Annotated in this window: 49 protein-coding genes and 2 pseudogenes (2 of these 51 running past the window's edge); 8 read left to right on the top strand and 43 right to left on the bottom strand. The window is 55.9% G+C overall.

Features of this window, described 5'->3' with window-relative positions:
* The 21 genes and pseudogenes from ACQKLP_RS01535 to ACQKLP_RS01435 all read right to left on the bottom strand — a co-directional run.
* Window positions 1-529: the 5' portion of a hypothetical protein gene (locus ACQKLP_RS01535; protein WP_427319399.1), read on the bottom strand. Its footprint begins 107 nt before the window's first position; 529 of the gene's 636 nt are visible here — the first part of the coding sequence; its start codon is at window positions 527-529; its stop codon lies beyond the left edge, outside the window.
* A gap of 126 nt (window positions 530-655) precedes the next feature.
* On the bottom strand, window positions 656-1,357 hold the full coding sequence (locus tag ACQKLP_RS01530) for a tyrosine-protein phosphatase (protein ID WP_427319397.1): 702 nt from the start codon (window positions 1,355-1,357) through the stop codon (window positions 656-658).
* Window positions 1,347-2,732 (bottom strand): undecaprenyl-phosphate glucose phosphotransferase, encoded by a 1,386-nt coding sequence (locus ACQKLP_RS01525; protein ID WP_427319395.1) that lies wholly within the window; start codon window positions 2,730-2,732, stop codon window positions 1,347-1,349. Before ACQKLP_RS01525 ends, ACQKLP_RS01530 begins: the two co-directional genes overlap by 11 nt.
* Window positions 2,733-2,734: 2 nt before the next feature.
* Entirely contained in the window at window positions 2,735-3,970 is a 1,236-nt protein-coding gene (locus ACQKLP_RS01520; protein ID WP_427319393.1) for a WcaI family glycosyltransferase, read from the bottom strand.
* A gap of 6 nt (window positions 3,971-3,976) precedes the next feature.
* Entirely contained in the window at window positions 3,977-4,552 is a 576-nt protein-coding gene (locus ACQKLP_RS01515; RefSeq protein WP_341842291.1) for a WcaF family extracellular polysaccharide biosynthesis acetyltransferase, read from the bottom strand.
* A complete protein-coding gene (locus tag ACQKLP_RS01510) occupies window positions 4,530-5,435 on the bottom strand; it encodes a glycosyltransferase family 2 protein (protein WP_427319391.1) in 906 nt (301 codons plus the stop codon). The genes ACQKLP_RS01515 and ACQKLP_RS01510 overlap by 23 nt, the downstream gene beginning before the upstream one ends.
* A complete protein-coding gene (locus tag ACQKLP_RS01505; RefSeq protein ID WP_427319389.1) occupies window positions 5,432-6,595 on the bottom strand; it encodes an XrtY-associated glycosyltransferase XYAG1 in 1,164 nt (387 codons plus the stop codon). The genes ACQKLP_RS01510 and ACQKLP_RS01505 overlap by 4 nt, the downstream gene beginning before the upstream one ends.
* Window positions 6,596-6,602: 7 nt before the next feature.
* Window positions 6,603-7,388 carry a glycosyltransferase family 2 protein gene (locus tag ACQKLP_RS01500; protein ID WP_427319387.1) on the bottom strand — a complete coding sequence of 262 codons (786 nt, stop codon included), beginning with the start codon at window positions 7,386-7,388 and terminating at the stop codon, window positions 6,603-6,605.
* A 23-nt stretch (window positions 7,389-7,411) separates the two neighbouring features.
* Window positions 7,412-7,552: pseudogene (locus ACQKLP_RS01495) on the bottom strand (DapH/DapD/GlmU-related protein); the annotation flags it as partial.
* A gap of 436 nt (window positions 7,553-7,988) precedes the next feature.
* Window positions 7,989-8,915, bottom strand: coding sequence for a hypothetical protein (locus tag ACQKLP_RS01490; RefSeq protein ID WP_427319385.1), 927 nt, complete (start codon window positions 8,913-8,915; stop codon window positions 7,989-7,991).
* A 3-nt stretch (window positions 8,916-8,918) separates the two neighbouring features.
* Window positions 8,919-10,148, bottom strand: a complete 1,230-nt coding sequence (locus ACQKLP_RS01485; RefSeq protein WP_427319383.1) for a hypothetical protein — start codon at window positions 10,146-10,148, stop codon at window positions 8,919-8,921.
* Entirely contained in the window at window positions 10,138-11,277 is a 1,140-nt protein-coding gene (locus ACQKLP_RS01480; RefSeq protein WP_427319381.1) for a glycosyltransferase family 4 protein, read from the bottom strand. Before ACQKLP_RS01480 ends, ACQKLP_RS01485 begins: the two co-directional genes overlap by 11 nt.
* A complete protein-coding gene (locus tag ACQKLP_RS01475; RefSeq protein WP_427319379.1) occupies window positions 11,277-12,833 on the bottom strand; it encodes a lipopolysaccharide biosynthesis protein in 1,557 nt (518 codons plus the stop codon). The genes ACQKLP_RS01480 and ACQKLP_RS01475 overlap by 1 nt, the downstream gene beginning before the upstream one ends.
* Window positions 12,834-12,845: 12 nt before the next feature.
* A complete protein-coding gene (gene gmd / locus ACQKLP_RS01470) occupies window positions 12,846-13,943 on the bottom strand; it encodes a GDP-mannose 4,6-dehydratase (protein ID WP_341842283.1) in 1,098 nt (365 codons plus the stop codon).
* A complete protein-coding gene (locus tag ACQKLP_RS01465; protein ID WP_427319377.1) occupies window positions 13,940-15,274 on the bottom strand; it encodes a UDP-glucose dehydrogenase family protein in 1,335 nt (444 codons plus the stop codon). The genes gmd and ACQKLP_RS01465 overlap by 4 nt, the downstream gene beginning before the upstream one ends.
* A 12-nt stretch (window positions 15,275-15,286) precedes the next feature.
* Complete coding sequence (gene fcl, locus ACQKLP_RS01460) at window positions 15,287-16,240, bottom strand: GDP-L-fucose synthase (RefSeq protein WP_427319375.1); 954 nt, start codon at window positions 16,238-16,240, stop codon at window positions 15,287-15,289.
* Between the two features lie 13 nt (window positions 16,241-16,253).
* Entirely contained in the window at window positions 16,254-17,294 is a 1,041-nt protein-coding gene (locus ACQKLP_RS01455; RefSeq protein WP_427319373.1) for a mannose-1-phosphate guanylyltransferase, read from the bottom strand.
* Window positions 17,287-17,808 (bottom strand): transcription termination/antitermination protein NusG, encoded by a 522-nt coding sequence (gene nusG, locus ACQKLP_RS01450; RefSeq protein ID WP_427319371.1) that lies wholly within the window; start codon window positions 17,806-17,808, stop codon window positions 17,287-17,289. Before nusG ends, ACQKLP_RS01455 begins: the two co-directional genes overlap by 8 nt.
* 153 nt (window positions 17,809-17,961) lie before the next feature.
* Window positions 17,962-20,313 carry a GumC family protein gene (locus ACQKLP_RS01445; RefSeq protein ID WP_427319369.1) on the bottom strand — a complete coding sequence of 784 codons (2,352 nt, stop codon included), beginning with the start codon at window positions 20,311-20,313 and terminating at the stop codon, window positions 17,962-17,964.
* 85 nt (window positions 20,314-20,398) lie between these two features.
* On the bottom strand, window positions 20,399-21,202 hold the full coding sequence (locus ACQKLP_RS01440; RefSeq protein ID WP_427319367.1) for a polysaccharide biosynthesis/export family protein: 804 nt from the start codon (window positions 21,200-21,202) through the stop codon (window positions 20,399-20,401).
* A 156-nt stretch (window positions 21,203-21,358) separates the two neighbouring features.
* Entirely contained in the window at window positions 21,359-21,991 is a 633-nt protein-coding gene (locus ACQKLP_RS01435) for a response regulator transcription factor (protein WP_126245941.1), read from the bottom strand.
* Between the two features lie 374 nt (window positions 21,992-22,365).
* Here ACQKLP_RS01435 and ACQKLP_RS01430 point away from each other — a divergent pair, with 374 nt between their 5' ends.
* Both ACQKLP_RS01430 and ACQKLP_RS01425 read left to right on the top strand, forming a co-directional pair.
* Window positions 22,366-23,442, top strand: coding sequence for a sensor histidine kinase (locus tag ACQKLP_RS01430; RefSeq protein WP_427319364.1), 1,077 nt, complete (start codon window positions 22,366-22,368; stop codon window positions 23,440-23,442).
* A 34-nt stretch (window positions 23,443-23,476) separates the two neighbouring features.
* Entirely contained in the window at window positions 23,477-23,851 is a 375-nt protein-coding gene (locus tag ACQKLP_RS01425; RefSeq protein ID WP_427319362.1) for a response regulator, read from the top strand.
* On the opposite strand, the gene ACQKLP_RS01420 is transcribed toward ACQKLP_RS01425, so the two are convergent.
* The 3 genes and pseudogenes from ACQKLP_RS01420 to ACQKLP_RS01410 all read right to left on the bottom strand — a co-directional run bounded on the left by ACQKLP_RS01420 (window position 23,848) and on the right by ACQKLP_RS01410 (window position 27,030).
* The gene (locus ACQKLP_RS01420) at window positions 23,848-25,293 is read right to left on the bottom strand and encodes a capsule assembly Wzi family protein (RefSeq protein WP_427319360.1); all 1,446 of its coding nucleotides are present in this window, start codon (window positions 25,291-25,293) and stop codon (window positions 23,848-23,850) included. The genes ACQKLP_RS01425 and ACQKLP_RS01420 overlap by 4 nt on opposite strands.
* 131 nt (window positions 25,294-25,424) lie before the next feature.
* Window positions 25,425-25,919: pseudogene (locus ACQKLP_RS01415) on the bottom strand (DUF4265 domain-containing protein).
* Window positions 25,920-26,049: 130 nt separating this feature from the next.
* The gene (locus ACQKLP_RS01410) at window positions 26,050-27,030 is read right to left on the bottom strand and encodes an SDR family NAD(P)-dependent oxidoreductase (RefSeq protein WP_427319359.1); all 981 of its coding nucleotides are present in this window, start codon (window positions 27,028-27,030) and stop codon (window positions 26,050-26,052) included.
* 47 nt (window positions 27,031-27,077) lie between these two features.
* Between ACQKLP_RS01410 and ACQKLP_RS01405 the strand changes: the two genes are divergently transcribed.
* On the top strand, window positions 27,078-29,225 hold the full coding sequence (locus tag ACQKLP_RS01405) for an alpha-L-fucosidase (RefSeq protein WP_427319357.1): 2,148 nt from the start codon (window positions 27,078-27,080) through the stop codon (window positions 29,223-29,225).
* A 316-nt stretch (window positions 29,226-29,541) separates the two neighbouring features.
* Here ACQKLP_RS01405 and ACQKLP_RS01400 read toward each other — a convergent pair whose 3' ends face one another.
* Together ACQKLP_RS01400 and hflX are read right to left on the bottom strand one after the other, a co-directional pair.
* A complete protein-coding gene (locus tag ACQKLP_RS01400) occupies window positions 29,542-29,886 on the bottom strand; it encodes a Rieske (2Fe-2S) protein (protein ID WP_427319355.1) in 345 nt (114 codons plus the stop codon).
* The gene (gene hflX / locus ACQKLP_RS01395) at window positions 29,886-31,076 is read right to left on the bottom strand and encodes a GTPase HflX (RefSeq protein WP_427319353.1); all 1,191 of its coding nucleotides are present in this window, start codon (window positions 31,074-31,076) and stop codon (window positions 29,886-29,888) included. The genes ACQKLP_RS01400 and hflX overlap by 1 nt, the downstream gene beginning before the upstream one ends.
* A gap of 149 nt (window positions 31,077-31,225) precedes the next feature.
* On the opposite strand from hflX, the gene ACQKLP_RS01390 reads away from it, so the two are divergent.
* Window positions 31,226-33,187 carry a S9 family peptidase gene (locus tag ACQKLP_RS01390; RefSeq protein ID WP_427319351.1) on the top strand — a complete coding sequence of 654 codons (1,962 nt, stop codon included), beginning with the start codon at window positions 31,226-31,228 and terminating at the stop codon, window positions 33,185-33,187.
* 66 nt (window positions 33,188-33,253) lie between these two features.
* Window positions 33,254-34,039 carry an enoyl-CoA hydratase-related protein gene (locus ACQKLP_RS01385; protein ID WP_427319349.1) on the top strand — a complete coding sequence of 262 codons (786 nt, stop codon included), beginning with the start codon at window positions 33,254-33,256 and terminating at the stop codon, window positions 34,037-34,039.
* Window positions 34,040-34,404: 365 nt separating this feature from the next.
* On the opposite strand, the gene ACQKLP_RS01380 is transcribed toward ACQKLP_RS01385, so the two are convergent.
* Window positions 34,405-35,097: a porin family protein gene (locus tag ACQKLP_RS01380; RefSeq protein WP_427319347.1), complete on the bottom strand. Its 693-nt coding sequence runs from the start codon at window positions 35,095-35,097 to the stop codon at window positions 34,405-34,407.
* Between the two features lie 248 nt (window positions 35,098-35,345).
* Between ACQKLP_RS01380 and ACQKLP_RS01375 the strand changes: the two genes are divergently transcribed.
* Window positions 35,346-38,300 carry a PAS domain S-box protein gene (locus ACQKLP_RS01375; RefSeq protein ID WP_427319345.1) on the top strand — a complete coding sequence of 985 codons (2,955 nt, stop codon included), beginning with the start codon at window positions 35,346-35,348 and terminating at the stop codon, window positions 38,298-38,300.
* Here the strand turns inward: ACQKLP_RS01375 and ACQKLP_RS01370 are convergent.
* The 12 genes from ACQKLP_RS01370 to ACQKLP_RS01315 all read right to left on the bottom strand — a co-directional run bounded on the left by ACQKLP_RS01370 (window position 38,297) and on the right by ACQKLP_RS01315 (window position 52,899).
* Window positions 38,297-39,988, bottom strand: a complete 1,692-nt coding sequence (locus ACQKLP_RS01370) for an ATP-binding protein (protein ID WP_427319343.1) — start codon at window positions 39,986-39,988, stop codon at window positions 38,297-38,299. The genes ACQKLP_RS01375 and ACQKLP_RS01370 overlap by 4 nt on opposite strands.
* Window positions 39,985-41,088 carry a sensor protein KdpD gene (locus tag ACQKLP_RS01365; protein WP_427319341.1) on the bottom strand — a complete coding sequence of 368 codons (1,104 nt, stop codon included), beginning with the start codon at window positions 41,086-41,088 and terminating at the stop codon, window positions 39,985-39,987. The genes ACQKLP_RS01370 and ACQKLP_RS01365 overlap by 4 nt, the downstream gene beginning before the upstream one ends.
* A 39-nt stretch (window positions 41,089-41,127) precedes the next feature.
* Window positions 41,128-42,300 carry a porin gene (locus ACQKLP_RS01360; protein ID WP_427319339.1) on the bottom strand — a complete coding sequence of 391 codons (1,173 nt, stop codon included), beginning with the start codon at window positions 42,298-42,300 and terminating at the stop codon, window positions 41,128-41,130.
* Between the two features lie 22 nt (window positions 42,301-42,322).
* Window positions 42,323-42,886 (bottom strand): K(+)-transporting ATPase subunit C, encoded by a 564-nt coding sequence (locus ACQKLP_RS01355; RefSeq protein ID WP_427319337.1) that lies wholly within the window; start codon window positions 42,884-42,886, stop codon window positions 42,323-42,325.
* Between the two features lie 12 nt (window positions 42,887-42,898).
* Window positions 42,899-44,947, bottom strand: a complete 2,049-nt coding sequence (gene kdpB / locus ACQKLP_RS01350; RefSeq protein WP_427319335.1) for a potassium-transporting ATPase subunit KdpB — start codon at window positions 44,945-44,947, stop codon at window positions 42,899-42,901.
* A gap of 21 nt (window positions 44,948-44,968) precedes the next feature.
* Window positions 44,969-46,684, bottom strand: coding sequence for a potassium-transporting ATPase subunit KdpA (gene kdpA, locus ACQKLP_RS01345; protein ID WP_427319333.1), 1,716 nt, complete (start codon window positions 46,682-46,684; stop codon window positions 44,969-44,971).
* 13 nt (window positions 46,685-46,697) lie between these two features.
* Complete coding sequence (locus ACQKLP_RS01340) at window positions 46,698-46,775, bottom strand: potassium-transporting ATPase subunit F (protein WP_425165453.1); 78 nt, start codon at window positions 46,773-46,775, stop codon at window positions 46,698-46,700.
* 92 nt (window positions 46,776-46,867) lie between these two features.
* Window positions 46,868-47,203 (bottom strand): DUF7674 family protein, encoded by a 336-nt coding sequence (locus tag ACQKLP_RS01335; RefSeq protein WP_427319331.1) that lies wholly within the window; start codon window positions 47,201-47,203, stop codon window positions 46,868-46,870.
* Between the two features lie 154 nt (window positions 47,204-47,357).
* Window positions 47,358-48,695 carry a sigma-54-dependent transcriptional regulator gene (locus ACQKLP_RS01330; protein ID WP_427319329.1) on the bottom strand — a complete coding sequence of 446 codons (1,338 nt, stop codon included), beginning with the start codon at window positions 48,693-48,695 and terminating at the stop codon, window positions 47,358-47,360.
* 81 nt (window positions 48,696-48,776) lie between these two features.
* Window positions 48,777-49,271 (bottom strand): hypothetical protein, encoded by a 495-nt coding sequence (locus ACQKLP_RS01325; RefSeq protein ID WP_427319327.1) that lies wholly within the window; start codon window positions 49,269-49,271, stop codon window positions 48,777-48,779.
* Window positions 49,272-49,399: 128 nt separating this feature from the next.
* Window positions 49,400-52,129: a DNA ligase D gene (gene ligD / locus ACQKLP_RS01320; RefSeq protein ID WP_427319325.1), complete on the bottom strand. Its 2,730-nt coding sequence runs from the start codon at window positions 52,127-52,129 to the stop codon at window positions 49,400-49,402.
* Window positions 52,126-52,899 carry a Ku protein gene (locus ACQKLP_RS01315; protein WP_427319323.1) on the bottom strand — a complete coding sequence of 258 codons (774 nt, stop codon included), beginning with the start codon at window positions 52,897-52,899 and terminating at the stop codon, window positions 52,126-52,128. The genes ligD and ACQKLP_RS01315 overlap by 4 nt, the downstream gene beginning before the upstream one ends.
* 226 nt (window positions 52,900-53,125) lie before the next feature.
* Between ACQKLP_RS01315 and ACQKLP_RS01310 the strand changes: the two genes are divergently transcribed.
* Entirely contained in the window at window positions 53,126-53,494 is a 369-nt protein-coding gene (locus ACQKLP_RS01310; protein ID WP_427319321.1) for a hypothetical protein, read from the top strand.
* Between the two features lie 38 nt (window positions 53,495-53,532).
* Here ACQKLP_RS01310 and ACQKLP_RS01305 read toward each other — a convergent pair whose 3' ends face one another.
* The 4 genes from ACQKLP_RS01305 to ACQKLP_RS01290 all read right to left on the bottom strand — a co-directional run bounded on the left by ACQKLP_RS01305 (window position 53,533) and on the right by ACQKLP_RS01290 (window position 56,501).
* On the bottom strand, window positions 53,533-54,570 hold the full coding sequence (locus ACQKLP_RS01305; RefSeq protein WP_427319319.1) for a DNA topoisomerase IB: 1,038 nt from the start codon (window positions 54,568-54,570) through the stop codon (window positions 53,533-53,535).
* Window positions 54,545-55,411, bottom strand: a complete 867-nt coding sequence (locus ACQKLP_RS01300) for an SDR family oxidoreductase (RefSeq protein WP_427319317.1) — start codon at window positions 55,409-55,411, stop codon at window positions 54,545-54,547. Before ACQKLP_RS01300 ends, ACQKLP_RS01305 begins: the two co-directional genes overlap by 26 nt.
* 67 nt (window positions 55,412-55,478) lie before the next feature.
* Entirely contained in the window at window positions 55,479-56,099 is a 621-nt protein-coding gene (locus tag ACQKLP_RS01295; protein WP_427319316.1) for a ferritin-like domain-containing protein, read from the bottom strand.
* Between the two features lie 21 nt (window positions 56,100-56,120).
* Window positions 56,121-56,501 carry a hypothetical protein gene (locus ACQKLP_RS01290; protein WP_427319314.1) on the bottom strand — a complete coding sequence of 127 codons (381 nt, stop codon included), beginning with the start codon at window positions 56,499-56,501 and terminating at the stop codon, window positions 56,121-56,123.
* 289 nt (window positions 56,502-56,790) lie between these two features.
* On the opposite strand from ACQKLP_RS01290, the gene ACQKLP_RS01285 reads away from it, so the two are divergent.
* Window positions 56,791-57,437, top strand: partial view of a sensor histidine kinase gene (locus ACQKLP_RS01285; RefSeq protein WP_427319312.1) — the 5' end (the start) only. The gene runs 763 nt beyond the window's last position; the window shows 647 of its 1,410 coding nt (coding positions 1-647); it begins with the start codon at window positions 56,791-56,793; the stop codon falls past the right edge of the window.

Here is a 57,437-nt window from a genome sequence, read left to right as displayed (position 1 = left end):
GCGCCGTGCGGCCGGGCGCGGGCAATGCGCCCGTCAGCTCGAAATATTCCCCGCTCACCGAAAATTTCAGTTCCGGCGTTGCGCCCGGGGCCGCGTTGCGGTTCAGGCACCAGGCCACGTTCAGCACCGTTTGGCGAAGCAGCTGTTCGTCGGCGAACGCGATCTCCCGATCGTCTTTCATATCGAACGCCACGCGCGTCGGGAAAATGTGCGCATACCGCTCATCGTCCACCAACTGCTCCAGCATATGTACAATATTAAAATGACTGCGATGGATGACCTGCGACGCGTTCAGCATGTCCTGTATCACTTTTACGTTCTGCAGCTGGAATTCCAGCTCCATGACCTGCAACTTGATCGAACCCGCCTGCCGGCTGATGCGCCCGCCGGAATCGGGTTTGGCGGCATACATTTCAATCAGCTCCACACTGCTCAAAATGGCCGACAGCATACTCCGCAGCTCATGAAACACATCGTTGATTAACCATTTGTCGGCCGGGAGGTCGCGTACTCCAGTGGAAGATTTCATTGTTAGCCCCTTGGTTTTTGTAGTCAGTTTCAAAATAAAGATACCTGCCGCAGCAGCGGCTTTATGCCCTACTTGATACAAATTACTGTTTTTCCTGAAAGAAAAACGATATCTGCGCCTTAAAGATTATAACAAAGCATTTCTTAAATTGTTGACAGCCAACATTTTCTCTAATACTTTCCGGAAATTGAACTGCGTGAGCGCCTGTAAATGGCGCTGATGATGCAAATCCGTTCCTGCGAAATCGAGCAATCCTTCTTCTGCCAGTTGTAAGGCCGCCGCCTGCACGCGGCTTCCGTAATAACCGGTAAACGACAGCAGGTTGGCCTGCAGCCGCACGCCGGTAGCATGCACCTCACGGTACACGTCGAAATCTTTGTGCAGGTAATGGTACCGCTCCGGATGCGCCAGCACGGGCTCGTATCCCGCCATTTTCATTCTGAAGAAAGTTTCCCGGAACCCCGCAGGCAAGCCCACCCACGAAAACTCCACCAGCACATGGTTCCCGCCGATCGTCATCAGCGGCTCGCGGTCTTCGATGAGGGATTCGAAGTAATCGTCCATCAAATATTCCGCGCCGGCGTCCATTTCCACGGGAATGCCCGCCCTGTGCACCGCTTCCCGCACTTCGTCCAGCTTCGGGAGGATCGTGTCTGCCCCGTTATTGTACACGCCGCACATAATGTGGGGCGTGGTCGTAAGATGGGTATAACCCAGCTCCGATAGCTGCCGGATAAACGCCAGGGCGGTTTCCAGGTCTTGCACGCCATCGTCCAGCCCGGGCAGCAAATGGGAGTGGATATCGTGCTTCAATACGTCAAAATGCATTCTTTTCTCCTTTCAATGTGTTCGCCACGGTTAAAAATATGATGCGGAGGTCCAGGTAAACAGACCAGTTTTCCATGTACCAAATATCATGCTCCACACGCTTGCGCAGGTGCACATCTTCCGTGATCTCGCCCCGGTACCCGTTCACCTGCGCCCATCCGGTGATGCCGGGCTTCAGGAAGTGGCGGATCATATACTGTTTGATGATCGAGGAATATTCTTCGGTATGCTTCAGCATATGCGGGCGCGGGCCCACCACCGACATATCGCCCAGCAGCACGTTGAAGAACTGCGGCATTTCGTCGAGGTTCGTTTTCCGGAGGATGCGGCCGACGCGGGTAAACCGCTTGTCGTTGCGCGTGGCCTGCTTCGAGTTCGCGTCGTTGTTCACGTACATGCTGCGCATCTTGAGGCAGCGGAACGTCTTGTTGTTGCGCCCGGTGCGGTGCTGCACGAAAAATACCGGCCCTTTCGATTCCAGCCTGATCAGCAGCGCCAGCAAGGGAATGAGCCAGCTGAGCAGGAACAGGCAGACCAGCGAACTGAAGATCAGGTCGAAGATGCGTTTGCGGATGCGGTTGGCGATATCGTCCAGCGGTTCGGAACGCAGGCTGATGATGGGAATATTGTTGAAATAATCGACATGGATCTGCCGGTTCACGAACATTTTAAAATCCGGGACGAACCGGAAATGGATGAAATGCTGTTCCGCCTCATACGCCAGCGTGTAGAGATACGGGAACTGTTCGGGGGAAAGCGTGGAATATATTTCGCGGATGTTGTTTTCCCGCGCGTAGGGCACACAATCCTGCAGGTTCCCGATAACGGGGAAGAACGACAGCTCCTGCACTTTGCTGTATTCTTCGAAATACCCTTCGAACCGGAGATTGCTTTTTTCGGCGAGCAGGTTGTTCGCCAGTTTTTTCGACATTTCGTTGTACCCGAGGATCACCATTTTCCGCTCGATCCCTTTCCTGCGGCGGATATGATTCGTTATCCAGTAAAACAGCAGCCGGTTCAGCACCACCGTAGCGATGAAGAGCGAGCAGTACATTAACACGAAAAACCGGCTGTAAAGATGTTGATACAGGAACAGGAACCCCAGCAGGATGAGCAGATACATCAACACGGACTTCGCCGTCTTCCGCGCCATTTTCTCGTACGACAGCGTGCTGCTCATGGAATGTAATCCCGAAGTATACAGGGCAATGACCCAGGCGATGTTCGATACCAGCAGGAAAGCGTCTGCCCCCTGGTGCGTTTGCAGATCGTATTGCCGCAAGCCCATCCCCGCGAGGAAGAAGAGCCCGTTGAGGCAGATGAAATCCAGGACGAAAATCTGGATGAGGAATATTTTCAGATACCGGTTCAGCATGACTAATTTTTTAAAACGTTGGCTTCAAATCGGCCCATTACTTTATCGATGGACAAATACTCCACGGCGTACGACCTGGCGTTGCCGCGCATGCCGGCATGGTCTTCCGACACGGCTTTCCGGATCCCGGCGTTGAGGGCTTCCTGGTTTTCGGCCGGCACAATGATCCCCAGCTGGTAATGCTCCACCACGTGGTGCAAGCTCGATCCGGGATTGGCCGTTACCAGTGAAAGTCCGCCCACGGCCAGGATGGCGGTGAGTTTGGAAGGCATCACGAGATCGGAGGCGCCGGATTTCTGGATCACGAGGTGCAGATCGGCCATGTTGAGGAAACGGTTGAACTGTTCGAACGGCTGGAGCGGTAAAAAGTGAACGCGCTTCAGCCCCATGGCGATGGCTTTCCCGTGCAGCTTTTCGCGGTACGGGCCGGAGCCGCAGATGACGAACTGCACGTCTTCCCGGTCTTCCAGCGAAGCGGCGGCGTGCAGAATGGATTCCAGTCCCTGCTTTTCGCCGATCGCGCCGGAATACAGCACCACTTTATGGTCTGGCTGAAAGCCGAACGCTTCCTTCAGCGCCATCCGCCCGGGCAAGGGATGGAATTTGTCTACATCCGCCCAATTGGGGAACAGCTCGATGCGCCGGTCCAGCTTGCCGCTGATCTGCCGGATCATGCCGTCGGAAATGCTGGACACGTAATCCGATTTCCGGAGGATGTACTTTTCGAGTTTCAGCATGGCGTTGATCATTTTGCCGCTGCGGATCATATTGAGATCGCGGGCGGCGTCTATCTGGAGGTCCTGGATGTGGTACAATACCTCTGCGCCGCGGAGCTTTTTATACAGCAGCGCCAGCAATCCCAGGTGGAACGAGGGCACTACGCTCATGACGTAATCGTATTTTCTCGCGGGCAGGATGCGCAGCAGCTGCGCAAAGGCGGCCATGGCAAAGGTGACGTCCATCATCATGCGCTTTTTGCCGCTGGGGTCTGCCGGCACGTACTGCGGACAGCGGTACACGGTCAGTTTTCCGTTGTGCGAGGTTTCCCTGCGGAACCACCGGGCTTTCCGGGCGTAGGGTTCCTGCACTTTCCATTGCGGATAATATGGATAGGTGGTGATCACGGTGCATTCATACCCGTTGTTCACCAGCCAGCCGATCATCTCGCCATTGAACTTCCCGATGCCGGTGGGCTCGGGCGCATAATTTCCTCCTATGAGCAACAATCTTTTGGGCATGTCTTTCTATTTTTTCATCACTCGATCGCGGACGTACTGCGCCGGGTTCCCCGCATGGATCTCCCAGGGCGCTATGCTGCGGGAGGCCACGGAATTCACGGTAAGGATGGCATGACTGCCAAGCCTCACGCCCGGGCAAACCACCGATCTGGCACCCACCCATGCGCCGTCTTCCAGGTCGATGCGGCCGAGGCGGTACGGGAAATCATGCGCGGTGTAGTCGTGATTGCCCGTCAGCAGCAGGGCGCCTTGCGAAATGCAGACGTTGCTGCCGATGGTCACGTTTTCCAGGTTATCGATCCACACTTCCTCACCGATCCAGACATGATCGCCGATGGCCAGCCGCCAGGGGTTCTTGATCCGCACTTTCGTCTTGATCACCAGCCCTCGCCCCACCTTTGCGCCGAACATCCGCAGCAGCCTTGCCTTGAAGCCGTACGGCCAGGGGAGGGCGCTGTAGAAGATCCAGTAGTTCACGAAATACCAGGTCAGCACTTTCCATTTCGGGCCGGCTACATAATCGCCGGTCCGGAACTTCGACAGGTCTGTCTTTACGGCCTCAGATCGCGATGTTGTAATCATTTTTCAAAATTTCTTTCAGTTTGGCCGCGCTGGTGTCTCCCGCCAGCTTGGCTTCGAATTCCTTCACATTCACATCTACCAGCAAGCGGTACCAGTATCCCTGCATGAAATGGAATATAAACCCGCGATACCCGTCGAGGAACCCGAGCCGCACGAAATAGCGGTAGCAAAAATACATGAGCGCACGGCCGCCCGGCGGGATGGCGGTATAGACCTTTTCCTTCAAAAACCGCTTCCGGCGGGCCTGTCCGTTGGTAGACCCCAGCAGCCGCTGGTCCATCTCCATGAATCCGTATTTGATATTCAGGAGATCGATCATTTCCTTGATGGCGTAATTATTATGCTTGTTCACCCACCAGTGGATGGAATTGAGGTTGTCGTCGACCATGTGCTCCTTCAGCATGAGGGTTTCTCCGCTGTTGACCACGATATGTTCGTCCATCCACCGCTGCTCCACGCTGGCCTGGCCGTTTCGCCAGAGGCGCATGAGGATATGCGGATAAAACCCGCCATACCGGATCCATTTGCCTTTGAAAAGGACTTTCCGGCGGATGTACAGCCCGGTGATGTTTTGCGGCATGGTATCCAGCCGCTCGCGGATTTCCGTGACGAGCGCGGGCTCGAGGTATTCGTCCGCATCCAGGCGCATCACCCAGTCGGCTTTGACGCCGCAATTGTCCATGCCCCACTGCAATTGATCGGCGTGGTTCGTCCATTTCCGCTGTACCACTTTGGCGCCGAAGCGTTCGGCGATGGCAAGGGTATCGTCTGTAGAATAGGAGTCCACGATATGGATCTCCGATGCCAGCGGCCGTATATTTTCAAGACAGCGCGCCAGGTGGAGCGACTCGTTATAGGTCAATATGATAACGGCGAGGTTCATACGGCTGCACGTTTTAAGGGAAGGCTGCCTACGTTGCGGTACATTTCCGCATAGTCGGCCGCCAGTTTTTCTTCATTGAAATCTGTCCGGATGATGGGCATGGCTTCGCGGCGGATGCGCTGGCGCTCGTTCCTGGCGCGGTACGCCTCGGTAAGCCGGGCGCGCACATCGTTGATCGCCAGGGTGGTCACCCAGCCCAGTTGCTTCTCGCGCACATAACGGCTCAGGCCCACATGTTCGCTCACCAGCACCGGCGTTCCTACCGACAGCGATTCGATCACCACCACCGCGAAATTCTCGTTGTGGGACGTCAGCGCGAAAAGGTCCACGTCCGCCAGGAATTCGAACTTCGCGTCCCCTTTCTTCCATCCAACCCATTCCACTTTATCCTCCAGTTGCTCTTCTGCGATCAGCGAGCGCAGCTCCGCTTCATAAGCCGCATCTCCCGATCCCGCGATCTTCAACCGGAACGGGAATTCCACGCCGGCCAGCGCACGGATGAGGATATCGAGGCCCTTTTTCGGGTCCACGCGCGACAGAAACCCGATGGTAAACTCCCGGTTCTCCGGCTGCGGGGTGTCCGCCCCGGGCATAAATGGCAGGTCCACGATGTTGTGGATGAGGCCGCCGCGCCAGTTGGTATTGATTTTCAGGCAGTCGTTCCATTCCACGTCAGACGTTACGTGCAGATACGTGCGCGAAAGCAGGTGTTTGCCGACGGCGTGATGGAGCAGCTTCTTCTTGAACTGGTTTTTACTTTGGAAAACGTAATCGCACAGCATGCCGCGGGGGCTCAGCACGGGCTTGATGCCTTTGATCGCGCAGATGGCGGAAACGCCCATGATGAGGAAGTTCCACCAGGAATGGATGTGCACGGCGTCGTATTCCTTCACCGTGTTCCACACCGCTTTCCAGAGCGCGGGCGAAATATGCGTATGGTCTTTGGTGATGCGGCGGAAGAATTGCACGCGGACACCATCCATCATCACCGGCCGGTCGAGCGGCATATCCAGCTCATCGGGCCCGTTGGCGGTGGTGGTATATACGGTCACCGTATGCCCGATCTGCACGAGGCTTTCGGCCAGGCGCGCTACGGATACGATGGGACCGCCATAGATATAAGCGGGTTTGTAACTCGGAACGATAAACAATATGTTCATGTCGTTTTTAGAATTTCGTGCCTTTGTAGGTCATTTTTTTATAGATGCCGCGGGCGTTCACCACTTTGGTGATCATTTCATAGAAATATTTCCGCAGTTTGTCGTGTTTCAGGGGGAGGGCGCTGGCCATCCGTTTATGTTCCGCGATCATTTTGTCTGTCACCGATACGGAAAAGGAATCCCCATGCATGCGGTATTCGCCGAGCGGCGCGGGAATGTAGCCTTTCCGGGTGGTAGGGTCGAGGCAAAGGGTGAGGAGGAACTTGGAATCGGCGGAATATTTCATGGATTTGTCGAACCCGCCTGCTTTCCGGTACGCGTCTCTCGTCCAGAAGGCGCTTTGCTGCGCGAACGGTACGCGGCGGAGGTAGCTGATGGCTTTCCATCCGAGATTGACGCCTTTGTAGGCGTAGGCGATGTCGCCCGTTTCGGAGATGAAATTATGGTCGCCGAAAACGAGGTCGAAGTTCCCGTGCTCGAATTTGCGGACCACTTTCTCGAGGGCGTACGGCAGCAGGCGGTCGTCGGAATTGATATAACAGAGATATTTTCCCGAAGCCGCGTCCATGCCTTTGCGGAGGGCGTCGTACATGCCTTCGTCTTTTTCGGAGATGAGGACGTCCACCGTTTGCGGATGTTCCGCCACGAGCTGCAACGTCCGGTCGGTCGACGCGCCATCTACCACCACCAGCTCAAACCCGCGCCAGGTTTGGCGGAGCAGGCTATCGAGCGTGTCTGTGATATATTTCTCGCCGTTGTAGACGGGAACGATGACGGATATGAGCTTTTCCATTACTTTCTGAATTTTTTGATGACGGCCGGGTTCCCGGCCACGATGGCGTATTCGGGCACATCTTTGGTGACCACCGAGCCCGCGCCGATGATGCTGTGCGACCCGATCGTGATGCCGGGCAGTATGATGACACGGGTGCCGATCCACACATCGTCGCCGATCACTACCGGCTTGCGGTGCGTGGCGCCCTGCTCGCGCATCGGAATGTCTGTCCGCTCGAAATTGTGGCTCCCCGAAAGAATGACCACTTCCGGCCCGAACATGACATCGTTACCGATGACCGTATCGTTCCCGATCCATCCGCCCGTATTCAATCCCGAAAAATCCCCGATCTGCACATTGACGCCGCTGCCGAAACGGGTGTTCCTGCCCACTTTGATGTTTTTCCCCGCTTTCAGGAAAATCCGCGAAGCGAGCCAGGTACGGAACGACAGGCAAAGCCCGCCGATGGGCCGCGGCGGATCGGGCAGCCACACGGCCACGCTGTAATAGAGGTACAGCAGGATGCTTTTCTTCAGCGAAATGTTGGACCGGCGGAGGAAATACAGCGGGTTATCGCGGTACATCTTCACCTTGCCGGTGGCCGCGTCGGTCTTTTCTTCAAATAATGGTTCTGTCGCCATGGTGAACGGTATTTAGTTCCGCTTTGAGGGCGGCGATTTCTTCAAAAAACCGGTTATTGATATCGTTGATGGCACTGTCGGCCGACAGGCTGAAATTCCGTATGCCCGCCAGTTGCCGCACCAGGTCCTGGCGCACGGCGCTTTTCACGAGGAATTCCGTGTTGAGGACGTTCCCCGAGGCCTTCTTCAGCCAGCCATGGAGGAAAGATTTCCGGTACAGCTTGATGTGGGCCGTATCCGTTCCGGTTTGCCCGATGGAAAACAGCCAGTCCATCCATTTGAATTCCGACACCCCGCTGCCTTCGGTAAACGGCGTGCTGAGCACGAACCGGCTCCAGGGCACGCGGAGGATATCGGCGATGATGGCGCCGTGCATCGCTTCGGCGATCACCACTTCCGACGCGGCGATCTCTTCCAGGGTGTGGACGATGCCGTTTTCCGCGGAAGGGGAAATGAAATGGTACCCCAGCTCCGCGCATATCTTCTCCCAATCGAAGAACGGCAGCGACCGGAAGTAAGGGATCACGCTGACTTTGTATTTTTTAGGGGTAGACGCGATACGCGCGAAATCGGCCGAAAGCCCCAGTGCATACGCCGCATCGGCGACGAACGGGTGCTCGTTGCCGAAGTAATGGGCAGACAGCGGCCCCCGCAAAAACCGCACGTCCCAATCCGCTCCGAAAGCGAAAGACCGGTACCCCGGCCGCACGCCCGTCCCGAACACGATCTTGCGGCGGCCGGAAAGGTGGCGGAAAAGCGGGGAATCGTGGGCCAGGATAGACCCGATGCCCACGAAGGCGTTGGCAGACGAGGGGTCGTTCTGGCCGAAGAACTGCGGCCATAGCCAGGCGTTGAGATCGTCGCCGAAATTGCCCTTTGCGTCTTTGTAATAAATATATTCCATCAACTAACTGGTATAAAGGAGTTCAGAAAAATCCGGTTCTTCCGCGTACACGAAATCGTAATACGCGCTCATGATAATGGCCCCGGTGGCCGGTACGCTGAATCGCAGGTGCTGGAACGGTGAAAATGCGAACGTCCAGATCAGGCCGATCGTCATCAGTACGATCACCGGGTACAGCGCCAGCGATTGCCCGTTCCTGATCAGGTAGAAACCCATCTTCATCAAAAAGAAAAAGACGAGCAATACCGATAAAAAACCGCCGATCCCGCAGTTGATCCACGCGCCCATGAGTATCGAGTGGCTGGGAATAAGCTGTTCTTTCGAATAGGCCTTTTCGACATTGAAATCCTCGTCATGGAACATGAGGAGGATCTGGTAATATTTGAGGGTATGGTCTTTCGCCCAGGAACCATGTCCGAACACCGGCGCATCGGCGATGGCGGTAGCGGCGGCGAAGGTTTCGCCACGGCCGGTCATCAGCAGCTCGAACGGGTTGTACGGATTCTCCAGCCGCTCGATCTGCGCGCGGGCATGGTCGCCGCCGAACTCGCCGGCTTTGACCGCGTCTACGTAGAACATGTAAGTGAACTGGAATATGATCAGCCCGATGATCGCAAAAGCCGTGATCTTGGCTTTCGTGAGCTTCAGCCCCGAATTGAAGAAGTAAATGATGATAGCCGACAGGAAAAAGACCACTGCTGTAGAGCGCGAATCGAACGACACGCAGGTGATCGAATACCCGAACAGCACGCCCATCACCGCTTTTATGTTCCCCCGGCGGTAGAAATACGCGCTGAGCAGGTACACGGCAGACGACAGGATGGGCACCATTTTGAATTTGAAATAACTCATGTCCGACGTCACGATATCGTCTGTATAGAAAATATTCTTCACCATGATCATGAACAGGTAGATCATGATGCCTTCGTAACTGTTGAACAGTTTGAACAGCACGAGGAAAGACAGCATAGACATGATGATGGAAGCCCATCCGCGGAAATAATTCTGCGAAGTGGTGCCTACCACCATATCGGTGAGGACCTGGAAGAAAAGCAGTAGCGCCAGCGAAAGGATGATCTTCCGGAGATACGGGTATTTCGAGAAATCGTCCTTTTTGATGGCGGTGGGCGCCAGGCCGAGGAGCAGGATCTCGCTCAACCGCATGGAACCCACGAGGTTGACGTTGACCGTGCTGAGCAGGGCGTAGAGCGCTATTTTGATTTTATTGTACATGTTGTGCGAAATGAATGGCTTCGGCCAGGCGCTGCCGGTTAACGGCGGCGCTGTATTCCTTCATAAAATCCGCCCGCAGGGCGTCTCCGCGTTGCGGCGACCCTTCGAACCGCAACAAGGCCGTCCGGAAATCGGCGGCGGAATCGGCCACGATGAAATGATGGCTGAGCACGCCTTCCACCCCGCGCGATGTGGCAATGATGGGCGTGTGGAGCGCCATAGCCTCGAGGCATTTCAGCCGTGTGCCGCTGCCGTGCAGGAGCGGGATCACGACCCCTTCTGCGCTGGCGATGTATTGCTTCACATCGTCGACCCGGCCGAGGGCCACGATATTTTCCCAGTCCGTGCTGCCGGTGATCTTCTGCAAAGCCTCCTGCGAACCGCGGCCCACGAGTTGCAGCCGGAACTTCTCCGCCAGGGCGGGGTTCCAGACTTCCTGCACGAACCAGCGGAGCCCTTCGAAATTCTGGTATACGGTAAAATTGGCCGTCATGACGAGGAGGCGCTGTTGCCGGGGGGCTTTCAGGGCATATTCGGCCTCGTCGAGGAAATTGGGGACGAGGAACAGCTTCTTTGGATCGATGAAGCGGCGGTGATAGTCGAGGTCGTGATGGCTCACCACCAATACCGCGTCGGCTTTGGCGAAATAGGAGCGTTCGTGCCACTGTTCCAGCGTCACCAGCTGCATTTTCCTGAATTTCTGGAAGAGGCTGCGGGCGGGCAGCTGGCGGGAGATTTCCGGCTGTGCGTTATGCGTGCCGAGCACCACCCGAATGCCGCGCCGGCGGAAAAACCCGATGTAATGGCCCACGTAACCGTAGTCCAGCACGGCCGTGTCAATGTCATGTTCCCGGCAGATTTTATCGAACAAAGCCATTACGGCGGCCGACTTCGTGAAGTAGTGGCTGCCGGTGAGCCTTTCCGTTACGGCGAGCGGCTTCTTCGGATGGATATGGTAAGCGACGTTGGGAAGCGCGTATTTCGACAGATCGGCCCCTTCCTCGTTACGGATCACGGCATGGACCGTGTGCCCGAGGTCGGAGAGGGCCTTCAGGAGATAATAACTCCGCAGCTTCTCGCCTCCGTTGTACGGAAAAGTTGAAATGTTGGTAAAGAAAATAATGTTCATCACGCAGCTTTTTTAATCACGGCGAGCCGCGGATGGATCCGCGTCAGCGCCTTCGTCATCACATCCCGGATCTTGCCGGTTTCGTAGGCCGACAGGCCCAGCCAGTGCAGGGTACAAGCCAATCCGGCCGTACTTGCCGCACCCGTGGCGATCAGCCTCGCCCATCCTTCGTCCATCATCCGGTACGGCAATAAAGCGATGCAGAACGCCAGCAGCACGCTGCCCACGGCCCGCAGCACCACGCCGCGCAGGAACGTTTTCACGGGCAGGCCGATGAGCTTTTCCGCCGCCTTCACCCGGTATGCGCAGGTCATGATCTCGATCCCCAACGCGGAGGCCAGTACCGACCATGCCGGCAATCCCATCCGCAGCAGCACGTATGCTACCGGGAGGTTGAGCATCAGCAGCAAGCTTACGGCCACCTGGTATTTCCGGATCTTGCCCACGCTCTGCACGCCTACCTGTATGCCGACAGATAATTGATTGACCATCGTGCACAACAGGATCAGCCGGCAAAAAACGACGGTGTAGGCCGGCACTTCCTTCAGCCACAGTCCCAGTACGAACGGCGTTTCCAGCAGCAGCGGGATGGCGAAGAACGCCAGCAGCGCGAAGGAAAACTTGCTCGCGATCATGGCCAGTTTCAACATCCTTTCACGGTTGCCCTGTCCTTCGCTTTTCATGATCTGCGGGTTGAGGGCCTGCATGAGCGTCACGGAAAAGAAGCTCAGCTGGGCGTTCACCTGGTTGGCGATCCCGTAGGCCGCGTTCACGATCGTCCCGAAAAAGACGTTCAGGATCATGGCGATGCCCTGGTTCCGCGTTACCACGCTCACCGCACCGAACATGTTCCACCCGCCGTAGGAAAACATTTCCTTCAGCAGGGCTTTGTCTTTATACCGCCCGATCTTAATCCGGCTTTCCGGGTACTTTACCGAACAGTACACCCGTTTGAACAGCAGCAGCGCGATGGCCGAAGCCGCCGAAAGACCGGAAAAAAGGATGAGCCGGTCGGCAGACGCACGCTGCAATGCGAGCGCCACCGCCAGTTTCAGCAATGCCTCCGCGATGCCCGTAAGCGCCACCAGCAACATGTTTTCCCGCGCGTTGATGGTAGCATCGTACGGCACGGAAATAATGGTGACGAAGGCGCTGGCCACCATGAAATGATAGATGGTCCTGGCGGCCGGCACACGGTCTGGCGGGATGTTGAGCACATGCCCGAACAGGAAATACCCCGCCGCTTCGAACAACAGCACCAATCCGAGCCCCAGCAGCAGGTGCAGGAGAATGCTGGCGTTAAACACCTTCTTCAGTTTTTCCATATCCCCGCCTCCCAAATTGTAGGACATATACCGCTGGGTGGAAAGCGTCATGGCCATATTGAGAAAAGACAACATGGCGATCACCCCCGCGATGAGATTGAAAATCCCGTAATCGAGGGCGCCGAGTGCGCTCAGCACAAGCCGGGTGGAGTACAGGGAGATGAAGATGGTCACCAGCATTTTCCCGTACAGCAAACCCGTGTTCATCACTACCCTGTTCGCTGCCTGCATGCCTGTTTTATTTTATCCGATCAGGTGTTCTAAATGTGCTACGTCTTTCTTCCGGAACAGCTCCACGTCGGCCGCCATCATTTCCTTCACGAGGGCCGGCAGGTCGTATTGCGGCTCCCAGCCCAGTTTAGTCTTGGCTTTCGTGGGGTCGCCGATGAGGAGCTCCACTTCCGTCGGACGGAAATATTTCGGGTCTACCGCCACTACTTCCTTCCCGATGGGGAGAATGAATTCCTTGTTGCGGCAAGCCGTCACCACCGCCGTTTCGTTGACGCCGGTGCCGATGAAGGCCAGTTCGATACCCACTTCGTCGAACGCCATGCGCACGAAATCGCGGACGGTCGTCGTAATGCCGGTGGCGATCACGAAATCTTCCGGGGTATCCTGCTGGAGGATGCGCCACATCGCCTCCACATAATCTTTGGCATGGCCCCAGTCGCGCTTGGCGTCGAGGTTACCGAGGAAGAGCTTGTCTTGCAGCCCCAGCACGATCGCTGCCGCGGCGCGGGTGATCTTGCGGGTAACGAAGGTTTCACCGCGCAGGGGGGATTCGTGGTTGAAAAGAATGCCGTTGCAGGCGAACATCCCGTAGGCTTCGCGGTAATTGACCGTGATCCAGTAGGCGTACATTTTTGCAACGGCATATGGAGAACGTGGGTAAAAAGGCGTGGTCTCGCGTTGCGGCACTTCCTGCACGAGGCCGTACAGTTCGGAAGTGGAGGCCTGGTACACGCGGGTTTTCTGCTCCAGTTTGAGGATGCGCAAAGCTTCCAGGATGCGGAGCGTCCCGATGCCGTCGGCATTGGCGGTATATTCCGGTGTATCGAAGCTCACGCGCACGTGGCTCATGGCCGCGAGGTTATAAATTTCGTCAGGCTGCGTTTCCTGGATGATGCGGATCAGGTTGGTTGAATCCGTCATATCGCCGTAATGCAGTTTGAAGCGGACGTTTTTTTCATGAGGGTCCTGGTACAGGTGATCGATCCTTTCTGTGTTGATCAGCGATGCGCGGCGCTTGATGCCATGCACCATATATCCTTTTTCCAGTAAAAGCTCGGCGAGGTATGCGCCGTCCTGGCCGTTAACGCCGGTAATCAATGCGACTTTCATATGGTTATCATTTTTTGAAGGGTGGGTTGAATGGTTCCGATGCCGTAATAGGTGATGCCGTTTTTATGCAGCTGCACGTCGTCGTAAATATTTCTTCCGTCGAAGAGCACCCGCGCCGAAATCCGTTGCCAGTCGGGCAGGCGGAATTCGTTCCATTCCGTTACCAGCGCCACGGCATCGGCGCCTTCAGCGGCATGGTAGAGGTCGGAGCACCAGATCACGTGGTCGCCGAGGGTTTTTCGGGCTTCCACCATGGCCACGGGGTCGAAGACCCGCACGCTGGCGCCGGCTTCCAGGAGGGAATCCACAAGCACCAGCGACGGGGCCTCGCGCATGTCGTCCGTGTTTGGTTTGAAGGAAAGGCCCCAGAGGGCGATGGTCTTGTTTTTCAGTTGGCCGTCGAAGTGACGGTAAATTTTATCGAACATGACTTTTTTCTGGTCGTCGTTCACCGCTTCCACGGCTTCGAGGATGCGGAGCCGGCGGTCGTATTCGAGGCCCGTCCGGATGAGGGCTTTCACGTCTTTCGGAAAGCACGATCCCCCGTACCCGATGCCCGGATAAATAAACCGGTGACCGATGCGCGGGTCGCTGCCGATACCTTTCCGGACTTTATTCACGTCTGCGCCTACCAGTTCGCACAGCCCGGCGATGTCGTTCATGAACGAAATCTTGGTGGCCAGCATGGCGTTGGCGGCGTATTTGGTCATTTCGGCGGAAGCCACGTCCATGAACAGGATCGGGTGGCCGTTCAGCAGGAATGGCGCGTACAGCGATTCGAGCACTTTGGCGGCGCGCTCGTTGTTGACGCCTACCACGATGCGGTCGGGCTTCATGAAATCGGCCACGGCGGCGCCTTCCTTGAGAAATTCGGGGTTGGACGCCACGTCGTAATCCAGCTGCGCTCCCCGGGCCTGCAGGGCTTCCTTCACGGCGCGGTTCACTTTCACGGCGGTGCCCACCGGCACGGTGCTCTTCGTAACGATCACGAGGGGCGCGGTCATGTGGGTGCCGATCTCTTTCGCTACCTGCAGCACGTAGCGCAGGTCTGCGGAGCCGTCTTCTCCCGGAGGCGTTCCCACGGCGATAAACGCCACGGCTGCGCCGGGAATGCTGAATTCGAGGCTGGTGCTGAATTTCAGCCGGCCGTTCTTATGGTTGCGGACAACGATTTCTTCCAGTCCGGGTTCGTAAATGGGCAGGATCCCCTGTTCGAGCCGGCCGATCTTCGCCGCGTCTACGTCCACACACACCACCTCGGTGCCCACTTCGGCCAGGCAAGCGCCCGTCACCAATCCTACATATCCCGTTCCTACTACAACTACTTTCATGTCTTGCTATTTTTATTGATGCATGGCATTCATATGCTGATACTGTTTCCGGAGAAAATCCCCGTACGCCTGCGCGATGCCGCTCCGGAGGTCCGTACTGTGCCGCCATCCCAGCCCGTGCAGCTTGGACACGTCCATCAACTTGCGGGGCGTACCGTCGGGCTTGGTGGTATCGAACACGATATCGCCTTCGAAGCAGACCACATCGCGGACGGTTTCCGCCAGTTCGCGGATGGTGAGGTCTTCGCCGGCGCCGATGTTCACCAGTTCGCGGCCGTCGTACTTTTCCATGAGGAACACGCAGGCTTCGGCGAGATCGTCGGCATAGAGGAATTCCCGCTTCGGCGTTCCCGTTCCCCAAACCGTTACCGTGGGCCGGCCCGCCTGTTTCGCTTCGTGGAACTTGCGGATGAGCGCCGGCAGCACATGCGAATTCTCGGGATGGTAATTATCGCCGATGCCGTAAAGGTTGGTAGGCATCACGCTGATGAAATTGCAACCGTACTGATCGCGGTAAGCCTCGCAGAGCTTGATCCCCGTGATCTTGGCAATGGCGTAAGGCTCGTTGGTGGCTTCCAGCGGACCGGCCAGCAGACTGTCTTCCGCTATGGGCTGGGGCGCCAGGCGCGGATAGATGCATGAGCTGCCGAGGAACATCAGTTTCGATACGCTGTTTTCATACGCCGAATGGATCACATTGGCGGCGATCATCAGGTTGTCGTACAAAAATTCCGCGCGGTAGGTATTGTTGGCGTGGATACCGCCTACCTTGGCCGCGGCGAGGAACACGTAATCGGGTTTCTCCGTCTCGAAAAATTCCTGGACCTGGTCTTGCCGGCGCAAATCCAGCTCGCCCGAAGTGCGGGTGACGATGTTGCGGAAACCGTCTTTCTCGAGCTTCCTTTTGATGGCGCCGCCCACCATTCCACGGTGGCCGGCTATGTAAATTTTAGAATTGAGTTCCATGGAGGGTTTCGGGTTACAGCAGTTCCGGGCGGTTTTCGGCCACCCAGTTGTGCAATTGTTTAATGACTTGTCCTTTTCCTTTTTGCATGATGAGCAGGGCCCCGGGGGTATCCACTACCACCATGTTGTCTACGCCCACCAAAGCCACCAGCTTGTTTTTCCCGATCACGGTGCTGTTTTGCGGATCGCTTTCGATGAAAACGGCCTGGTCGTTGGAGTAACGGAATTGCTCGGTGAGCGCCTGCGTAAGGGCTTCGTAGCTGCCTACGTCGCTCCATTCCATATCGCTGGGCACCACTTTCACGCGGTCGCTTTTTTCCATGACGGCGTAGTCGATACTGTCAGACGGAATGTCGATCATGGCCTCGCGGGAAATGCTGCCGTTGCGCACCAGTTCCGCCGCCGCGCGCGATGCCGCGTGGTAAATGGCGGGCGAGTGTTTTTGCAGTTCGTCGAGCATGACGGAAGCCCTGGCGCAGAAAATCCCGCTGTTCCAGAGGAAATCCCCGCTTTCGAGCATGGAAACGGCGGTGGCGGCATCGGGCTTTTCCACGAAACGCAGTACGTCATTTCCTTTGTGGTGTATATACCCGAAACCGGTTTCCGGGTAAGCGGGTTTCAATCCGAATGTGACGATATGATCTTCCTCCGCCAGGCGTTTCGCTTCGTTCAGCGCCGCTTCGTACCGGTCGGGCGTGCCGATGAGGTGGTCAGACGGCGTGATGAGCAAAATATCCCCGGGCGCGGACACGAACGCCGCGATGGCGATGGCTGCCGCGGTATTGCGGCCCACCGGCTCGGCGATGCACCGGAGCGATGCACCTTCGTCGAGCAGCTGATTGGCGATAAGGTCTGCCTGCGCCGCCCCTGCGATGGCCAGCACGCTTTTGCAGGCGGGCCGGTTGCGGAGGTAGGTCAGCTGCAGGAGGCTCCTGTCGTCGAAAAGGGGGAGCAGCTGCTTGGGGGTCTGCCGGTTCGAAAGCGGCCAGAGCCGCGTTCCGGAACCGCCACACAGTATCACATGCTGCATGCCCGTATTGTCTGATTTATGCATAGATGTAATCGGCTTTGCGTACGTTAAGATCATGAGCAGGCACGGCCGCCACCAGGGCGTAACCCAGGCTGGAGAGCACCGCTCTTACCTTGTTCCTGCCCGATTCGGGCGTTCTGCCGCGGAAGTACAGCAGCGTAGTGGGTTTGGACGTGTCCGCCTCCGCATTGCGCATGGGGATTTTTTCCAGCGCGGCCGACCGGTGCTCGCGCATGAACCGGCGGATCATCTCGATGTCGGCATCGTGGATCACTGCCGGTTTTCCCAGCCAGTACACGAAATTGACGATCCCTTCGGTTTCGCGGACGATGTCCTGCATGTTTTCGGGGATGCGTACGAACACGTACGAGGGGAACAACGGTTCTTCCGACAGCTTTCGCCGGTCGTTCCATTGCTTCTCGACAACGTTCATGGGGCAGTAAATTTCAAGGCGCTTACGGGTCAACAGATCAGCTACCTTTTTTTCCATTTTTGCCTTGGTATACACGGCATACCAGGCATGCAATTCCTGTTTCATAGTCTAGCATTTTTCGGTGAACGAATCGCAATCGGTTTTCATAGTGTGGAATTTATAAAGGCGGGAAGAAGCAAAAGCTTCGCTCCTCATTCACATGATGAGCCGGGTTTCCAATAAAGGCTATCGTGTATGCGGCCGGGCCGCTATGGTTTCCTATTTGAACATATTCTTCAGTTTCTTGCTGGCACCGCGCTTCTGGTCTTCCACGTATCCATAGCCGTAACCGTACGTGTGGTTGGCCACACCGCGCGGTTTCACACCGTTGTACACCAGGCTGAGGCGCCCCATTTCACCGGTGCGGTACAGCTCGTCGATCTGTTTCAGGTACTGCCGGGGCGTTACCTGGTGGCGCATCACGTACAGGCAGGCGTCGGCCAGCGGGGCGAGCAGCCGTGCGTCGGTCACAAGGCCCACGGGCGCGGAGTCGATGATGATGTAATCGAACCGTTCGCGCAGCTCGGTGATCAGCTCCTCCAACCGGCCGTTCAGGATCAGCTCCGTCGGGTTCGGCGGGATCACGCCGGCGGGGATGAGGAACAGGTTTTCGTTATCCGGGACTTTGCGCACCAGGTCGTCTAGCTGCGCTTTGCCCACGAGGTAATTGGTGATGCCCGGTTCGCGGCTGATGCCCAGCATATTGCTCAACATGGGCTTGCGGAGGTCGAATTCCATCAGCACTACCTTTTTGCGGAGGAGCGACAGGCTGGAAGCCAGGTTCAGCGACACAAAGGATTTACCTTCCCCGGATATGGAAGACGTTACGAGCAACGTTTTATTATTGCCGTTGAGGCCGATGTAGGAGAGCGACGTCCGCAGGTTGCGGAATTGCTCTGCCACGAGGCTTCTGCGGCCGTCGGTGATCACGAGCGGTTCCTTGCTGTCGTCGTGCAGGAGCTCCGCCACGATGGGCGCCGAAGTTTCTTTTTCTATTTCCAGGCGGGAAGTGATCTCGCGTTTCAGCATGTCTTTCAGGGTGATCCAGATGGCCACCACCGCAATGCCCCCCAGCACTGCGATGGCGTAGACCATCATTTTGCGGGGACTTACCGGTATGCCGGCAGTTTCGGCCCCGTCCACGATCCGGCTGTCGGAAATAGCGGCGGCATAGGCCAGTGCCGTTTCTTCACGCTTCTGTAAAAGGAACGTGTAAATATTGTTCTTGATGGCTTGCTGGCGGCTTACTTCCAGTAAAGCCCTTTCCTTACCGGGAACGCTGCGCAGCATGCTGGAAAAACGGTCGTTGGCGGAAAGGAGCTTCGCTTTGCCTGCTTCCAGGTTGGCGCGCTGGCTGTGGATGTTTTCGAGGATACCGGGTTTGAGCATGTCTGCCTGGCGGTTGAGGGCCGTCAGCGAGGGACTGTTCGCACCGGTGGTCTTCTTCAGCTTTTCCTTTTCCAGTTCCGTTTCATATAATTTATTGACGAGCTCCAGCAGCACGGGGTCGCTGAGGCCGAGGGTGGCCGGCACCATGTTCACGCCTTCCGTTTTGCCCGACACATATTTTTCGATGGATTCGAGGACGGAGAGCTGCATATTCGCTTCGTTGAGCTTGGAATCGTTTTCCTGCACGCTACCGAGGAACATTTTGCTTTGTTCGCTGATATCGACGATGCCTTCGTTCGTTTTGAAGCGCGCCACTTCCTTTTCCACTTCACTCAGCTCACGCGTCACGATGCGGAGGCGCTCTTCCACGAAAGACATGGTGCTGGCGGCCATGCGGTTCTTATCCTTCACCGCGGCTTCATTATATACCCGGATGAGGTCGTTGACGATGGCTTCGCCGCGGGACGGCAGCACGTCGAGGTATTCCAGGTTGATGACCGTCGCCATTTTAGATACCGGCGTGATCTTCATTTTACCGAGGATCTGCTGGGTGAGGCTGCGCTCGCCGGTAAGTTTGAGGAAATACTGGCCTTCGGCGATGGGCGTTGCCACGTCGCGCATGCGGATCACCATCCTGCCCCAGGGCGTTCCGGCGGTATCGTTGATGGGATAGGGCTTGCTGTTCAGCAATACCATTTTCTTCTTATCGTCGTACCCCACGCTCACGTATTCCGGCGGACCGTCCTGAATGGCCCAGGGCTCCACGAAATGGAAGTTCACGGGCGACGATTCCCCATAAACCGCAACGTTCTTCAGCCGGCCTTTCGCGTACAGTTCCCCATACAGGTCGAGCTTCCGGATCACGTCACGGATAAGGGTGCGGGAAGTGAGTATCTGGATTTCGTTCTCGATATTCTTTTTGGAACCGAACAGGTCGAGCGAGCTCATGATGTTCGATTCGTTGAGGTCTTTGGCTTCGTCCTTCACGAGGAGGGATGCGGAAACTTTATAGACCGGGGTGGCGTATCGCAGGTAGGCCCATGCCCCTCCTGCCGCGATGAGTGCGGCCAGCACGAACAGCGGCCAGTAGCTCAGGTAGCGGAACCTGAGCATGGCCAGCAGGTCTGCCGAAGACTCTTGCTGCGGCTCCACGCGTTTATGGGCATTGGTCTGCTGCTTCATGGTTTTTCAATTCAATATGGTTATCAACTATGGTCTTTCTGTCTCGGATGCGGGTTTTCCGCATGGGTTTTCAGGAACGGATGGTTTACTTGATCACGAGGCGGTCGAGGATGATGACGAGGAGGCTGAGGCTGGAGAGCACTACGGGCAGTATTTGCCGGGAGCGGTCGGCCTGGGCTATCTTCGACTTCGTCGGTTCCACGTAAACGATATCGTTGGGTTGTAAATAGTAGTAGGGTGATGAAAGAATGTTGGCGTCGTTGAGGTTGAGCCGTTTTACGGTGCGGCTGCCTTCCTTGTCGCGGATGAGCATGACGTTTTCGCGTTTGCCGTAGACGGTGATGTCTCCCGCCATGCCGAGGGCCTCCATGATGGAGATCTTCTCGCTGGTGACGGTGATCACGGCGGGCTTGGCGACTTCGCCGAGCAGGGTTACGCGGAAATTGAGGAAACGCACGCTCACGACGGGGTCTACCAGCAACTGCCGTTGTATGAAGCGGTTGCGGATAGTGTCTGCCAATGCGGTGGTGGTGATGCCTGCGGCGTGAATGGTGCCGAACACCGGGTATTGGATATTCCCGGCGCCGTCTACAAGGAACCCTGCTCCCGGCGCTGCGCCGGATGCGGCCGTAGCGCCACTGTTGGAGGCGTTGGGCACATTGTAAAGCATGGCTTCCTGCGGGTTCAGGCTGCTGACGGTGATCTGCAGAATGTCGTTCTGCTGTATCGCCGGTTCAAAACTTCCGGCGATGCGCTGCACCGCCGTATCGCTGCTCACATTATTGAAATACGTTGCGTTCTTCGTGCTGGCGCAGGATGCAAACAGCGCGCAAGCCGCTGCCAGCAAGGTGTTCAATAAAGCATTCCGGTTCTTCAACTTTCGGGTCATATAGCACATTTGATATGGTCTGGGTTCACTGCTAAAGCACAGTTACAATATTAGAGCATACCGCGCGCCATAAACATTACTATATAGAGTATAAAACCGGGGATCAGCAGAAAGCGCACTACTCATAAAAGTAAGCGGCCTCTCCGCACAGATATTTCAGAAAAGATTATTTGACCAGATTTTGGAAATCAGCTCCGATTTCGAAGCTACGTTCAGCTTGGAATATATCTTTTTAAGATGCTGGTTTACCGTGTGAACGGTCACGTACAACCGCTCCGCCATCTCCTTATAGGAGTGCCCGTCTTTAAGCAGGCCCAGTAATTCGTACTCCCTTTTGGTGAGCCGGTCGCGGATACTTTCGAGCGGATCTTTGGAGATGTGGGCGATGAGCAGATGGGCGGCTTTGGGTGAAAGGGTGCCGCCCTGCGTAACGGCGTCGAGGATGGAATGATAGATTTCCATGAGCCGGCTGGTCTTGATGATATACCCGCTGGCACCGTGCATGATAGACTCTATCACGTACTGCTGGCCGTCGTGGCCCGACAGCACGATGATCTTCGCGTCCGGGTAATGCTGTTTCAATTCCTCCATTCCCTCGATCCCCGAATCTCCCGGAAGGGAAATATCGAGCAAAATCGCTTTCACATCAGGGTCCTTGTAAGGCAGTGCCCTGAACTCTTCCATCGAACGGCAGGCGAAAACAACCTTGCACTCCTGAAAATCTTCTAAGAACTCTTTATAGTTATTCAGTTGAAAATGGTTGTCTTCAATGATACCAATAGTTATCATATTACGGTTAACGTTGATATGGTTTTCGCAATAAAGATGCTGTTCGCACCTCGAACAATTAAATAGGATAGTATACTATCAAAGATAAGTCCAATTTTTAAAAAATTATCAGCAGATGTATTAATTTATTGATAGCTATTCAAAACGGAATGGGAATTGCCACACTATTATTTCAAGTAACAAATGTACAATAATCATATGCGACTAAAACGCATATGAGCTTTGCAACAATGCATAGCATGAAATGTGTAAACTTTGCGCGGATTATGCGGTCTAAAATGCCTATCTTTTCCAAGTGAAACCCGACCGGAAATTTCCGGGAAAAGAAAACTGAAGAACCGAAGACGAAGAACCATATCGACAGAATTCAAGACATGAAGCCTAACCAATCCATCAGGGTAAGCCATATGCTGCGCGGCATTGAAGACCCTGTATTGATCATCAGCACAGACAAACAGGTCGTACTCAATGCCAACGGAAAGGCCATCGAAGTATTAGCCAATGGCAAAGCCTCCCAGCTCAGGGGCCTTCCCCTCCAGCTCGCCTATGGCGGCGAGCGGCAGGATGCTTTTCCGAAACCTTTGCCGCCGGCGTTTATGTTGCCGGTTTCACAAAACGGAGAAATATCGCTGATCGACTTTCGCGTCAGCCCGTTAAAGATCGAAGGAAAAAAATACTGGCTGGCCATCGGCCGGAAAGTGGAACAGGAGGAAGAACTGCAAAAAAAATTGCAGCATCTCGAACAGGAAAAATCCTTGCAGCAGATGAAAGTTCAGTTCATGTCAATGACCTCGCACGAATTCAGAACGCCCCTCACGGCCATCTCTTCGGCGATGGACCTCCTCGAGACGCGCCTGGAGCTCGACGGGCAACTGTCTTCCTTCCATCGCCTGCAACTCCGGAAAATGGCGGATGAAATTTTCCAGCTCAATGCCATGCTCGACGAAGTGCTGACCCTCAGCAAGATCGCAGGCAACAACTGGGAGGCGGATTTCAAGCCGGTTTCGCCGGAACAGATCATAGAAACACTACGTTATCAATACTTCTCCCAACGAAAAGACGACCGCTCGCTGCTAATCTCCATAGACGGCGAGCCACGGCCCATCCTGGCTGATAAAGACCAGTTGGCCAAAGTCTTCACCAATCTCATCAGCAATGCCTTTAAATATTCCACCCAAAAGAATCCATCTGTAAAACTGCAGTACAAGAAGAAAAAGCTGGTCATCACTTTCCGCGATCACGGTATCGGGATCCCGGAAAGCGACCTGCCGTACCTGTTCACCTCGTTTTTCCGCGGCAGCAATGTAGACGGGATCGAGGGTACAGGGCTCGGTCTTTCAATTGTCAAAACTTTTGTGGAATCCAATCACGGCACGATTTCAGTTAGTAGCGGGGTAAATGAAGGGACCACCTTTACTTTGGTGTTCCAGAATTTCGCCGATGCCATCTAAATCGATTTTGTGCCAGGTACAAAGCTGAACAGTAATGAACAACACCATCCTGCTCATTGAGGATAAGCCCAGCTTGTCCGACGCGCTGAAGTCGCTGCTCGAATTGCACCAGTACACGGTTGCCACCGCAACCAACGGAGAAGAAGGTATCCGTGCCGCACGCAAACTGCGGCCCGACCTGGTGATCAGTGACATTTACATGCCCGTGATCAACGGGCTCGATTTGCTCGACAGTTTCCGTGACGACCCTGCATTGCAGGACATTCCCGTGGTGATGCTCACCGCGCGTTCGGAGATCGACGATATCCAACAGGCCCTGGAGCGGGGCGCTGCGGGTTACGTCACCAAGCCTTTCCTGTTTAAAAATTTACACGCCGTTATCCAGGGGATCTTTGAAAAGCAGCTCTAGCGGCGGCTGGGAGCGAACAGCCATTCCACGCCCAGCATGAAACCTGCGGTTTTGCTCATGTCTCCGCCATCGAGCCCCACCGCCCCTGTGAGCGTGAGGCCGGGCACCGGTGCGCTGTAGCGCACCTGCTGCAGGGCGTACCATTGGCTGAGCGGCGCTTTGATGGGCCCGGGATCGTAGGTCCCGAAATTCTTCGTATACGTCAACATGGTTTTGCCCTGCAACACACTGCCGACGCGGTACAGCGCCCCCAGGTGGATCCCGTTCACACGGTTATTGATGATATTCCAGCCTTTGTTCCGGATCACGTTCCATTTTTCACTGTAGTCGAACGGCTGGATGTTGTCGAAATAATACTGTCCGCGGCTACGGTTCACGAACAGCGGCGTCCCGATAATATGGTTTTCATATTCCCAGCCGGTGAGGTAGACGCCGTTGTTATAGTAACTTTCGCGATATTGCTTCGGGTGCCAGTTGTTCATTTTTTTGGTGGAAATCCATTCCACCGTAGCCTGGAGCAGCACGGCATCTTCCCGTTTATCGCGGAAACTGAGGCCCATGAGGTGGTCTGTATTTTTAAAATCGACGCCCTGGCCCGTTTCGAACGGTGTTTGGTTGTAGGCGCGCAGCGCGAAGTTGTCGTTCTCCCATTCCAGTCCGCCTTCCAGCACGCCGCGATGGTCTCCCGGGCGGTTGGGGCGAACCTGGTCGGTCAGCACCGTTCCGTCATCCCCTTCTTTCACCAATACCACATCCATGTAGTCTTTGAAACTGCTTTTGATCTTTGGAAGGTCTTTGCGGTTGCCTCCCCAGACGGCGTAATGCTGGATGCCGCCGTAGGCTTTGAGTTTCTTTTTACCGATACGCAGGTAGAAATTCTTTTCGTGGAGAAAGGCGTAAGGGATGAACTGGTTGCGGCCCATCCACCCGTGACTGAATTGCCCTTTTACCTGCAGCCAGCCGTTGGTGAAGGGGACGGGGGCGTACTCCTTCAATCCGATGCTGATTTTAGGAATGGGAAGCGCGTTGCCGCTCACGCCCAGGGAACCGGACGATAGCTCGGGATCTACCTCACCGATGATTTCTTCGTACCGGCCCACCCGCAATTCCAATTTTTTGAACGCGAATTTGACGAAAGCTTCTTCGAAGAAGTTCCGCCGGAAGTTGTTATTGTTATACAGGCTGAACCCGTATTGGAGGCGCCAGTTTTGTTCCGGACCGAAAGTATGCGCATTGGTGGCGCGGATGTAGGTGGAAAGATCGGATTTGCGGTCGGAGATGGTCCCGAATTTGTTGGCCGAGAGCCAGAGGGGCTGGTAGTCCTTCGTGGCGATGGTGGCGCGTGTGCCCGTCCGCACTTCGAGCGAGTCGGCAAACTGCGCGTGGATGGCGGAAAAGGGCAGCAGTAAAGATATGGTAATTGCGATGCCTGCCGTTTTCATAATATATCGTATGTCTTACCCGGCAAATTAGCATGGATACGGTTTGGATAGGGTTACTTAAACCAGTATAATCGCGCATCAACAGCGGCAAAAGGGTACTTATGGGAGGGAATGGGGATGGGAAGAGCTGTTCATACCCTGGGGGTACCAGGGCTTGCATCCTGGTATTTATGCAGCTCCGACAGGCAAGACGCCGCATATTCGATTATTTTATCGTTCCGCAGCGCTTCCAGTTTTTGTTTGATGGCCGTGTAATCCGTGTCAAATGGAACATCCAAAACAAAATAGCCGCAGGAAGTCCCTTCGCTTTCGCAGCCCATTTCCCGGAATATTTCCCGGATTTCCAATTCCCGGTCACTGTCGTGCATGAGTTCGATCTGGATGGTAGAATTGCCGGATTCTTTTACGGTTTGGCGGTAGACCAGCCGTTACTCCGCTTCGTCATACCCGGCAAAAACGATATCCCCGTAAGCAATCAAGGGAATGTAAAAAGGAATATTGTCGATTTGATAATGTCCTTTCTCCTTGTCGATAATAATTGCCCACAAGGTCTCGACGACAACATCTTCAGGGTTGTCGCAGTTCGCGCGGAACAGGATTTTTACATGATCGTTTTCTTGTGGCATGATAAAATTTATGTAAAATGGGTTTGTACAGGTTAATGGATGTGATCGTTCCGACCGGCCACAACTACCAGATTGTGCGTTCCACTGGCATTTTGATGATGTGGGCCCCTCAATTGAAATAGCACGCCCGTTAACGCCCGAACTTCCTGGCTACCATATAATATAGCGGCGGCGCCCATTTCCGGAGATACCACAAAATCTTTTCTTCGCGGGCGATGATAACGTGTTTTCGCTTTCGGGAAATAGCGGCGATCATCTTGTCTGCGCATTCTTCGACCGGAATGCCCTTCTCCTGCGCTGCGTCCATTTTCCCGTGGGGATCACCGCTACCTCGAAGGGCGTTCAGCGAAAGGGAAGTCCTCACTCTGCCGGGGCTGATGATGGTAACATGAAACCCCGGGATGGTGTGCTCCACTTGCAATGACTCGAAATAGCCCATCACCGCGTGTTTGGCGGCGGCGTACGATGTGCGGCGAGGAACGCCCATCAGTCCGGCCATGCTTCCTGTTACCACCACTTGCCCGCCGTTTGTGCTGAAATGTGGCAGGAGTGCCTGAGTAAGCAGGACGGGTGCAAAGAAGTCCAGCTCGAGGATCCGGCGGAGCACGGCTTCGGAGGTTTCTTCCGCGGAAGCGCGCTGGCCGATGCCTGCATTGTTGATCAATATATCGACCCTGCCATAAATGCTGATGGCTTGTTGGGCCAAGCCGGAGAAGCTGTTTTTTGTTGCCGGCGATTGGTAAGCATCGGTTTGATCGCCTGATGGGCCGGATGGCTCATCGCCGGTTAGTTCATTCTTCACATCCTGCCGTTCAGAAGCCGGGTTTTGATCAACTGACGGGCTGGATTGCCCGACTCCGGCAAAACCGGTACGCCCCGTCCCGGGAACCGTGAATTTTCCCGTTGAAAGATCCGCCGGCAAAACAACCGCCGCGCCCGCACAACGCGCCTTCACACCAGTCAGCGCCTCCGCATTCCGCGACGTCAGGATCAACCGGGCACCCAATGCCGACAACCGGACCGCCAAAGCCTCGCCGATCCCGGACGATGCCCCCGTAATCCAGATGACTTTTTCACTAAAACTGATCCTTTTTTCGCGCAAACCGGCCATGTGACGAAAGGTATACTTTTTTAAGAACGTTTTCCTACTTTGCTATCATGAAACGACTTTTTTGTATCATAACCGGCTGCCTCGGCTGGCTCCACTCCGCTACAGCTCAAATAGAACCAACCGCACTGCAGCAATGGCGCGATCGTAAATATTCCATGTTCATCCACTTCGGCGTTTACAGCAAATTGGGTGGCGTTTGGGAAAACCAACAGATCAGCCGCGGCCTCAGCGAACAAATCCGCGCACATGCCGCCGGATTGTATAACGACACCTACGAAAGGGTGGCGCAGGAATTCAATCCCGCACAATGGAACCCCGATAGCATCGCCACCCTCGCAAAACGCGCGGGCATGAAATCTGTCGTGATCACATCCAAGCATCACGACGGATTCGCACTCTGGGATTGCGCCTATACAACGTTCGACATCATGGATGCCACGCCCTACAGGCACGACATCCTCAAAGAGCTCTCCGAAGCCTGTCGCCGCCAGGGAATCGCTTTCGGCCTGTACTTCTCGCTGATCGACTGGCACTTCCCGCCCGCGATGCCCATTTCCGGCAGCAACTCCGACTCCATCCCTCCCGCACACCATACTTACAACATGCAGCAGATCACGGAACTGCTCACCAAATACGGCCCCGTTTCCGAGCTCTGGTTCGACATGGGACAAATGACCCGCCCCCAAAGCGAAGAAATGCGCGCATTGGTGCACAAGCTCCAACCCAATTGCATGATCGGCAGCCGCATCGGGAACAACCAGGGCGATTTCACCGTCATGGGCGACAACCAGGAGCCCGATTACATCATCGGCGTGCCCTGGCAAAGCCCCGCCTCGTTCTTCCACGAAACCTGGGGATACCGTTCCTGGCAGGAGCGTGGCGACATCAACGCCAAGATCCGGGAAAAACTCACGAGCCTGGTACGCGTGGCATCCCGCGGAGGCAACTTCCTGCTCAACATCGGCCCCAAAGGCGATGGCACCGTGGTGGATTTCGAACGCGACGCCCTGCTCGCCATCGGGCAATGGCTCAACACGAACAGCGAAGCGATCTACGGCACCCAGCCCGATCCTTTCCATGTTCCTTTCGATTGGGGCAGCATCACCAGCCGTAAAAACAAACTTTACCTCCACCTCATGGACCGCCCCGCCAACAACACCATCGTACTGCCCGGCCTGAAAGGCAAAGTAAGCGCAGCGCGTATCATCGGCGGCCCCGCCAAAGTGAAAACGTCCGAAGGAAAAGACGGTCTTCACATCCAGCTGCCGCAAACCCTCGACATGAGCGGGCTATTCCAGGTGGTGGAACTCACTTTCCCCAACGGCTACACTGTCCCCCCTGCCAATATCCGCCCGGTGAACGCCGGCCTGGCGCTCGACAATTCCAACGCCTTCCCCTATTTCAGCAACGCCACGATCGACTATAACACCAGCTTCACCAGCACGATCCGTAACGCCTGGGCCCTGGAACCCCAGCGCAGCGGCGCTTTCCGCCCCACCTTAACCTACACTGAAGAGGAAAAAGGCCGCACCATCGACCTCGGACTGGGCACTCAAACCACGCCCGTTCTCCTGGATGGCGGAAAAGCGGAACAACTGCAAAACGATATCGCCCGCCTGCAAACCGGCCCCATCCACATCCTGGGCCCGCTCTATTCCGGCCCCGGCGGCACGCATGGTTCCCTCGCGCAAGTAGACTTTTCCAAACCCTGGCCCCGGCAAGACGGTAAAAGCTGGGTAGCCCATCCCGAATGGAAAAACGGCACCGAATACGCCATCGATGCGAAACGGCCCGCCGGCGCCATGACCGCGCATTACCTCCTCCAGGAAATAACCGCCCCCTCCGCCCAAAACGTCCTCGTAAAACTCACGAGCGGCGATGGCATCATGGTATTCCTGAACGGCAGACAGCTCCTCATCCAGAACAACCCCTTCCGCAAGGATAAACTGGACCACCACGTACTACTGCCATTGCAAGCCGGAAAAAACCAGCTGACGGTGAAACTGTTCAACTATTTCCTCAACGCCGTTCCCTTTAACATCGACTTCAACGTTCCCCAGGTCGTCTATCACCTGGAACTGCCCGAAGTCCGCATGCAGAAGGGCACTTACTTCCCCGTAAGCTGGCAACTGCACAACCCGTCCACACCGCACGACGAGATGGGGTTACCCAATCTGAAACTGACGTTCGAATAATACGTTTACATCGCTTTGGATAAATCAGGCCGGTATCAATTGACGCCGGCCTTTTTTGCGCCCAGGCCTAAAACCCCGGCGGATTGCGCTCCGGCCGAAAAAAACGCCCTTCGACGGCAGCCTGTAACCTTTGCTGAACAAGGGTTAGAGCCATGTCTGCCCATCCTCCCCTGAAGAAAACGATTTAACGATCATGGCCACAATCTATCTGAAAAAAGGCCACGAAAATCACATGGCAGAGCGCCATGTATGGAAGAGGGTCTATAAACCTGTTGGGGTTAAAATGAACAAAATGAGCAGGAAATGAATGGAAAAATCACCAGCTCAGCCAGCTTTTTTCCATGCCGATGTAGATACCGTCGGCGCGGTACTCGATGGGGTATGTGCGAAGGTAGAAGCCCTCCCCACTGGAATTATATCCGTTCCGCAACGCAAATTTATAACGGTGCAGGGGGCACACCACATTCCCACGGTCGTCCAGAAAACCGTCGGACATCAGCCCTCCCGCATGCGGACATTTATGCGCAAAAGCATACAACTCGCCACCCTGCCGCGCCACACATATCTTCTTCCCGTTCACTTCCTGAACCGTAATACGCGATTCCTCCGCCACCGGATCGTCTACGCCCGTCAGCCGGTACCAGTTGTATTGCTTCGCCATCAATAGAAAAATTCGGATTTGTAAGGATAACGCTCCCGGTACAACTGCATCACTTTCTCCATGATCGTTGTCCGCAGCTCCTCGATGTTCCGCCGCTCCGTCGCCGAAACGAACACGCAGTTCCCGTTCGTACGATGCTGCCAGCTTTCCTTTAACTGATTGAGGATGTCGGTTTTCACGTCTTCCGTCAACCACTCGTCGAAAGTCTGCTTCTCGTACAGGTCCATCTTGTTGAAAATGAGAATGGTCGGCTTGTCGAGCGATTTAAGCTCGGTCAGCGTACGGTTCACCACTTCGATCTGGTCTTCGTACTGCGCATGGCTGATATCCACCACATGCAGGAGGATATCGCTCTCGCGGACCTCATCCAGCGTGGATTTGAAGCTCTCCACCAAATGGTGCGGCAGTTTCCGGATGAAGCCCACCGTATCACTGAGCAAAAAGGGCGTCTGCTCGAACACCACTTTGCGGGTAGTCGTATCCAGCGTAGCGAACAGTTTATTCTCCGCGAACACCTCGCTTTTGCTGAGCAGGTTCATAAGTGTGCTTTTCCCCACGTTCGTATACCCCACCAGCGCCACCCGGATGAATTCTCCCCGGTCTTTCCGCTGGGTCAGCGATTGTTTGTCGATTTCGGCGAGGCGCTTGCGGAGGAGGGCAATCTTGTCTTTCACGATACGGCGGTCCGTTTCGATCTCCGTTTCACCGGGGCCCCTCATCCCGATACCCCCTTTCTGCCTTTCCAGGTGCGTCCACATACCGCGGAGGCGGGGCAGGATGTACTGGTATTGCGCCAGCTCCACCTGCACCTTGGCCTGGGCCGTGCGGGCGCGACGGGCAAATATGTCGAGGATCAGGTCGCTCCGGTCGATCACCTTCACCTTCAGTTCTTTTTGAATATTGGATATCTGCGAGCCGGTCAGCTCGTCGTCGAAGATCACCAGCTGGATGTCTTTCCCGGCCACGAACTGCCGTACTTCCTCCAGCTTGCCCTTCCCGATGAAGGTAGCCCTGTCGGGATGCGGCAGCCGCTGGGTGAAGCGCTTCACCGCCGTGGCGCCCGCCGTTTCGGCCAGAAATGCCAGCTCGTCCAGGTACTCCTGCACCTGAGGCTCCGTTTGTTCCTTGTGGATCAGTCCAATCAGCACGGCCCGTTCGTCCGCGGCTACTGCCTGTGTTTTTTCAATCAATGTGCTTGCGAAATTTGTGCAAAGTTAATGAATTAGCCCGGCGTCTGGCATGAGGCCAAATTTTCCTACATTTATGCCTCACCACAACAAAATCTGATCCAATGCGTAAAACATTCCTGTTAGCAGGTATTTTATTCATTCAACACAGCATGGCACAGCAAACAATGACCCCCGAGCTCCTCTGGAAACTCGGAAGGGTAGGCGGAGAAACAGTGCTGGAAGACGGGACCGTCGTATTCGGCGTTTCCCGGTTCAGCCTGGAAGACAATAAAAGCGAACGCAACCTGTATTCCATCGCACTCACCGGCGGCGCTCCCAAACAGCTGACTTCCGCCCCCGGCGGCGAATCGTTCGTGAAATCGCTCCCCGGCGGCAAAATCCTCTATAGCCACAAAGGCCAGCTCTGGGAAATGGACAAAGACGGCAGCCATCCCGTCCAGAAAACGAAAGTAGACGGCGGCCTGGAGAACGTTCGCATCTCGCCCGACGGAAAGCATATCCTCTTCTCCCGGGAAGTGGAAATGGAGAAAGTACTGGCGAAAGACAAATACGCCGATCTTCCCAAAGCCAACGCCCACATCTACACCAACTTGAACTACCGCCACTGGGATACCTGGGAAGACGGCAAGTTCAACCACGTTTTCTTCGCCACCTTCGACGCAGCCTCCGGAGAAGTAGGCACGCCGACAGACATTATGGCGGGGGAACCGTTCGATTGTCCGCAGATGCCTTTCGGCGGCGCGGAAGACTTTATCTGGAGCCCGGACGGGTCGCAGATCATCTACGTTTGCAAGAAAAAGCACGGTAAAGACTACGCCGTAAGCACCAACACCGACATCTACCGCTATACGCTGGCTACCCAAAAGACCGAAAACCTTTCCGAAGGCATGAACGGGTACGATGTTGCACCGCAGTTCAGCCCCAACGGCAAGCAGCTCCTCTGGCAAAGCATGGCCAGCGACGGGTTTGAGGCAGATAAAAACGACGTGATCGTGCTGGACATCGCTTCCGGCAAGAAAAATAACCTCACCGCTAAGTGGGACGGCACCGTTGCCGCGGCCCGGTTTGCGGCAGACGGGAAAACCGTTCAGTTCCTGGCCGCAACCAAAGGCACGGAGCAGCTTTTCATCGTTCCGGTAACGGGCGGCGAAGTGAAACAGCTCACCAAAGGGCAATATGATATCAACGGGTTCGTAGGCCAGCACGGGCAAACGCTGGTAGTGACGAGAACGGATATGAACCATGCCGCCGAGCTCTTCACCGTTAACCTGAAAGACGGTGCTGTGGCGCCGCTGACCCAGGTGAACAATGATATTTATGGCGATCTGAAGATGAGCAAGGTGTCTGAACGCTGGATCAAAACCACCGACGGCAAGGATATGCTCGCCTGGGTGATTTACCCGCCCGATTTCGACCCGAACAAAAAATATCCCACGCTGCTATACTGCCAGGGCGGCCCGCAAAGCGCGCTGAGCCAGTACTATTCCTTCCGCTGGAACTTCCAGCTGATGGCGGCGCAGGGTTACATCGTCATCGCACCGAACCGCCGCGGGATGCCCGGCCACGGCGTGAAATGGAATGCCGATATCAGTAAAGACTGGGGTGGCCAGCCCATCCGCGATTACCTGTCGGCCATCGACGACCTCGCCAAAGAGCCGTATGTGGACAAGGCGCGCCTCGGCGCGGTGGGGGCCAGCTACGGCGGATATTCCGTGTTCATGCTGGCTGGCGTTCACGAGAAAAGGTTCAAATCGTTCATCGCGCACGACGGGCTGTTCGACCTCCGCAGCTGGTACGGTACCACCGAAGAGCTGTGGTTCGCCAACTGGGACATCGGCGCGTATTTCGATAATGCCAACGCCAAATCTTACGAGCAGTTCAACCCCAGCAACTTCGTGAACAAGTGGGATACGCCCATCATGATCGTACAGGGCGGTATCGACTTCCGCGTGGGCATCGAGCAGGGGCTGCAGGCGTTCCAGGCGGCGCAGCTCAAAGGCATCAAGAGCAAGCTGGTCTATTTCCCGGAAGAGAACCACTGGGTGCTGGGCGCACAGAACGCCATCACCTGGCAGCGTGAGTTCTTCAGCTGGCTGAAAGAAACTTTGTAGGAATTTTCATACTTCGACAGCGGCCCCCGTGGCCGCTGTCTTCTTTTTATCGCAAAAAACCATTCCATGTTCAACTCCTTACTGTACGAGGTCCACCAAAACATCGCCACCATTACGCTCAACCGCCCGGACGTTTACAATGCCTTCAACGACGAGCTCAGTTACGAATTACAGGACGCCCTGAAGCAGGCAGATAAAGACGCTGCCGTGCGCGCCGTGGTGCTGACGGGCGCCGGGAAGGCATTTTGCAGCGGACAAGACCTGAAAGCCGCCATGGGGGCAGACGGGAAGCCCCGAAATCTGGGCGATTCCCTGCACAAGCGGTACAATCCCATCATCCGCGCTATCCGGAACATGCCCAAGCCGGTAATTTGCCGGCTGAACGGCGTGGCGGCCGGGGCGGGATGCTCGCTGGCGCTGGCTTGCGACGTGATCATCGCGTCTGACCAGGCCTCGCTGATAGAAATATTCATCAACATCGCGCTGGTGCTGGATTCCGGCTCGTCTTACTTTTTACCGCGGGCCGTGGGGTACCATCGCGCGTTCGAACTGGCGACCAAAGCCACGAAGCTCAGTGCCGCGGAAGCGAAGGAAATGGGACTCCTCAACAAAGTGGTGCCGCCCGCCGACCTGGACGGGGCCGTGGCGCTGGAAGCGGAGTTTTACGCCAATGCGCCCACGAAAGCTATCGGCCTCATGAAGAAAATGCTGACCAAAGGCATGACCGAAAACCTGGACGCAGTACTGGAATATGAAGCCTACTGCCAGGAGATCGCAGGGAACACTGCCGATAACAAGGAAGGGGTGACGGCTTTCCTGGAGAAGCGGAAACCGGTTTTTACGGGGAAATAGCACCCGGTAACGATCGAGGCACACTTTCATAGACAGATCGCAGGGAACACTACCGATAACAAGGAAGGGGTGACGGCTTTCCTGGAGAAGCGGAAACCGGTTTTTACGGGGAAATAGCACCAGGTAACGATCGAGGCACACTTTCATAGACAGATCGCAGGGAACACTACCGATAACAAGGAAGGGGTGACGGCATTTCTGGAGAAACGCAAACCGGTTTTTACGGGGAAATAAACGCCTGAACGATTATTCCGCCGGAACCGAAGACCACACACGATAAGTTTTTGGGATTATTAAAAAGTCTGCGGACGAAAAAAGGGCCCCTCAGCTGAGGGGCCCTTTTCAAATATGATGGTTCCTTCGGATCAGAGGCCGGTGAGGGCGATACCGATGGAATACGGCCTGATGTCCAGGTTGGTGTTGTCTTTGAACAACGGATTGAAGTTCATGGTGCCGAACAGGGCGATGTTACCGTAACCGATACGCGCCGTGCCCGCGAAGCGCCAAGGGTTGAAGAACCGCTTGTTCTGCTCCTTGATGATATTCTTGTCGCCGCCGAGCGTGTTCTTGCCCTTCGTATGCGCATTTACCAGCATGCCCACTTTCGCGCCGATAGAGGCTTTGAAGCCTTTGTTGGCGTTATCGGAATACTGGCGGTAGCGGAATTCCAGGGGAACTTCCAGGTAATTGGTGGCTACTTTATATTTTTTATACTTGTCGGAGCTGGTGAAGCGCACAGCATTGGAGTTGCCGTTGCTCATATCGATCACCTGCTTGTCCAGGAACACGCTGCTCGAAGAAATGCCAAGACCGGCCGCAACACTGAAATGCTCCTTCGCGATGGGAATATCGTACATGAAAGCAATGTTGAAACCGCGGGACAATCCCTTCGTTTTCACACTATCCGGCGCGGATGCCCAGCCGTCATACGAAAATCCGATCACCAGGAAGTCCCTGCTCTGCCGAACCTTGCTCATGGCAGCACCGGCCACTTTATCCTGCGCAAACGTGGTTGCGGATATGCCGAGAATACCCAGCGACAAAAGTAATTTTTTCATAATATGTTTAAATGCTTGGCAAAAAGAATATCTGGCAAATTTAATAGAATGCAAGTAAACCAAATGGTTAAAATATTCCAAAAAAATACATAGCTCCCGCCGTGCTTGCCGAACGCCAAAATTCAGTAAATTGTATGGATCAATCCATCACTGGATGTGTTGACCGATTTGTAGCCCCATATACGCCCAATTTGACATCAGCCGATTGAGAACCTTTCGCCGACGCGTAAGAATAAGAGATGCCATACATGAAACGTATCAGCAACCCCGTCATTTTCGTATTTGCGGCCGCCATCGTGTCTGTCGCCTGGTTTACCTGGAGCGCCTGGATGTCTGACGCGGCCTCGATGCGGATGAACGCACGGGTAAGACTGACCACCGAAAAAATTCGCCTGCTGGAGCAGGTGGCTTACCAGGCCCGCGCCCTCGAAGCCGCCGTGCGGGGCTATGTCATTACCGGAGACACGGGGTTCCTCGGCAGGGAAGACCTGTCCGAAGCCCGCCTGCGCGCCCCCATCCAAAGCCTCACCGTGCTTGCGGGCGACAACGCCCTCGAAGCGGCACAGGTAGATTCCCTCCATAACCTCGTGTACGACCGCATCGTGTTCTCCCAATACCTCGTGCGCACCGCCCACGAATCTTCCGTCATGGCCGGCGCCATGGTCCAGACCCGCCATCCCGTTGGCCCCGATCCACTCACCCGGCTCACCGGCCGCATGCTCGTGGACCAATACGAACAGCTCAACGACCTCACCGGCCCCGCCTGGTACGACCGCCTTCCCTTCGTACTCGCCGTCAGCGGCGGCATCGGCGCGGTGATCGTTCTCGGTGCAGGGCTTATGGGCGTGATCCGCAACGTCCGCAAAGCCGGTCTTGCCGAAAACAAGCTCCGCGAAAACGAAGAAAGATACCGCCTTCTCATCGAAGACGCGGGCGTTACCCTCTTCACCTCCAACCGCGGCGGATTCTTCACTTACGTCAACAGCAAAGCCAAAGAGCTCACCGGGTACGAGCCGCATGAGCTCGTCGGCAAGCAATACATCGACCTGCTCGACGCTTCCGAGCAAAAACGCCTCCGCAAATTCTACGAGCAACAGGCGTTCGACGGCAACCGCGAATCCACCGTCCGCTTCCAGATCCGCCGCAAAAACGGGGAACGGAGATGGGTGGAACAGCATGTAGTGCTCCTGCGGAAAAACGGCCTGTTCAGCGGATATCAATGTATCGTCAAAGACATCACCGCCGAAAAAACGAAGGAAGTCGAGCTCATCCGCGCGCAGAAAGAAATGGAAACGCTGCATGAAAGGTTCGAATCCGTTCTCTTCAACACGCCGAACATCATTTTCATCAAAGACACCCTCGGCCGGTACGTGCTCGTCAACAAACGTTTCGAGTCCACTTTCGGCCTCACGCCGGAGCAGGTCATCGGCCGGACGGACCGCGATTTCCCCGAAAAACTGAATGCGGAAACAAGCGCCGAAACGGACAGGAAAGTATTGCTGGAAGAAAGGATGATGGAAGTGGAAGATACGCTCGACATCGAAGGCGAAACCCGGTATTTCCATATCGCCAAATTCCCCATCCGCGACCCGCAGGGGCGGGTATACGGACTTTGCGGAGTGGCGACGGACATCACCCAGCGCATCGCCCGCGAACATGAACTGATGGCTTCGAGAAAGAAGGCGGAAACGGCGCACAGCCGCATGGAGCACTTCATGGCCAACATGAGCCACGAACTGCGCACGCCGCTGAACGGGATCATCGGTTTCACGAACCTGTTGGAAAACCATACGCTCAGTGCCGAACAGCAGGATTACCTCCAGGATATCAAAGGATCGGCGGGGAACCTGCTGGTGCTCGTGAATTCGCTGCTGGATTTCTCCAGCATCCGCGCCGGAAAAATGCACCTCGAAAAAGCTGCATTCGACCCGGCTGGCCTTATCCGGCAAACGCTCGACCGCTATGGCGACCGCGCCACCGAAAAAGGGCTGCGGCTGGAATGCGAAATGGAAGACGATCTCAGGGCCCCGCTGCTGGGAGATCCTACCCGCCTCCAGCAAATCCTCCACAACCTGATCGACAATGCCATCAAATTCACCCACCAGGGCGGCATTACCCTCGCCGTAAGCTCCGCCCCGCTCGAAAACCGGAAGGTTTCACTCCGGTTCTCCGTTTCAGATACGGGGATCGGTATCCCGGAAGAAATGCGCGGCAAGGTAGGACAGGTGTTCACACAGCTCGATGTGGGCGATGTCCGCAAATATGGCGGGATCGGCCTGGGGCTTGCGCTCACCCGCGAGCTCATTGCATTGCACAACGGCACCCTCGATGTGCAGGGCAACCCCGGCGGCGGTACCCGCATCGAATTTTCAATCCCCTACCAGCTCGATGTGCCGGAAACCATCGCCGATACGCCATTGCCAGACGCCGTGTTGCTGCCGCTTGCGGGAAAACTCATCCTGCTGGCGGAAGACAGCCTCCTGAATCAGAAACTGGCCATCAAAACACTGAACGGGGCCGGCGCCACGGTAGACCTTGCAGAAAATGGCGCAGAGGCGGTACGCATGTATGTCGAAAAAACCTACGACTGCATCCTCATGGATATTCAAATGCCTGAAATGGATGGATTGGAAGCCACGCGCATCATCCGCGAAGCCGGTTCCGCCATCCCCATCATCGCATTTACGGCCTGCGCGCTCAAGGGCGACCGCGAACGCTGCCTGTTGGCGGGGATGAACGAATACGTCTCCAAACCGTTCGTGCCCAAGGAGCTTTTTCAGCGGGTGCTCGAAGCCATCGGCGAACGGTTCCCCGACACTGCGCCTTTCGTGACCGATGCCTGGGAAGAAGCGCCCGACGAGATCAAGATCGATCTGCGGCACCTGAAAAGCGTTGCGGAAAATGACAGGGAATATTTGCTGGAAGTGCTGAAATCGTTCATGCAAAACACCGGGCCCATGTTTCACCGTTTGTTGGCCGCCACCTCGGGCGGGGAATGGGACCATGCGGCAAGGTTGGCCAAAGTATTGTACGCCAGCCTGATGATCGTGCGGATCCACCCGCTTTCCTATAACATCGTGCAGATCCGGCAAAAGCTGGAGGCTAATGCGGAGCCGCTCACCATCCTCTCAGACATTCACCTCGCCATTAAACATTACAAGCAATCGCTGGTGTTGCTGGAAGAAGAAATCCGGAATCTCTAGGCTTTGGGGAGCCGGAACCAGAAGTAGCTGCCTTTGCCGGGCTCGCTTTCCACCCCGATCTGCCCGCCCTGCGCCTCGATGAATTCCCGGGCGATGGCGAGCCCCAGGCCAGTGCCTTTCCCGCCGTCGGCCTCGGGCACGCGGAAAAACCGCTCGAAAATTTTTTCGCGGAAACTGGCGTCGATACCTTTTCCCTGGTCGCGGACGCCGAACAGCCACATCTTTCCTTCATCCGTTACCGTGAGGTTTACCGTGCTTCGGGGCGGGGAATAGCGGATGGCATTGGTCAGGAGGTTGACGAGCACCCAGGCGCTTTTTTCCGCGTCGGCCAGTACAGGGGGAGCGTCTGCAGGGATGTCCGTATGGATGTCCACTTCCTTTCCCGATGCCTGCCGGGCCACGGTTTCGAGGGCGTAGCGAAGGATATCTGCCGGGGGAACGGCCTGTACCTGCAGCGCGATGTTCCCGCTTTCCACCTTCGAAAAATCCAGTAATTCACTCACCATGCGGATCATCCGGCGATTGTCTTCCCGGATACTGTCGACCAGCTCCCGCTGATCCCCGGAAAGCGGGCCGGTACGCTCGTCGTCGAGCAGTTTGAGGCTGAGATCGGTGGCCGCGAGCGGGGTTTTCAGTTCGTGGGATATGGTGGCGATGAAATGCGTTTTGGCGAGGTCCTGTTCCTTGAACGCCGTGATATTGCGCAGGGTAATGATGTGGCCGATGATTTCGCGGTTATGGACGATATCGGCGGATTCCCGCAGGAAAAAATTTTCCTTTCCTTCGGTGACGATCTTGATAGGGGCGGGATTTTTTTCGTGGATGAGATACCGGAGGAGATCGTTCCGGCTGGCGGCTTCATCCGCTGGTTTGCCGACGAGCGCGGATTCGGGGAGGTTGAGCAACTGGAGGGCTTCCGCGTTGGCGAAGAGGATGATGTTTTTGTTGTCGAGGCCGATGGCGGCGTCTTTCAGGCTGCCGATCACCGCTTCCGCCCGCTGCTTTTCGAACAGGATGCGCGCCAGGTTGCTGTGCTCGTATTCGTCCAGTTTGCGGGCCATGCTGTTGAAAGCTTCGGCCAGTTCGCCGAATTCGTCGCCGGAGCTGAAATGCAGCCGCTGTTCGTATTTCCGGTCGGCGATCTGCCGGATCCCTTCCGTCAGCTCGCGGATGGGGTTGGCGATGTATCCCGGGAAATTATAAACGAACACGATCCCTACCAGAAAGCACAATCCGCTCACCAGGGCGATGTACAGCAGGGCTTTATCGGCCGTTTTGCGGGTTTTTTCCTGTTTGGACACGATGGCTTTCATGTTCACGTCCATGATCCCTGTCAAACTGGCCCTGATGGCGGGCAGCCGCGCGGAATCCCCCCGCAGGAAAGCTTCGTAATCCTGCCGGAGCGCGTTCGTATAGCGGGCTTCACCCGGTTCCGTCACGTTTTTTTCCTGCCGCAGGAGCGCATCGCCGAATTGCCGGCGGGCGGAATCGCTGCCGGTCCAGTTTTCCACCACCCGCAGCATGATGCCCGCATATTCCACGGATTCGTAGTTGTCTTCCAGGATCGCCGCGGCGGCGCGGTTCACTTTGTTCAGGGAATAATAACCCATCACGCCGACCAGCAGCAGCATGGCGAACAGGAAAAGCACGCCGGCGGAAATTTTCGTTTTTAGCCTCAGCCTTGTCATGACAGGATCACCAGGTCGGTTTCGTGAGCGGATAATGTTTTCAACAGTTGATTAAAGATATTGGTTCTCAGCAATATCCCGAAAAGGGTGATGTGCGGTTTTCCGATGCAAACGGTAGTGATCTCTTTCTGCGCCGCCGTTTCCATGATCGCTTCGGCCACGTTGGCGTGCTGCACCTGCAGCACTTCCGCGCCCAGTTCCGTCGCCAGTTTGAGGTTGTTGATCAGGTGCCGTTGCGCAGCGAGGTTGATTCGGCCGGTGCTTTCTTTCGGCGTTTGCACATAGAGCGCGTACCATTCTCCCTGGTAATAAGCCGCCAGCCGCGCGGTTTTCCGGATTACCCGGCGCGCGGTTTCGTCGTTGGAGGAAACGCAGGCCAGGAACCGCTCATGGCGCATCTGCCGGTTCTTCGGCACTTCGGCCACCACTTTCCTTTCTACCTGTGAAGCTACTTCCTTGAGCGCCAGCTCGCGGAGCTGGAGGATTTTCTCCGACTGGAAGAAATTCCGCAGCGCCGTTTCCACTTTCCCGGGATCGTAAATTTTCCCTTCCTTCAGCCGGGTGATGAGCTCGTCGGCCGTGAGATCGATGTTGACGACTTCGTCTGCCAGTTGCAGCATGCTGTCGGGCACCCGCTCGTGCACCTCCACGCCGGTAATGGCTTTTACCTGGGCGTTGATGCTTTCCATATGCTGGATGTTGACGGCGGAAATGACGTTGATCCCCGCACGGAGGATCTCCATCACATCCTGCCACCGCTTTTCGTTGCGCGAGCCGGGGATGTTGGTATGGGCGAGCTCGTCTACTACCACCCATTCGGGGGAAAGGAGCAAAATGGCGCCCAGGTCCATTTCATCCATGCGCTTTCCTTTGTAAAAATTCTGCCGCCGGGGGATGACGGGCAGCCCTGCCACGAGGGCCTCCGTTTCCTTACGGCCGTGCGTCTCGATATAGCCGATCTGGACATTGACGCCGTTGCGCAACAGGGCATGTGCTTCCTGCAACATGCGATACGACTTTCCCACACCGGCGCTCATGCCGATGTATATCTTGAATTTGCCTCGTCCCGGGTTGCCGGGGTGCTGGATTTGTCGTGCCATGATAGGAAGTGCGGAGCCCCGGAGGGCCCCGCCTGAATTTTAGAATGAAAACGCCAGCGAAGTGGCGATGGAAAAGTTCTCTTTCCGTGGCGATTCGCCTTTGAGGAAAATCCCGTTTTTGCTGTTGTACAATTTCCCTTCCAGCCGGAACATCACCTGGCTCACGGGACTTACGTCGAGGTTCAGCGAATAACCGCTGTTGCGGAAGCCGTTGGGCGTTCCCGTGGCGATGATGACGCCGTCTGCATCGTTGTAATATTCATACCGGCCGGCCATGGCGATCTTGTCGGTGAATGCGTACCTGGCGATGAGGATAGGCGCGTACCAGGCGTTCATCCCGTCCACGTCCTTCCCTTTTTTCTCCGCCCCGATGTCAAGCCCAGCGATGAGGCTCAGTTTATCTGTGAGGGCGAATGTTCCGTAAAGGTCGCTGAAATAGCGCATCTGGCGAACGGAATCGGGTTTATCGTTCCCGATGAACGTGCTCCAGTTGAGGGTTACCTTTCCGGTGGGCTTATAGGTGATCTGCGAGCCGAAACCGGGCGTCTGGTTGGCGTCCGGCCGTTTGATCCTTTGCCAGCCATTGAGGTACATGGCGGCGAAGAGCCATTTATCGTTGGGCGTCCAGCTGATTTTTGCGCCGGCTTCGTAATACGGCGAATTCTCCGCCATGAGGCTTCGCGTCAGCGTGAAATTGTCTTTCCCGGTGGCGCTCTCGAACCCGATGTGCGACGGCAGGATGCCCGCATCCACCCACAAACCTTTCCCGATCCTTACACCGGCATTGGCTTCGTAAATGTGCCGCACCAGTTCCTGCTCCGACGCCATGTTGTATTGGGCGTATGTGCCCGCCATGATGGCCACGTTCCCGCGGACCCTGTCTGCCGAATAATTGGCTTTCAGATAAGCGAGATTGATATTCAATTCATTATGCCGGGTGTGGTTATACAGGAAGCCCGGCCGCGTGTGGTTATCGGGCTTGTTGAAATCGAAAACGTAGTACGCTTCGGCATAGCCGGAGATCGTGAGCTTAGGTCCGGTCTTTTCCGGCGCCTGCTGCGCCAGGGCCGTCATTGCGCCGCAGAGCGCGAAGACGGTGAGGATGTGTTGTTTCATGTTGATATTAAGATTGTGCTGTTGGTCCGTACTGCGCGCGCCGGCCGGGACGTTCCCGGTCTGCGCCGCAAGTACCTCTTTTTTTCGGGTTTTCATAGGTTGGGTTGAGACTAAAAGGCTAGTGTATTTCGTCTAAAGCCAGGTTGAGTTGAAGAACGTTCACCGTCGCCGGGCCGAACATTCCCGCCAGCGGCCCATTCGTATTCGCTTTCACGAGGTCGCGGAGTTTTTGTTCGGGGACGTTGCGCAGCTTCGCGATGCGGGGCACCTGTACCAGCGCGCCTTCCGGGGAAAGGTGGGGGTCGAGCCCGCTACCGGAGGCCGTTACCAGTTCTGCCGGGATCTCAGACCGCTTCACGCCCGGGTTGTGGACGAGGAAGGTATCTATCCGGTCTTCCACGGTTTTCAGGTAATCGGGATTAGACGGCCCTTTGTTGGACCCGCCCGATCCCGCGGCATTATACCCCACGGCGCTCGGCCGTGTCTGGAAATAGTTGTCGCCGGTGAATTGCTGGCCCACGTTGGCGTATCCCACCACCTGGCCGTTCCTTTCCACCTTCACCCCGTCACCTTTTCCGGGTGCCATTTTAGCGATACCGGCTACGAAGAGGGGATAGATGCCGGCGGTCATGAGCACCAGTACGATGGTCAGTTTCAGCGCCGGGAAAAAATATCGTTTCATGATTGTGTCAGTTTAAAAGAATAAAGCAACTACCATATCGATCAGCTTGATGCCGATGAAAGGCACCACCACGCCGCCGAGCCCGTAAATGAGGAGGTTCCTCCGCAACAGGGCGCTGGCGCCGATGGGTTTGTACGCTACGCCCCGCAATGCCAGCGGAATGAGCAGGGGAATGATGATGGCGTTGAAGATCACCGCGCTGAGGATCGCCGTTTCCGGACTGTGCAACTGCATGATGTTGATGCCCTGCAGCGCGGGGATCGACAGGATGAACAGCGCCGGCACGATGGCGAAATACTTGGCCACGTCGTTGGCGATGGAAAAAGTGGTGAGCGTTCCGCGCGTCATGAGCAACTGCTTCCCGATCTCCACGATCTCGATGAGCTTCGTGGGGTCGTTGTCGAGGTCTACCATGTTCCCAGCTTCCTTCGCCGCCTGCGTGCCGCTGTTCATGGCCACGCCCACATCGGCCTGCGCCAGGGCGGGCGCGTCGTTCGTACCATCCCCCATCATCGCCACGAGCCGGCCTTCCTGCTGCTCTTTGCGGATGTAGGTCATCTTGTCTTCGGGCTTGGCTTCGGCGATGAAATCGTCTACACCTGCCTTATCGGCGATGTATCTGGCCGTGAGCGGGTTGTCGCCCGTCACCATGACCGTTTTCACGCCCATCCGGCGAAGCCTTTCAAAACGCTCGCTGATGCCGGGTTTGATGATATCCTGCAGTTCGATGACGCCGGTCACTTTATCATTGACGGCCACTACCAGCGGCGTGCCTCCGTTCCCTGAAATCCGCTTAACCATTTCGGCCGTATCTGCCGGGAAATCGTTCCCGGCCTTTGCGCTGAGGTTACGGATGGCGTCGAACGCACCTTTGCGGATGCGGGTACCGTCGCTCATATTGATGCCGCTGCTGCGGGTTTCCGCGGTAAACGGCACCATTTGCGAACCGTTGAGGCTCAACCGCGACGATACGTCTTTCCCCGCCAGTTCCACGATCGATTTCCCTTCCGGCGTTTCATCGGCCAGCGAGCCGAGCACGCTGTACCGGATGAATTCACCGGCATCGTACCCGTTCGAAGGGTGGAATTGCGTGGCTTTGCGGTTGCCGATGGTGATGGTACCGGTTTTGTCGAGCAACAGCACGTCTACGTCTCCGGCCGTTTCCACGGCTTTCCCGGATTTGGTGATGACGTTGGCGCGAAGTGCGCGGTCCATCCCCGCGATGCCGATGGCCGACAGCAGCCCGCCGATGGTAGTGGGGATGAGGCAAACGAACAATGAGATGAAGGCCGCGATGGTAATGGGCGTTTGTGCGTAATCCGCGAAAGGCTTCAGCGTTACGCAGACGATGACGAATACCAGCGTGAAGCTCGCCAGCAGAATGGTCAGCGCGATCTCATTCGGCGTTTTCTGCCGCGAGGCGCCTTCCACCAGCGCGATCATTTTATCGAGGAAAGATTCCCCCGCGCCCGCGCTCACCCGCACCACGATCCGGTCGCTCAGCACTTTGGTGCCGCCCACCACGGAGCTTTTGTCTCCGCCCGCTTCGCGGATCACGGGGGCGCTTTCGCCGGTGATGGCCGATTCGTCGATACTCGCCAGGCCTTTCACGATCTCGCCGTCTGCGGGGATCACGTCGCCGGGCTCGCAGAGGAACAGGTCGCCTTTATGAAGTTGCGAGCTGGGCACTACTTTCACTTCGTCTGTAAATATTTCGCCGACGGCGAGGATTTTTTTGGCCGGGGTGTCTTCCCGGGTTTTACGCAGGCTTTCGGCCTGCGCCTTGCCGCGTGCTTCGGCGATGGCTTCGGCGAAGTTGCCGAAGAGCACGGTGAGCAGCAGCACGAGGAACACGGTCAGATTATACCCGAACGATCCCTGCGAGCTGTCGTGACTGAGCGCGGTATACAACGTAACCACGAGCATGACCATCGTTCCGAGCTCCACGGTGAACATCACCGGGTTGCGGATGAGGAGGCGCGGATTCAGTTTCACGAACGATTGCGCCAGGGCTTCCTTCACCAGTGCTGCCGGGAACAGTGTATTGTCTTTCGTTTTCATTTTTTTCAGCGTTTGCGTGCGTTAGTACAGGGAGAAATATTCCGCGATGGGGCCGAGCGCCAGGGCGGGGAAGAAAGCCAGGGCGGCGATGAGGACGATCACGGCGAAGGTCATGATGCCGAAAGTGGCGGTGTCTGTCCGCAGCGTACCGGCCGATTCGGGGACGTGCTTCTTCGAAGCCAGGAGCCCCGCTATCGCTACCGGACCAATAATCGGCAGGAACCTGGAGAGGATCAGCACGAAGCCGGTGCTCACGTTCCAGAAAATGTTATTGTCCGTCAGCCCCTCGAATCCCGAACCGTTGTTGGCGGCGGACGAGGTGTATTCGTACAGCATTTCCGAGAAGCCGTGATAGCCGGGGTTATTCAGCCATGCCCCCGGCTGCGTGGCCCATCCCGCGCCCCATCCGTGTGCGATGGCGAAGGAGGACAGCGCCGTGCCGGCGAGGATGAGGAAGGGATGGAGGAGCGCCACCAGTGCGGCGATCTTCACTTCCCGCGCTTCCACTTTATGCCCCATGAATTCGGGCGTGCGGCCCACCATGAGGCCGGAGATGAACACGGCGATGATGATGAAGATGAAATAGTTGAGGATCCCCACACCGCAACCGCCGTAGAAACAGTTGGTCATCATGGCGATGAGCTGCATCATACCCGTGGTGGGCATGGTACTATCATGGAAACCGTTCACCGAGCCGGTGGAAATGATGGTGGTGATGGTGCTCCAATACGCCGTGGCGGTGGGCCCGAACCGGACTTCCTTCCCTTCCATGGCGCCCGTGGCCTGAACGATCCCCATTTTCGCGATGGCGGGGTTGCCGCCCGCTTCGGAGATGATGGTGGGGATCATGAGCGCCAGCATACCGGCCGTCATGACGCCGAAAATGACGTAGGCGAACTTCTTCCGCTGGATAAAAAACCCGAGCGCAAAGATCATCGCGATGGGGATGATCACCTGCGCGACGGCCTCGGTCATGTTCGTCAGGTAATCCGGGTTTTCGAGCGGGTGGATGCTGTTGGCGCCGAAGTATCCGCCGCCGTTGGTGCCCAGGTGCTTGATGGCGATCATGCCGGCCGCGGGCCCGCGGGATACCTGTACCGTATCGCCCTGCACCGTTACGATCGTGTCTTTACCCGCAAAACTGGCCGGTGTTCCGCGGAACGCCAAGATGCCGGCGATCACGAGGCAGAGCGGGAGCAGCAGGCGGGTAGTGGTTTTCAGGAGATGGTCCCAGAAGTTGCCCAGCTGCGTGGTCGTTTTCTGGCGCAGCGCCTTGAACAGGGCGATCAGCGCCGCAATGCCCGTGGCCGCGCTCACGAACTGCAGGAACGTAATTACGAACAGCTGCGTGAAATAGGTCAGCCCTGTTTCCCCCGAATAGTGCTGCAGGTTGCAGTTCACCAGGAAGCTGATGGCGGTGTTAAACGCCAGGTCGGGCGTTTGTCCCGCGTTATGGTCTGGGTTGAGGGGCAATTTGTCCTGGAAGATCAGGAGGAAAAATGCGTAAACGAACCAGAGCATGTTGATGGTCAACAACGCCTTCAGGTGCTGTTTCCAGTTCATTTCCTCCTTCGGATCGATACCGCAGAAACGGAAGATCCCCCGTTCCAGCGGCGCCATAAAGTCCAGCAGCGTCCGCTGTCCGCCGAAAACCTTCGCGATGTAACGGCCCAGCGGAATGGCGATGAGGAGCGTAATGGCATAAGTGGCGATAATGCCGAATAATTCGGTGTTCATGTCTGGATGGATTTCAGAATTTTTCCGGTTTCAGCAACACGTACACCATGTAGCAGAAAACCAGCAGGGATAAAATGAAAAGTGCGTTCATCATTTGTTCGCGTTTTTAAATCTTGTCGAAATAATCTACCGATGCGAAAAACAGCCAGAAGCATACGAGCCCGGCGAGCAAAAGGAGCAGGATCAGCATTGTGAATTATTTAAGATGAATTGGCGGCGTGCGTTTTGCAGCGACGCGGGCAGGAGGGTTTTCACCGGCGCGTTCAGCAGCGGCGAAAGCCCGAACAGGAATACCGACTCGATGGCGTCGCGCAACTGGCGGCTGCCGTTTTTGTACAGCACGCCGGCCATGGAAAAGCATTTCCGGATTTCGGGCAATGCGCCCGTGCGGATCATTTTCCGCGTATACGCCGTAAAAGCCTGGATAACTTTGGCCGGTGCGCCGCCGCGGCCCGCTTCGGTGCGGAGGCCGGGAATCTGTTGCGCCAGCAGGAGATGGATTTTAGCATCCGGTAACATGATAGGTGATTTTGCCACCCTGAAGCCAGCGGAATGCCATTCCTTCCAAACCCATCATAAATACATCATTATCAATGAAATAAAAAACCGGCATGTCTTTTCAGACGTGCCGGCACCATGCAAAAACGGAAGGGTTGTTTGCAAAAACGGGAGGTCAGCGGATGTTGTATTCCTTGATTTTATTGTACAGGGTGGTCAGCCCGATCTGGAGCATTTCGGCCGCGCGGGTCTTGTTCCCGTTCACGGCTTGCAGCACCCGGGTGATGTGTTTCTTTTCCATGTCTGCGAGGCTCAGCGGGGCGGGACCGTCGTTTTCCGGATGGGTGAACTCCAGCGGCAGCACGTCGATGTCCAGTTCGTTCCCCTCTGCCAGGATCACCGCTCTTTCGATGACGTTCCTCAGTTCCCGGATGTTGCCGCGCCAGTGGTGGTTTTCCAGCGCCTGGCGGAAGGCGGCCGTCATACCCGTGATGCGCTTCGCGTTTTTGGGGGCCAGCTGCGCGAGGAAGTGATCGGCGAGCAAGGGCACATCCTGCCGGCGCTCGTTCAAGGCGGGCAGTTGTATCATGAAGGCAGACAGCCGATAATAAAGGTCCGCACGGAAAGTGCCTTTTTCGGCTTCCTTTTCCAGGTCGCGGTTGGTGGCGGCGAGGATGCGGATGTTCACTTTCAGGGGCTTGGAATCGCCCACTTTATAGAATTCCCGCGTTTCCAGCACGCGGAGCAATTTGGCTTGCAGGTCGAGCGCCATTTCGCCGATCTCATCGAGGAAAATGGTGCCGTTGTTTGCTTCTTCGAGGAAACCTTTCTTGTCTTTCACCGCACCGGTAAACGCGCCGGCTTTATGGCCGAACAGTTCGCTTTCGAGGATTTCCTTCCCGAAGGCGCTGCAGTTCACCGCCACGAACGGCTGGCCGGAGCGGGCGCTGGCACGATGGATAGCTTGTGCGAACACTTCCTTCCCCGATCCCGTTTCCCCGAGCAGCAATACCGTAGCATCGGTAGCCGCCACTTTGCGGGCGAGGTTCACCGCCTCGAGAATGCGTGGCGATTGGCCGATCACCTGGCTGAAATCGTGCTTGCCGCCCAGCTTCTCTTCCAGGGAGCGCACGCGGAACTGGAGGCGCGCCTTGTCCATCGCTTTGCTCACCAGCGGGAGAATGCGGTTGTTGTCGTCGCCTTTCGTGAGGTAATCGAACGCACCGTTCTTGATCGCCTGCACCCCGTCGGCGATGTTGCCGTAGGCCGTGAGCACGAGGATTTCCGTATCTGGATGGGAGGATTTCAATTGCCGGACCAGCTCAACACCGTTGGCATCGGGAAGTTTCACGTCGGAAAGGATGACATGCACTTCCGATTTATCGAGCAGTTTGTGGGCCGACCGTGCGTCTGGCGCTTCCAAAACCGTATAGCCTTCCAGCGTGAGCAGGCGGGCGAGGAGCTTGCGGAGTTGCGCTTCGTCGTCGATGATGAGGATCGTGCCTTGGGTCATGGGAGCAAATGTAGCGCAAAAAAACCGGGACAGACAAATGTCCGTGCCCGGTCTGTTCCCGTTGATGCTATACTTTTCGCCTTAGCCGGCGTTCTCCGTTTTCTGGTCTCTTTTCACGGCGATGGCCCCTATCAGGGTGCCCAGCACGCCCAATGTAACGTTGGCGAACAGGATGTTACCGACCATAAAGACCCAGAACCCCTGCCGCGTTTGTACACTGTATTCATTGATGCGCGCCTCTTCGTTGGTAACGTTCAGCGTGGCCGGATCGGTAGGCACGGTCACGAGATGGAAAAGCACCGTCACCGTGGCGATCATGATCGTGGCGAGCACCGTGGTAACGATACCCGATATGGCCAGCTGGTACAGCGACGCGCCGCCACCCAGCAAACTATTGGCGTGAATGACCGCCAGCATCACACCGATGAATATTACGCCGTTGATGATATAACCGGTCCACAGATCGGTGAACCAGTGCGTGAGATAAAAAATCCCGGCCAGCGCAATGCAGACCGCCGTGATGATAAAGCTGTATACCCAAACCAGCCTGAGAATGGAATGTTCGGCTCTTGCCATGGGACTGCGGATTTGGTGAACAATGGCCGTTTCCGGCATTTACAACAAATCTCATCCAATTGGCATGCCATTACCCGGGGAATTGATCGTCAGAATATCATAAAATCCCCATCCACAGCTGTTTTCCATTATTCCGCGGCTACTTTCAGAATGGCTCTCAGGTCGTTTTTCGCAGTGAGGATGCCCGCCCACAGATCGCCCTTTTTGTCCAGTCTTTTCCCGATGTTGCCCATATGAAAATCCTCCATCTTCAATTTCTTCGTCACTTCTTTCCATTCCAGCGGCGCAGACACGGTGGCGCCCGGTTTCGGCCGTACGGAATAGGGCGAAGCGATGGTTTGTCCCCGGCGGTTTTGCAGGAAATCGATGTAAACTTTCTTTTTCCGTTTCGATTTGGTGCGCTCCACGCTCGTGGTTTCCGGCAATAGCGCGTTCACTTCCTGCGCCAGGTATTCCGCGAAGAGTTTGCAGGTATCGAAATCGTGCTTCGCACCGGTCGGGATACAGATATGCATACCGCGCGAACCGGAGGTTTTGACGAAAGAATGGATGTCGCGGGATTCGAGCAGCTTCCGCACCGCGAGCGCCGTTTCCACGACATGCACGAATTCGATATCGTTGGGATCGAGGTCGATAACGATGTAATCCGGATGGTCGGGTTTCTTCAATCTCGACAGCCAGGGGTTGATCTCTATACAGCCCAGGTTTACCATCCAGGCCAGCGTGGCTTCGTTGTTGCAAACGAGATAATCGATCTCCCGGTCCGACGATTCCGACCAGATCTGCGCGGTTTTCAGCCACGACGGCACCGTTTTAAGATCGAGGTCTTTCTGGTAAAAACTGGGCCCGGCAATGCCGTTGGGAAAGCGGTTCAGGCTCAGCGGACGGTCTTTCAAATGCGGCAGGATCACGTCCGCCACCGATAGATAATAATCCACCAGTTGTCCTTTCGTGATCTTTTCCTTCGGCCAGTAAATTTTCTGCTGATTGGTGAGCGGTACGGTTTTCCCGTTCAGCTTGATTTCCCGGTCGTTGTCCGGAGCGGTTTGCGCTGTAGCGGCTTTCTTCTCGGTTGCTTTCATGTTGGCAGGTTTTGACGCCGGTGCGTGCCGCGGGGTTTCGCGGACAACGGATTTGGCGGGCTTATCGTCGCGCAGGGCGATGAATATGGGTTGACGCAGATGCCCGTCGTTGGTCCATTCCGAAAACTTGACTTCGCATACGAGCTGCGGTTTCAGCCAGGTGACGGGCGTATTCGTTTTGATTTTTTCCTTGAAGGGCGATGCGTTGGTCACGAGGGGCTGGAGCCGGGCGTGCATGTCTTTGAGCCCGGCGTCGTTGAATCCGCCGCCGCAGTGGCCGATGTATCGGAGCGATCCGTTGTCGTACACACCGAGGATGAGCGCGCCGATGTTCTTCCGGCTGCCGCGGGGCGCGGTGAATCCGCAAATGATGGCTTCCTGCCGGTTGAGCACTTTCACTTTGAGCCAGTTGAGGGAGCGGGCGCCCTCTGCGTAGGTGCTTTCGCCGTTTTTGGCGATCACGCCTTCCCACCCGGCTTTTTTCGCTTTCTCGAAATGCTGGATGCCTTTTCCTTCTACATGCCCGGAGAATATTACGGCGGGATCCGCCAGCTGGTCCACGATTTGTTGGAGCAGCGCTTTCCTTTCCAGCAGGGTCAGTTCTTCCAGCGGATGGCCATCGAGGTAAAGGAGGTCGAAAACGGCGTAGGTGAGGTTCCCTTTGCGGGTGGTTTTAAAATTCTGCAACGCCTGGAAATCCGATTTGCCGCGAGCGCCGGGGATGATCACCTCCCCGTCGAGCACTACGTTGTGGGGAATCCGTTCCACAGCTTTTACGATCGGTTCGTATACTTTATTGAAAGACAATTTGTTGCGGGAATACAATTCCGCCCTCCCGTTCTTCACATTGGCGATGGCGCGGTAACCGTCCCATTTGTTCTCGAAAATCCAGCCGGGGCGGTCGAAGGGTGCGTCTACGAGTGTGGCGAGCATGGGTTTGTAGAACTCCTTCATCGGCTCACCTTCCGCGGCTTTTTTTTTACCGGTGGATGAAGTTCCCTTTGCCGCCGCCTTTTTCGGTGACGCAGATTTCCTTGCGGCTGTTTTTTCAGGAACGGCAGATTTCGGGGAAGACGTTTTCTTTGCGGCAGGTTTCTTTACCGCCGCTTTCTTCGGCGATGCCTGTTTGGATGCGGAAGTTTTGGATGCCTGTGCTTTTTTCGGCGATGCCGCCTTTTTCGCCGCCGCTTTCGCTTCGGGCTTCGTATTATGCGGCCCCTTCATCTTCGCGATCACCGTTTTGGGCGTATGGTCTTCACTGTCGTACGCATCATGAACGGCGTATTTATCATTATGCTTGATGAGCAGCCAGGCGTTCTCCTCGCGCCCGCCCCGCATCTTCACCAGCGCAAATTCACCTTTCAGTTTCTTTCCATGTAGGATCACTTTTAAACTTCCCGCCTTCCATTCTTTCAGCGCTTCCTTGTCGAACGGCTGACCGTTGGGCTCGAGGAGCTCGTAGGTCCCCTTATCCCAGATGTACACGTATCCCGCGCCGTAGTTCCCGGGCGGGATTTCGCCCTGGAAATCTTTGTAGTCGAACGGATGATCTTCCACTTCCATGGCCAGGCGCTTGTCTGCCGGGTTCAGCGACGGGCCTTTCGGTACCGCCCAGCTTTTCAGCACGCCGTCCATTTCGAGGCGGAAGTCGTAATGCAGGCGTGTGGCATGATGCCGCTGTATGACGAAGATGTGGTCTTTTCCCGAGGCTTTGCCGGACTTAGGCTCGCTCGTCTTCCTGAAATCCCGTTTCTGGTTATATTTCGTCAGGCTCATGATACGCGTTTTTTAGTGCCGAGGCTGGCTTTCAGCTGTTCGAAAAGATCGGTGCTTTTTGTGGTGGCCACTTTCATTTTCTTCACGACCGCCCGTTTACCGGCCGCTTTCGCTTTGATGATGCGGAGGAGCTCTTCGCGGTAGGTGTCTTTGTAGGCGCTGATATCGAAGGTCTCGGAATAGCTTTCCACCAGTTTCACGGCCATGTCCAGTTCTTTTTTCGGGATGGTCGTGGAATCGGGGAGCTTCAGTTCGTCCGGCTCCCGGACTTCTTCTGCGAACCGCAGCCGGTGCAGCATGAGATAATCGCCGTTGGCGCGCACCACGGCCAGGTGCTCCTGCGTCCGCAGCACAAACAGCGCCACCCCCACTTTACGGGTCTTTTCCAGGGTTTTCAACAACAATTGGTACGCTTTGCCGCCGCCTTTATCGGGCTCTATGAAATACGCCGTCTCGAAATACACGGCATCTATCTCATCCGTTCCGGCAAATGACGATATTTCGATGATCTTGCTCTTTTTCGGGCTCGCGTCTTCGTAGTCATGTTCGTCAAGTATTATGTATTTGTCGTTGTAATTGTATGCTTTGACGATGTTTTCCCAGGCCACTTCCTTTCCTGTTTTCTCGTTGATGCGTTGAAAACGGATGCGGGAATGGTCTTTTTTGTCCAGCATATCCAGATCCAGCCGGCTTTCCTGGATGGCGCTGTAAAGCTTGACCGGAATGTTAACGAGGCCGAAGCCGATGCTGCCTGTCCATATGGCTCTCATGTGGAAACGGTTTAGTGAATACCTGTACAACAATCATTATACCATGGTAGTTGCATAGAAAAGCCGTTCCGGGAGCGGAACGGCCTTGTTTCTTCATATGCATAACTATCGGGGGAATTTGCTATATGTGTTTGATCGCTTCAAGCATCGTGTGCCAACAATCAGGCCATTTTTTCCGCCCATGGCATGTGATTTGGATTTCAAACAGTAATCAAACATGACTTTTATGGAAAACCTGAGAACAGATAAACCCGGCGAAATGAACACCCTGTCGCAAGTAATGGCTAAACTTCACTCGAAAGGCTACGATAATGAGCTTAAACTGAGCGACCATGGCCGGATGCAGCCCACGGAAGGCGATGAGATCTATAACCCTGAAGATCTTCTCATCATCAAAACCTACCGTTTCGAAGGGGAATCCGACCCTTCAGACAATTCGGTATTGTACCTGATGGAAGATAAAAACGGCAAAAAAGGGTACGTGCTCGACGCTTACGGGGCTTATACTTCGCACGATGAAGCGGGATTCGACGAATTCCTGCAGAAAATACCGGTTGAAGATCGGGAAGAACAACTGATCTTCGGCGGACTGTGATGCATGAACTACATGTAAAACGAGAGCGGCGGCGCCTTTCAGGGGCGTCGCCGTTTTTGTGTATGATGATCTTTGAGGATTTTCAACAGTAGTTTTTCGTCCACATTTTGCCCTTGATATTTCCCCAATCCGCCGCTTTCGTAGAGATCGGTGAGGGCGGGGTGGACGTAGTATTTCTTACACACTGCGCGGGTATTCCCCAGTTTCCGGGCCACCTGGTCCAGTACCTCCACGATTTTGCGTTTGCAGTCCGCGGCCGATTGCCCGGCCTCACATGCCACCAGGAGGTGCAGGGCTTCGAGGGTGCCGGCCCAGGTGCGGAAGTCTTTGCAGGTAAAATCCTCTCCTGTGGCACTTTTCAGGTAATCGTTGAGCGCGCCGGAATCGAGGCTTTTCACTTCGCCGTTTTCGTAATACTGGAAAAGCTCCTGCCCGGGGATGTCCCTGACTTTGCGCAGGAGCCGCGCCAGCGCCGCATGCCGGAGCTCTATCTGCTGTTCCACGCCTTTTTTCCCTTTGAACCGGAACAGCGCGGAATGGCCGTTGAACCGGACGTGTTTATTCCGCAAAGTAGTAAGGCCGTAGGATTGGTATTTCTTTTCGTATTCCGCGTTGCCCACCCGCATGAGGGTTTCTTCCATCACGCGCATGGCGATGGCGCATACCCGCGGGAGGTCGAGCGCTTTCCGCCGCAGGTCTTTCATCACCTGGCGCCTGAGCTTCGGGAGCAGTTTCCCGAATGCCAGCAGGCGGTAAAACTTCGTTTCATTGCGCACTTCCGCCCATCGTGTGTGGTAGCGGTATTGCCGGCGCCCCAGTGCATCGGTGCCCGTTGCCTGCAGGTGGCCGTTCGGGAATGGGCAAATCCACACGTTTTCCCAGGCCGGCGGCAACACCAGCCCACGGATGCGGGCCAGTACGTCTTTGTCCGTCACCCGGCGGCCCTGGGCGTCGGTATAGTAAAATCCACCGCGCATGCGGTGCCTCGTAATGCCCGCCATTCCCGGCTGAACGTAGCGCAGCCGCGCGGCCTGTGCCACGGCGGGCGCGTCAGCCGTTAACAATTTCTCCTCCATTGGGGTGTAAGATTTGTCCGGTCATATAATCGGCCTCCGCAGAAGCCAGGAACACGTAACAGCCCGCTACTTCGGCCGGTTCGCCGGCGCGTTTCAGCGGCACGTCGGACCCGAAATCGGCCACATGGTCTGCCGGGAACGTGGCGGGGATGAGGGGCGTCCAGATCGGGCCGGGCGCCACGCCGTTCACGCGGATGCCTTTTTCCGCCAGCATCGACGATAATGACCGTGTAAACGAAACGATCGCGCCTTTCGTAGCGGCATAGTCCACCAAATGCGCGCTGCCGCGGTATGCCGTTACCGACGTGGTATTGATGATACATCCGCCGCGGGGCATGTGCGGCAATGCGAAGCGCGTGAGATAAAAATGCGGGAATATGTTGACGGAGAACGTTCTCAGCAACTGTTCCGCCGTGATGTCCGTGAATTTCTTCTGCGGGAATTGCACGGCGGCATTGTTCACGAGGATATCGATGCGCCCGAATTTCTTCACGGTTTGCCGCACCACTTTTTCGCAATGCCTTTCGCGGCTCAGGTCTCCGGGGATCAGCAATACTTCCCGCCCGTGGTCTTTCACGCCGAGGGCGGTGGTATTGGCATCTTCGGTTTCGTCGAGGTACGCGATGGCCACGTGCGCGCCCTGCGCGGCAAAGGCCAGGGCCACGGCGCGCCCGATGCCGCTGTCGCCCCCGGTGATGAGGGCGATCTTGTCCTGCAGCCGGCCGGCCGGCTGCGATAGTGGTTGGGCCTGGGGCAGGGGTTTCATCCTGTGTTCGGCGCCGGGCTGGCGGCGTTGATGCTGGGGCGGGCGCAGGGGCTTTTTCTTGCTCGATTTCTGCATATCCGGGATGTTGGGTCAAAAAAAAGCTGCTGCAATTGGATGCAGCAGCCTTGTTCCCGATGGCGTATCAGTCTTCCGCCATCGCTTCCTCGTTCACTTTCGATTCTGCGATCTGGGTGAGGAGGGAATCCGTTTCCTTTTCTTCGTCCAGCGTTTGTTCCAGTAAGTTAGCGGCATCGGTTTGGCCCATGCGGGTGGCCAGGGTGCGCAAACTGCCGTATGTGGCGATTTCGTAATGTTCCACTTTCTGCGCGGCGATGATGAGCCCCGCGTCGAGCACCGAACCGGCTTCTTCTTCGCTGATCAGTTCCTGCGCTTCGGCTACCAGGCCTTCCATGGCTTCACATTTTTTGGCCGTGGGTTTCATCCCCATGATCTCGAAAATGTCTTCGAGCCGGCTGACGTGGCCTTTGGTGGCTTCGAGGTGATCGGCGAATGCGTCTACCAATTCTGCTGTGGAAGCGGCTTTCTGCATTTTGGGCAATGCTTTCACGAGGTGCTTCTCTGCCCAGTAGATGTCTTTCAACTCGTCCACAAACAATTGGTGGAAAGGCGAAGCTTCCATGTCGCCGTTACGGGATGCGGGTTTGCGTGCAGGTGTGGATTTTTTCACGGAGCCGTTGCTCCGGCCGTTGGAGCTTGCGGAAGCTGGCTTCCGACCGGTTGTTTTGGTGTTTTTTGTTGCCATAATGCGTACGTTTTTTCAGGTTTATTTGTTAGGAAACGGAAAGCGGTCTCGCTTGTCGATGATGCTATCGTTTTCGATTTCGCGTTCACCGACGATGTCTGGCGATTGTTCCTGGACATCGTTGTTTTCTTCGTTTTCCGGAATCTCGGGCTTAGGTTCTTCCCTTCCTTTCTCGGGTTTATCCTGGCGGGGGCCCTGTTCGGGCTCTGATTGGGGATCGCTGGGTTTGCGGTCGATTTCCCGCTTGGGGATCTCATTCGGGATGTCCGGGTTTTGTTTATCGGGTTCCTGCCCTTGTCCGGGTTTGGGTTGACCGCCCCCCTGGCCCCTGTTTTCGTCTGGCGGCTGAATGCCCGGTGATGCGGGGCTCGGGCGCGGGTTTTTATCGGTTTCGTTTGTCATGGCTGGAGGATTTTAAGGTTTGACACGTTCTTTACAACATCAGTCCAAACTGCATTCCAAGACGAAGGCACATGATTTGCATCGTAGGGAAGCAACAACAATATCATGCGCCACTGTAACGCTTTCGGTGGCGGGCGGATCGGGATGGAATGCGGGGGTTTTCGTACTTTGGGGATAGGAATGGCGGGTAAACAGACGACTTTGCGGAGGTATCCTTGTAGAAGGGAGTTTTCAGTATGGGGAAAATCTTGCACATCCAAAACCAGCATCCATAAACAGTTTGAAGGAAATGCACATCAGCATACATAAGAAGATCAGGGTGGGATTTTTCATCGCTTTTACGGCTATCGTCGGCGCCAGCGTCGTATCTTACCTCATCGCCAAAAACCTCCAGCACAACGCCTCCCGCCTCCAGCACGCGGTGGAAGTCTCCAAGCGCCTGGAGCTCATTTCCCGCCATCTGAAAGACGCAGAGTCCGCGATCCGCGGTTACAACATCACCCATCAGCAGGAATTCCTCCGCCCCAGCATGGAAGAACGGAGCGTCAAGATCGAAAGCGAATACCGCAAGCTCCGCCGGATCATCGACGATCCCCCACAACAAAAAAACCTCGACACCCTTAAAGACCTTCTGGACGTCAAATACGGCCAGCTGCTCGCCGGCGCCAGGGATCCCCGCATCGCCACCGTGAAGGAAGGGGAATTGTCCATGGACCGCATCGACCGCAAAATGCAGGACATGATCGCCATCGAAGAAGCCCAGCTTACCGAGAAATCGCGGCTGTTCACATTCTTCTCTAACCTTTGGATCCCCGTCGTGTTCATCATTTCCCTCATCGCCATTATTATCGGTATATATTCCTACGTAACCCTCAACCGCGAATTCCGCCTCCAGCTGCACATCGAGTCCAGGATGCGGAGCTACCAGCGGGAACT

The organism is Chitinophaga sp. NPDC101104, assembly GCF_050277495.1.
Classification (GTDB): domain Bacteria; phylum Bacteroidota; class Bacteroidia; order Chitinophagales; family Chitinophagaceae; genus Chitinophaga.
This window is presented reverse-complemented; position numbering and strand designations above follow the sequence as displayed.

What these genes read in the sequence shown, in the direction of transcription:
- ACQKLP_RS01530 (WP_427319397.1), bottom strand. Translation starts at nt 1,357, where the DNA reads ATGCATTTTGACGTATTGAAGCACGATATCCACTCCCATTTGCTGCCC.
- ACQKLP_RS01525 (WP_427319395.1), bottom strand. Translation starts at nt 2,732, where the DNA reads ATGCTGAACCGGTATCTGAAAATATTCCTCATCCAGATTTTCGTCCTG.
- ACQKLP_RS01520 (WP_427319393.1), bottom strand. Translation starts at nt 3,970, where the DNA reads ATGCCCAAAAGATTGTTGCTCATAGGAGGAAATTATGCGCCCGAGCCC.
- ACQKLP_RS01515 (WP_341842291.1), bottom strand. Translation starts at nt 4,552, where the DNA reads ATGATTACAACATCGCGATCTGAGGCCGTAAAGACAGACCTGTCGAAG.
- ACQKLP_RS01510 (WP_427319391.1), bottom strand. Translation starts at nt 5,435, where the DNA reads ATGAACCTCGCCGTTATCATATTGACCTATAACGAGTCGCTCCACCTG.
- ACQKLP_RS01505 (WP_427319389.1), bottom strand. Translation starts at nt 6,595, where the DNA reads ATGAACATATTGTTTATCGTTCCGAGTTACAAACCCGCTTATATCTAT.
- ACQKLP_RS01500 (WP_427319387.1), bottom strand. Translation starts at nt 7,388, where the DNA reads ATGGAAAAGCTCATATCCGTCATCGTTCCCGTCTACAACGGCGAGAAA.
- ACQKLP_RS01490 (WP_427319385.1), bottom strand. Translation starts at nt 8,915, where the DNA reads ATGGAATATATTTATTACAAAGACGCAAAGGGCAATTTCGGCGACGAT.
- ACQKLP_RS01485 (WP_427319383.1), bottom strand. Translation starts at nt 10,148, where the DNA reads ATGTACAATAAAATCAAAATAGCGCTCTACGCCCTGCTCAGCACGGTC.
- ACQKLP_RS01480 (WP_427319381.1), bottom strand. Translation starts at nt 11,277, where the DNA reads ATGAACATTATTTTCTTTACCAACATTTCAACTTTTCCGTACAACGGA.
- ACQKLP_RS01475 (WP_427319379.1), bottom strand. Translation starts at nt 12,833, where the DNA reads ATGCAGGCAGCGAACAGGGTAGTGATGAACACGGGTTTGCTGTACGGG.
- gmd (WP_341842283.1), bottom strand. Translation starts at nt 13,943, where the DNA reads ATGAAAGTCGCATTGATTACCGGCGTTAACGGCCAGGACGGCGCATAC.
- ACQKLP_RS01465 (WP_427319377.1), bottom strand. Translation starts at nt 15,274, where the DNA reads ATGAAAGTAGTTGTAGTAGGAACGGGATATGTAGGATTGGTGACGGGC.
- fcl (WP_427319375.1), bottom strand. Translation starts at nt 16,240, where the DNA reads ATGGAACTCAATTCTAAAATTTACATAGCCGGCCACCGTGGAATGGTG.
- ACQKLP_RS01455 (WP_427319373.1), bottom strand. Translation starts at nt 17,294, where the DNA reads ATGCATAAATCAGACAATACGGGCATGCAGCATGTGATACTGTGTGGC.
- nusG (WP_427319371.1), bottom strand. Translation starts at nt 17,808, where the DNA reads ATGAAACAGGAATTGCATGCCTGGTATGCCGTGTATACCAAGGCAAAA.
- ACQKLP_RS01445 (WP_427319369.1), bottom strand. Translation starts at nt 20,313, where the DNA reads ATGAAGCAGCAGACCAATGCCCATAAACGCGTGGAGCCGCAGCAAGAG.
- ACQKLP_RS01440 (WP_427319367.1), bottom strand. Translation starts at nt 21,202, where the DNA reads ATGACCCGAAAGTTGAAGAACCGGAATGCTTTATTGAACACCTTGCTG.
- ACQKLP_RS01435 (WP_126245941.1), bottom strand. Translation starts at nt 21,991, where the DNA reads ATGATAACTATTGGTATCATTGAAGACAACCATTTTCAACTGAATAAC.
- ACQKLP_RS01430 (WP_427319364.1), top strand. Translation starts at nt 22,366, where the DNA reads ATGAAGCCTAACCAATCCATCAGGGTAAGCCATATGCTGCGCGGCATT.
- ACQKLP_RS01425 (WP_427319362.1), top strand. Translation starts at nt 23,477, where the DNA reads ATGAACAACACCATCCTGCTCATTGAGGATAAGCCCAGCTTGTCCGAC.
- ACQKLP_RS01420 (WP_427319360.1), bottom strand. Translation starts at nt 25,293, where the DNA reads ATGAAAACGGCAGGCATCGCAATTACCATATCTTTACTGCTGCCCTTT.
- ACQKLP_RS01410 (WP_427319359.1), bottom strand. Translation starts at nt 27,030, where the DNA reads ATGGCCGGTTTGCGCGAAAAAAGGATCAGTTTTAGTGAAAAAGTCATC.
- ACQKLP_RS01405 (WP_427319357.1), top strand. Translation starts at nt 27,078, where the DNA reads ATGAAACGACTTTTTTGTATCATAACCGGCTGCCTCGGCTGGCTCCAC.
- ACQKLP_RS01400 (WP_427319355.1), bottom strand. Translation starts at nt 29,886, where the DNA reads ATGGCGAAGCAATACAACTGGTACCGGCTGACGGGCGTAGACGATCCG.
- ACQKLP_RS01390 (WP_427319351.1), top strand. Translation starts at nt 31,226, where the DNA reads ATGGCACAGCAAACAATGACCCCCGAGCTCCTCTGGAAACTCGGAAGG.
- ACQKLP_RS01385 (WP_427319349.1), top strand. Translation starts at nt 33,254, where the DNA reads ATGTTCAACTCCTTACTGTACGAGGTCCACCAAAACATCGCCACCATT.
- ACQKLP_RS01380 (WP_427319347.1), bottom strand. Translation starts at nt 35,097, where the DNA reads ATGAAAAAATTACTTTTGTCGCTGGGTATTCTCGGCATATCCGCAACC.
- ACQKLP_RS01375 (WP_427319345.1), top strand. Translation starts at nt 35,346, where the DNA reads ATGAAACGTATCAGCAACCCCGTCATTTTCGTATTTGCGGCCGCCATC.
- ACQKLP_RS01370 (WP_427319343.1), bottom strand. Translation starts at nt 39,988, where the DNA reads ATGACAAGGCTGAGGCTAAAAACGAAAATTTCCGCCGGCGTGCTTTTC.
- ACQKLP_RS01365 (WP_427319341.1), bottom strand. Translation starts at nt 41,088, where the DNA reads ATGGCACGACAAATCCAGCACCCCGGCAACCCGGGACGAGGCAAATTC.
- ACQKLP_RS01360 (WP_427319339.1), bottom strand. Translation starts at nt 42,300, where the DNA reads ATGAAAACCCGAAAAAAAGAGGTACTTGCGGCGCAGACCGGGAACGTC.
- ACQKLP_RS01355 (WP_427319337.1), bottom strand. Translation starts at nt 42,886, where the DNA reads ATGAAACGATATTTTTTCCCGGCGCTGAAACTGACCATCGTACTGGTG.
- kdpB (WP_427319335.1), bottom strand. Translation starts at nt 44,947, where the DNA reads ATGAAAACGAAAGACAATACACTGTTCCCGGCAGCACTGGTGAAGGAA.
- kdpA (WP_427319333.1), bottom strand. Translation starts at nt 46,684, where the DNA reads ATGAACACCGAATTATTCGGCATTATCGCCACTTATGCCATTACGCTC.
- ACQKLP_RS01340 (WP_425165453.1), bottom strand. Translation starts at nt 46,775, where the DNA reads ATGAACGCACTTTTCATTTTATCCCTGCTGGTTTTCTGCTACATGGTG.
- ACQKLP_RS01335 (WP_427319331.1), bottom strand. Translation starts at nt 47,203, where the DNA reads ATGTTACCGGATGCTAAAATCCATCTCCTGCTGGCGCAACAGATTCCC.
- ACQKLP_RS01330 (WP_427319329.1), bottom strand. Translation starts at nt 48,695, where the DNA reads ATGACCCAAGGCACGATCCTCATCATCGACGACGAAGCGCAACTCCGC.
- ACQKLP_RS01325 (WP_427319327.1), bottom strand. Translation starts at nt 49,271, where the DNA reads ATGGCAAGAGCCGAACATTCCATTCTCAGGCTGGTTTGGGTATACAGC.
- ligD (WP_427319325.1), bottom strand. Translation starts at nt 52,129, where the DNA reads ATGAGCCTGACGAAATATAACCAGAAACGGGATTTCAGGAAGACGAGC.
- ACQKLP_RS01315 (WP_427319323.1), bottom strand. Translation starts at nt 52,899, where the DNA reads ATGAGAGCCATATGGACAGGCAGCATCGGCTTCGGCCTCGTTAACATT.
- ACQKLP_RS01310 (WP_427319321.1), top strand. Translation starts at nt 53,126, where the DNA reads ATGGAAAACCTGAGAACAGATAAACCCGGCGAAATGAACACCCTGTCG.
- ACQKLP_RS01305 (WP_427319319.1), bottom strand. Translation starts at nt 54,570, where the DNA reads ATGGAGGAGAAATTGTTAACGGCTGACGCGCCCGCCGTGGCACAGGCC.
- ACQKLP_RS01300 (WP_427319317.1), bottom strand. Translation starts at nt 55,411, where the DNA reads ATGCAGAAATCGAGCAAGAAAAAGCCCCTGCGCCCGCCCCAGCATCAA.
- ACQKLP_RS01295 (WP_427319316.1), bottom strand. Translation starts at nt 56,099, where the DNA reads ATGGCAACAAAAAACACCAAAACAACCGGTCGGAAGCCAGCTTCCGCA.
- ACQKLP_RS01290 (WP_427319314.1), bottom strand. Translation starts at nt 56,501, where the DNA reads ATGACAAACGAAACCGATAAAAACCCGCGCCCGAGCCCCGCATCACCG.